Below are 57,671 nucleotides of genomic sequence, written 5' to 3'. Positions count from 1 at the left end.
TTCGAGCTGGGCCAAGTGATGGCGAAGTGGCGGCAACGAGCCAAACAGGAAGCTTTCCCCGAAGAATTAATTCTGGAGTCGATCATCAACCGGATTGACCAGATCAATCAGCAATTCAACGAACAACTTCACGAGTACCAAACCCTTACAGAAGCCCGTAAAGAGGTAGCGAATGGTTCGACCCCCGGCATACGACAGGTAATTGATACTGTTTGGGCCGATCTCTGTCATCAATCGACCAGCGATAGCGTCGCCACCTCACTATTAAAAAACCTGCATCAGAAAATTCAACGGTTCACTCTTCCTGGCTTTCCGATTAATAGCCGTAAACCCTTCTTTTACAAGGAAATTCGCCTGTATGAAGATTCATACGCATTGCTGGGTCAGTACTATAGCTGGTTTATTGACCTTCTCTCAGTGGTAAATTTTAGTCCGCTCCATGAAACGGTCTGTCTAAATAACCTTCGCCATCAGGCCCATGAGTTCAATCGACAGACAACGCAGATCATGGAAGAAGCGGAAAAGCTCAAGAATCTTCAACTCGCCAGAAACTACCTGTTTAAATCATTGAACCAGGCAACCGTTGCCGCCCGAGGGCGTTTATCTGCCTACAAGCAGGAAGCCTATCGAAGCTATCGCTGACTGACTAATCAACTACTTTTTTGATTACTTTGACCAACTGGCGGCTAATTAACGCATATCCTTTATCGGAAGGATGAAGCCCATCATACGTTTTATTGATGGCCTCAACAGGATATGGATATTCGTCGGTTTCAGGATTGAACGGTACATCGATAAACGCCGGATATTTGTAGTTCATATAAGCTCCCGTCTGCGGATTCTTCAATCGTTTGTATTTTACCAACCGTTTTAAATCCAGCCCTTTCAGATGGTATAAGTCTACAATTGGTAACTGTTCATAACGGGCTATCGAATCAATAGCCAACGCAAATGATTCAAGAAGCTGCCCATTTTTGGCCTTATATGACCCGTATGCATTATTCTTGAAATTAGCCAGATACACAAAATCGACCCGTTGCATCGGTGTGATCAGTATAATCGGCGCTTTCGGATTCAGGCTTTTCAACTTATTCATAATCACCCGGAACGAGCCATAAACGGTGTTCGTCCCTGTATTATTCTGATAATCAGCGAGCCGTCCTAATGGCTTACCACCCCACCAATCGTTGGTACCCAGAAATACCGAATACAGATCCGCTTTCGTCAGGCCTAGGGTTTCTATTTGCTGCGCGATTCGCACCGCCGTCCACCCATTATGCCCCTGATTGGTGTAATGAATATAGGGTAACTGCTCGACCACCCTGGTCATATAGCCTTTGGTTATCCGATTTCCGGTTTCATTCAGATGCTCATTAAGATACGTAATCGAATCGCCAATAGCCACCCAACTCATTTCTGGGTGACGAAATGAACTGAACAAGCCAATCAGGGCCAGAGAAACAAGCAATTGCCGCATACGAGACTGTACAAAGAGTCTGTTGATCGCAAGCAAAAAGCAATGTCTTCTTGTCCTTTACTGTATTTCTGCAAAATAACCTACTGGTGGCGAGTCTTGGGAAATAACACCTATTATCCCATTATAAAGTTCATTACGCTGCCAGTAAAACAAACGGATTTCCGCTTCTACTAATCAGTTTGAGCAATCGCATATTGCCCGAAGAATGTATATTGCTGTCCAGCTACAGGCTGCTCAAAGGTGAGAAAAAAGGCTAGTTCTTTCGAGATAATAACGCACTCATTCAGGCGATTAATAACCTTTATTCTGCGTCTGTGCACGCTCATTATGCCCTTAGGCTGCGTCGATCTAATCGATCAGACTTTAGCGACGCATGTCAATGTCCTTATTGTAGACGGGACCGTTACCGATTTGACGGAGACCATGAACATACGAATCAACCGATCCCGAAGCGCCCCCTTTTGACCTTGATCCCAAAAAACGGCCAATATGCAGGGCATAAAAAGAAAAACCGCCAAATCATGCAGACTTGACGGTTTTTGAGTGGTCGGGGTGGCAGGATTCGAACCTACGACCTCCTGCTCCCAAAGCAGGCGCGATACCGGGCTACGCTACACCCCGAATGTTGTATTATAAAATGCGACAGCCGAAATAACATTAACTTATTTACTTTCGGTTGGGAACTGTATCACTTTATCTCCTGCGGAGAGAGAGGGATTCGAACCCTCGGTACCGTTACCAGTACGACAGTTTAGCAAACTGTTCCTTTCGGCCTCTCAGGCATCTCTCCGTAGCCAATCTGTTCTTTCCTGAACGATTGGGACACAAAGATAGAGGTATTAAATGTTTTCGTCAAGAGGAAATTTAAAATCTTTTTATAATCACTAATTTCGCCCCAATCTGCTGCGGAGTGTACCAAGCTTCAACTTAGTCAGCATCAGCCAGATACTTGATTTCATGAATTGGTTATATCCCCTTACGCGTACCGATTTTTTTTTCATTTGCCTGTTTATAGGGCTCTATACACTTTATGTATGGCGTACCTTTCGGCTGGCTCATCAATTAAATACGTCGGCCTGGGGTGCCGTTCCTAAGTTTTTTCTGAGAGGCAGTTACCTCACTTTACTCATCATTGCCCTACTGGGCCCGTCGTTTGGTGAAGCCGTTGTCGACTTTGCCACAACGGGTCACGATACATTCCTGATCGTTGATATTTCCCGGTCTATGGATGCCAACGATGTTGTGCCCACGCGTCTGGAACGGGTGAAGTACGACATCCAGCAACTTTGCGACACCCTTCCTGCCAATCGGTTCGGGCTAATTATGGCTTCGTCATCCCCTTTTGTATTGGCCCCCCTAACGGCCGATCAGGATGCGCTCAAGCAATTTATTCGTGAAGTACACACCAGTATCGACCCAACGGGTGGTACTGACCTGTGTAGTGCTGTTGAACTGGCCTATCAGAAACTATCTACCGATCCGTCTACCCGTCGAAGTGTTAAGGCGATGGTTCTGTTTAGTGATGGGGAAAACGCCAGCCCCTGCGAACGCAATACGCTGATTCGGTTACGTATGCAGGGAATGCCTATTATAACAGTCGGTATAGGGAGTGAAGCTGGGGCATCGATTCGGCAGGGACGCGATTTTATTCGGGATGATAATAATCAGATTGTTCGGAGTCGACTCAATCGGCTCTATTTGCAGGAACTGGCTCGCGATAGCCGTGGGCAATACATCGAAGCCGATGCTAATGGGCGTTATATCAATGAACTAGCGGGTATTTTACAGTCGCTAAAAGGAGGCACCAGCGATCAGCGTCGGCTGTCCGTAGCGACTAATAAGTATTATTATTTTCTGCTGGCGGCACTCAGCCTGATCGCGCTCGATATACTTATCGCCATTCGAACCTTCCGACTATAAGCGAGTCTCGACGTTTCATCTTATTTTTGGCTTCGTTTTATTGATTCATTATGGACTACGCCCTGCTGACATCCGTGTATTCAGTACCAATTGAAACGCTGGGGCAAGCTTACAGATGATCTATTTACTCATTGCAGCCTGGATTTGGTTGAACGAACTGATTTCTCTGAACCAGATTTCCCGTAACAATCAGGCCCGTCAGGAGGCTCAACTCGCTTATCAGTCGGGGCATTATCAGCGTGCCCTTACGTTTTATACGTATTTAACCCAAAATACGTCGACAATCGATGCAGCTGTTCGGTTAAACCTTGGTCATACGTATTTCCATCTGAAACAATACACTAAAGCCAAATCGCAGTACGAAACACTACTCCAAACGGACCGGCATGATTTACGGACAGCTGCAGCTACTCAGCTAGGGGTGATGGCCTGTCTTGAAAAAGACAGTGCCTTGGCGTTAACCCTTTTTCGCCAGGCTTTGCTCGAAAACGCAGATAATGAATCGGCCCGGTATAATTTTGAACTAATAAAACGACATTATTCGGGGCAGCCTCCGCACAAACGATCAATCCGTAAGTCATCAACGCCTTCTCCTCAACTTGTTAATAAGCCTCGCTCTATGGGTGGTCAGCAGGTTGAGCGGTCGACACGGCAGGATGAGTTATTACGCCGTTTTCGCCGTTTGAACCTAAGTGAAGAGCAAGCATTACAATTGCTGGATGCTATGCGTGGCGATGATTTGCCGTTTGTGTTGACCCGCTCGGCTCATCAGGCTAGTCCGAAGCCCAGAGAGGGAGAGAGTCGATGGTAGAATCGGGCTTCGGTTTCCTGAAGACCGAAAACCCTAAACAAATACAGATCTATGAACGAAGTGGTTATTGTGTCAGCGGTTCGAACACCAATTGGTAGTTTCGGTGGTGTTTTATCGACCCTGTCGGCTACCGAACTGGGCGCTGCAGCCATTCGGGGTGCATTAGCCCGCGCTGGTGTGCAACCTGAGCAGGTTCAGGAAGTTTATATAGGTAATGTTGTGTCGGCCAATGTAGGTCAGGCACCGGCCAAACAAGCCGCGCTGAAAGCAGGATTACCGGCTAATATTCCATGCACAACCATCAATAAAGTGTGTGCTTCAGGAACGAAAGCCATTATGCTTGCCGCTCAGGCTATTCAGCTTGGGCAGGCTGATGTCATCGTAGCGGGTGGTATGGAAAGTATGTCAAATACCCCCTACTACGTTCCCAAGGCTCGATTTGGCTATAAATATGGAAATGCCGAACTGGTCGATGGCCTGGCTCGGGATGGGCTGGTAGACGTTTACGATCAATGTGCTATGGGCGTTTTTGCCGACCAGACGGCCAAACACTATGCCATTACACGTGAAGAACAGGATGCTTATACCGTACAATCATACCGTCGGGCCGAAGCTAGTACACAGTCAGGTCGGTTCAGTGCCGAAATTGTGCCGGTTGAGGTAACAGGTCGAAAGGGGGTTACGGTCGTATCAGAGGACGAAGAGTTTAAAAATGTCATTTATGACAAAATCCCAACTCTCAAACCGGCCTTTACGCCTGACGGTACCGTAACGCCTGCTAGTTCGTCACCGATCAGCGACGGGGCTTCAGCAGTTGTTGTCATGAGCCGTTGGAAGGCCGATGAACTTGGCCTAAAACCGCTTGCCCGGATTCTGGCTTATGCCGATGCAGAACAGGAGCCCCAATGGTTCACAACGGCACCCACAAAAGCCGTTCCGCTTGCCCTGGAACGGGCTGGCTTAACAACCGACGACATTGATTTTTTTGAAGTAAACGAAGCGTTTGCCGTAGTTCCACTGGCATTCAGTAAAGTATTGAACATCCCGCAGGAGAAACTGAATGCTTTTGGCGGAGCTGTATCCATTGGGCATCCGTTGGGCGCATCGGGAGCACGAATAGTAACCACACTTACGAACGTTCTGCAACAAAACAACGGCCGATATGGTGCGGTTGGTATTTGCAACGGGGGCGGAGGAGCTTCGGCTATTATAATAGAAAAGTTATAAAAGGGTTGTTGTTTTCGGTTTAGGAACTGGGGCTGTTAATCCCAATACGCCTGCTACTATAAGCCGAAGACCGTAAACTGTAAAAAATGAACGCCATTCAGGAAACCAATTTTCATTTTCCCGGCCAGACGGGATTTTATCGGGGAAAAGTACGGGACGTTTATTCATTCCCAAACAAGCTGGTTATGATTGCCTCAGATCGTATTTCAGCCTTTGATGTGGTACTCCCCCGCCCTATTCCGTTTAAAGGGCAGGTATTGAATCAGACAGCCGCCTACTTTCTGGAAGCAACAGTTGATATTGTTCCCAACTGGCTCCTTGACGTACCCGATCCGAATGTGAGTATTGGCCTGAAATGCGAACCCTATGCGGTTGAAATGGTGGTTCGTGGCTACCTGGCGGGCCACGCCTGGCGCCAATACCGCGATGGGCACCGGACCTTGTGTGGTGTGGCTTTACCCGAAGGGCTGCGGGAAAACGACCGGCTGCCCACTCCGATAATTACCCCATCGACGAAGGCACACGAAGGCCACGACGAGGACATTAGCCGTGAGGAGATTTTGAGTCGGGGAATAGTACCGGAAAGTGAGTATGTGCAATTGGAACAGTATGCATTGGCCTTATTTACCCGTGGTACCGAAATGGCCGCCCAACAGGGGCTTATTCTGGTCGACACCAAGTATGAGTTTGGGAATCTGGATGGCAAGGTTTACCTGATCGACGAGGTTCATACCCCCGACTCATCCCGGTACTTCTACGCGGATGTGTATGAACAAAACCAGCAGGCCGGACAACCGCAAAAACAATTATCGAAAGAATTCGTTAGAGAATGGCTTATTTCAAACGGTTTTCAGGGGAAAACGGGGCAAACCGTTCCTGCTATGTCGGATGAATGGATAAGCCAGATTACGAAACGCTATATTGAGCTATTTGAAACCGTTACCGGTCAACGCTTCCAGCCTGATGAAACCTCCGACCCGCTGGCCCGAATCGAAACCAATATACTACGATCCATATAAAATTTTGACTGGTTGAAGGATTGAATGGCTGAATAAGAAACCCTTACTCAATCTTTCAACCAGTCAATCATTCTATCATTCAAAATTAAAGTCCTATGAATTATAGCATCGAGAAAAACGAACAATACGCCCTGATCCGATTAACAGAGAATGTTTTCGGGGAGGCTATAACAACTGACTTTGAGACGCTTAGCCGTAATCTTTTTCGGGAGGGCTACAGCAATATCATCATTGATACGGCCCCTGTCCAGTCGATCGATCCGGCAGGGGTATCGACAATTCGAAAAATAAGTCGGCAATGTACCAATGAACAGGGTCTATTGATTGTTGTTACAAAAAATGACGATCTGATTTCATTTCTGGATACAGCTCGTCTCAGCGATCTGACGATTCTGCCAACCGTGGAAGAAGCCATCGACGCTGTTTTTATGAACGAATTGGAAAATGACTTCCGTAGTGAAGCAGATGACGAGTATGATGTCGGAGGCAGTGTCGAGGCCTAACGCAGCCCTAACGCGTGTAGAAATGCCCCATGAATCGGAAACCCATCGTCCGAACCATACCCCATTTACGTTGACTGTACTCGGGGCCGGTTCGGCCACTCCCTCACTTCGACTCCATCAGACCGCTCATTTGCTGACCATCGGTAACGAATACATTCTGATCGATTGTGGCGAAGGTACCCAATACCGTCTGCTCGAACAACGGATTCGTCCGGGCAGGCTTCGCTACATTTTTATCAGTCACTTGCACGGCGATCACTATTTTGGGTTGGCTCCACTCCTATCGTCACTGAACATGGCAGGACGGACCGAAGACTTACACCTGTTCGGTCCACGCGGGCTCGATGAGGTGTTGACAACCATTTTCCGGGTGTCGGATTCCCGGCTTGGCTTTCGCCTTCATTTTCAGGCTGTCGATCCAGACCAGTCAGCGCTCTTACTCGATCATCCTCTGATGACTGTACAGTCGATTCCATTGCAGCACCGGATCGACTGTACCGGCTACCTCTTTCGTGAGAAACAGGCTAAGCCTCACCTACTGCGGGAAAAACTACCAGCCGAGGTCCCTATTGCCTACCTAAAGCAGTTGAAAGAAGGCAGGGATATTCTGGATGCCGACGGTCGGCTACTCTACGCTGCTGCTGATTATACTGAACCGGCCCCGTCTCCCCGCTCCTACGCATTCTGCTCCGATACGCGCTACGTGGAAGAACTGACTACCCAATTGCAGGGCGTCAACGTGTTATACCATGAAGCCACTTTTTTGCAGGACAACAGTCAGCGAGCAGCAGAGGTGTATCATTCGACGGCTGGGCAGGCGGCTATGATTGCCTCTAAAGCACAGGCTGGCCGTTTGCTAATTGGTCATTTTTCGTCGCGCTACAAGCAATTCGAGCTATTTCTGGAGGAAGCCAGAGCTATTTTCCCTGAAACCTACCTGGCAACGGAAGGACAAACAATTGATATATAGCCACTTAATCTGGCTTCATATCGATCATACGTTTCAGGGCTCAAGGCAATGAACCCGAGTTTCTATCCTATCCTCTGAAACAGCCGATAATAATTCAGCCTATCCAAGTACATTATTCTGTTTATCTTTAGCCCGTAAACTTTCTTTATTGGTTCATGCTGGCTTTTCGCCTGGGTTTTTTAGAAATCGGGTGGCTCGATTTATTGGATATTGGGCTCGTCACCCTACTTATTTACCAGATTTATCATCTTGTTCGTGGGAGTGTCGCCAGCCGCGTCTTTGTCGGGTATCTGCTGGTTTACCTTGCCTATTTACTGGTAAAGGCACTTGGCCTCAACCTGATGACTACCATTCTGGAGTATTTCATCAGTGTGGGTGCCCTGGCGCTGATTATCATTTTTCAGCACGAAATCCGGCGCTTTTTATTGTTGATTGGCAAATCGACTAACCTAAGTAACAGTCGGCTGTTCAAACGGTGGCTCCTTCGGGAGACCGAAATTATGGACGCCTATGCCTCGCTTAAACCCATTCTAGACACCTGCAAAGCGCTAAGTGGTGAATTTTCGGGCGGTTTACTCGTATTGCAGAAAAATGATGATCTGGAAAAATTCGCTCAGTCGGGAGAAATCATTGATGCCGATATGTCGAAACCCTTATTACTGGCCATCTTTAGCCAGTACAGTCCACTACACGATGGAGCCGTGCTCATCAGTGAAGGTCGAATTCGGGCAGCCCGTTGCATTTTACCTGTTTCGGAAGATGATGAGCTACCCGCTACCCTTGGTTTTCGGCACCGGGCTGCTCTGGGAATGAGCGAAGCCACTGATGCAGCGGTTATTGCTGTATCAGAAGAAAGCGGACGTCTATCGCTCGCGCTCAACGGTGAGTTGTATACCAACTTGAGTTTACCCGAACTGGAAAGTCGCCTGGAAGGATACTTACGGGCCCCAAAAACACATTAATTAGCCAGATAGGGACTGATCGCTTTTCAACCCGGAATAATACAAAAGGAGAACCGTGGCGTCACTGAGACAGTGACGCTCACTGGGTAGCTTTGTTGTCAAAAAAGAGAGTGCCGTAAGAATCCGACATTGAAGCCTTGAGTCGGAATAAAATAGGTAGCTATCCGTTTCGGCTCATCGGATTCAGCTTATTCGATTACTCTTCTTTAATATTCAAGCATTCTTGGCAGCTTTTTAGCCTGCTCGACGAAATCGCCAATTTGTTCAACGGAAGGAGGGCGCTGTGTATACTGCCGTACTTTGTTAATCTGAATCAGTTTAGCATGCAGGTTGTCGGCCGCGCGTTGAGCCAGTTCTTTCACTGTATCAACCCCCGCTTCTTCCATAAGGTCACTATAAACCCGGCCAATACCCTTGATGCGTGCCAGATCAGCGCGATTGGCCAGTTCCAGAATAGCTTTTGAATCAACCCCACTTGCCGACGACAACGCTTTGCGGTCTTCAGGGGTTCGGGTTGCTTCAAGTAACGAATCAGCGTCGCTAATACCTTGTGCCTTTAGGGCATTTAGAACAGCATCTGTTATGCCTCGCAGTTCTCCTAATGTAAGGCTCATGAAATAATGTTGAGTTTTAAATAATTAATACAACCCGACCTTCGGGCTGTTTGGTACTTTTTTAACGGACAAGGTACTTTCTTCGGGTATCATTCAAAAGAAATTTCTTCTGAGCGGTAAAGCTTTCGGGATGCATTTGCCCGAATTCGCGCTGCCATTCTTCAAATCGGGCCGGTTCGGCCTGCTGAAATTGTTCGACACTGATCTTCTTCTGACTTAAATACTCTTGAAAGGACATAGGTTAAATCTGCCATTTTAACCGAACGTTATACAAAGTAAGAGGTTTTTTTAACACATTGCTACTGTTGATAAATACTAAAATGACAAAATGGCGTATAAACGCCACATAACTATCATCAAAATCAATTGGAACAGAACGTGTAATGGGCACCCAAATCACTGAACCAACTTTAGGTATGGACACGCAATTCATTACATTTTCGGAAACGCCATTGCAGCCGGGGATGATGGCCACTCAGGATGGGACGCTTCTGGATGCCTACTCAAATACCGTTGTCACGGTAGCCAAAAAAGTAAGCCAGTCCGTTGTACAGATTAAAGTAAGTGGCCGTTCTTCTACGCAGGAATCAGCTAAAAACAATCCAGCTACCCGCCGACCGCCTGGACGGGGTGAGTCGGATGGAGGCACGGGGTCTGGCTTCATTATCTCTACCGATGGCTATATTATCACGAACAACCACGTAGTGGCGGGTGCCAGCAACATTCAGGTATCACTCCCTGATTCAAACGAATATGAAGCAACGCTGATTGGCCGCGATCCTGCCACCGATATTGCCGTGATCAAGATTTACGCAGATGGGCTGAAAGCGATCCGATTTGCCGATTCGAAACAAGTTCAGGTAGGCCAGATCGCCATTGCAGTTGGTAACCCATACGGCTTTCAATACTCGCTGACGGCTGGGGTAGTTAGTGCGCTCGGCCGAACTTTACGTTCCGAATCGGGCCGCCTGATCGACGATGTTATTCAAACCGATGCGGCTCTGAATCCGGGGAACTCTGGTGGTCCTTTGGTCAATTCAAATGGTGATGTCATTGGGGTAAACACAGCTGTTATTTTGCCGGCACAGGGTATCTGCTTTGCCGTTTCGTCGAATCTGGCGGCCCTGGTTGCTGGTAAACTCATCATGCACGGCCGAGTTCGCCGGGGCTATCTGGGCATCGCCGGACAACTGATTAATCTAACTGAACGAATCAAGCAATACAATCAACTAACGACAAAATCGGGCGTAATGGTTGTGAGTGTAGAGCCGGATGGGGTAGCCGGGAATAGCGAATTACACGAAGGCGACATCATTGTGGAATTCAACGGACAGCCGGTAGCTACGGTCGATGATCTCCATCGGTTGCTTACCGACGACAGCATCGGCCGACTTACACAACTGACGGTTTTACGGCAAAATCGTAAGAAAGGGATCATGGTTACGCCCGGCGAGATGAAGTAAATTAAAGCATGAACGAGCGAACTGATGGCTTGCGTCAACATGCCGCTCGTTCATGCTTTATTCTTTTGGCAGGATCAATGGGTGAAACCGTACACCTTTTATGCGATTGAATTCAAGCGAGGGAGCAGGAATTTTAAAGAACTGAGCTGTACCAATAAAACGCTGTAGGGAGGGCGAAAAGGCACCTACTCTCGACAGGTCGGCATCAGGCGAAATAAAGAATTGCCGATACCGGGTAAATGTCACTTCATTACCAGCCGCATCAACCACTTTTGGGTTCTCATGTCCACCAATCATGCCGCTACCACTATACCCAACATCCAGATTGAGCCAACGCGGGAAATCAGGCCCCACCTGGAGTACCGATGCCAGGTTGACCGATACCCAATATTGCTGACCGTTATAGTCTTTCAGCATTTGCTGGCCGGTAGTCTTGCCAAGCAGATTGGGACGATAGGGCGGAAAAATAGTTTTCCGGAAGCCATATTTCAAACTAACCACCTGCTGTCCTGCTCCGTATTGCTGCCCCATAAACAGGGCTGTTCCGGCCACGTTAGCGATCATATCGCCTTTCGAAAACCCCCACCCTTCTGCATGCCCATCGTATACTTCGAGAGTAGTCTGAAATAGAAGAGCAAGTAAACCGCCCGTCAGAATACTGGCCCGTTCATTGACGCCACTCCAGCGCATCAGCTCATAGCCTCCCCGGCTCATACAATAAGCCGTTGCCGCATGCCCTACTTTATCCATCTGGAGCCATTCGGCATTGTCGTTGAAGCTATGAAACGGCACTTTCTTTTTATACCATTGCTTGCGAAGCATCAGCAGCGTTACGGTATAAAAAGCCGCCGTACCCACCAATACACCAATAAACCGCCCCTGATTGATACCTGTTGGCTCAGGCGATACAGACACTGTTGGCATAGGTTGCGCCTGTATCGACTGCGTTAGCATTAGCCAGTATACACTTATCCACCCAACGCGCCGAATCCTGTTTTTCATGCGCCAAAAGTATCCAACCTATTTTATTTTCCGACAGGATTCATAGGATTTAGCCGTTGTTTGCGTTCGTGGGGGAAGGGTTCTTACTTCTTACAGGATTTTAATCAAAAATCCTGTACATCCTGAAAATCCTGTAAGAAAGCCTTTTCACGTACCTTTGCCCAACTTATTTCACTTCCTATTCATGAATCTTGTTCCTTCTCCTCCCCTCACACGCGCACAGGAGTCTCGTGTAGCCATTGAGCGTCTATATATTACGATGCGCCATCTGTTCAATCGGGGATTTTATAAACCTTCGGGCGTATCGGGCGAAGAAATTCGGCGAGCCCTGCTCACGCTTCAACCCGAAATCTATGGGCTGGTTGGTGATCCTCAACGCGTTGAACTGGATGGACTTGTGTATGTAATGGATCGGTTACCCAAAGGCATCGAATCCTGCCGGATCATCTCACTGGCCTCGCGCGAAGGTTTTGAACATTCACACTTCCCGGTACTGGTGCCCGCCAAACGTCGCCGGAATTGCTTTCGCATCGACAGTGAGCAGATGGTAATTGAAGTGACCAATGGCCGTAGCGAAATCTACGACATTCTTACCCACCTGACGTTCATGTTTATGGAAGCCGATAAAATCCGGCGGAATGCCTTTCAGGAACGGGGAAGCCGCACCCGCGAATGGGAGAAACTGGAAGCGATTGTGCAGTCGGGTGGCAGCGTCAACGACGACGAGCGCGAACTGGCTCTGATGTACCTCAGCTCGATTCTGGGCCGTACCTTCGAAGAAACGCAACAAGCTTACCAACGTTTCGATGAAAATGCGGGCACCAATAGTGGTCTGTTTCAGATCGTCTATAGCCTGGGCAGTGTATCGATTCGGGAGCTTGTAGAACCGAAAATAGCCCGTGAAATCAACTTTACCCCCATGCTGCGCGAACGGGTTGGCCAACACCTGTATGGTGAACGATGGGCCACCCGCATCAAACAGTATATCTGGGAACACAACTTACAGGATCGTCCGGTTCATGTTATCAGCGCCAATCCGCATAGTGTGATGAACTGCCTGTATGCGCCCACAGCCTTAACGGGCCTCACAACCTGGGATAACCTGTACGACCTGGCTCTGAAACTCAGCCTACCTGCCGAACGGGACCTTCGGAAGCAAGTGACTAGCTACGCCAGAGAGCATGGTATGCATATTCTGGAAGATATGGCCGGAACCAGCCTGCTCGTTCAACTCATTGATACGGCCAAGCTGGAACCTAAAAAATTGCCCACCGAGATCACGCATGACGCTAAACATATCCGCGAAACGAAGCCCCTGTTGCTGGTCATGGATTATGCGTTTGGTGAACAGGCATTCGAAACGATGGACGAACTCCTCAAACCGTACGAACATAATGAGCTAACGGACCCGCTCAACGTTACCTCTATCTCAGTAATCGGGAAAGCGGGGATTCTAACGGGTGGAAAAGGGGATCTGATGATTCCTACATCGCACATTTTTGAAGGCACCGCCGACAACTATCCCCTTGATAATGATTTTAGTAAGGAAGATTTTGAAGGCAACGGCATCCCGGTGTATGAAGGGGCTATGATAACCGTTCTGGGCACCTCGCTCCAGAATAAAGATGTACTCAGTTATTTCCGCAATTCGTCCTGGAACGCTATTGGCCTGGAAATGGAAGGCGCTCATTATCAGAAAGCCATTCAGGCTCAGTCGAAAATACGGGGCAGTGTTCCGGCCACAGTGAAGGTGCGGTACGCTTACTATGCATCTGACAATCCACTCCTGACCGGTGCTACACTGGCTTCGGGAAGCCTGGGAACCTTGGGCGTTAAACCAACGTACCTGATTACAGTTAAATGCCTGGAAAAGATTTTCAAGGCCGTCTAATCAGATTCATTATAATCGACAGATTTAATGGGATTAAATCAGGAAAGATGAACGGCATTGAACAAGCTGTTTCTCAAATTTGTAGCTATAAGGAATACATACCTGCCAACCAATTATCATGGCGAAGCGTAAAAAATCTACCGAGAAAGGTCCCGATGTTATTCTGATCGGTGCTGGAATAATGAGTGCCACGCTGGGCGTTCTTCTGAAAGAGTTACAACCTGACCTGACCATCGACATTTACGAGCGACTGGATAGTGCAGCCGCCGAAAGCTCCGATGCCTGGAACAATGCCGGAACGGGTCATTCGGCCTTTTGCGAACTCAATTATACGCCCGAAAAAGAAGATGGGTCTATCGACGTAACGAAAGCAATCAAAATTGCCGAATCCTTTGAACAGTCAAAACAGTTCTGGGCTTACCTGATTCAGAAGGATTTTCTGCACGATGCCCCCAATTTTATTCGCTCCATTCCTCATATGAGTTTTGTGTGGGGGGCTGAGAATGTCGACTATCTGCGCAAACGCTACGATGCGCTCCAGCAGAACTACCTCTTCCACGGCATGCAGTATTCCGAAGAGCCAGGCCAACTGGCCGAATGGATGCCGCTGGTGATGGAAGATCGTGACCCGGCTCAACCGGTGGCAGCTACTAAAATGGATATTGGCACCGATGTCAACTTTGGCGCACTTACTCGTGCCATGTTCCGGCGGTTATACGATATGCCGGGCGTTCGACTCTATTTTGCCCACGATGTACATGATTTGTGGCGTTCCAAGAGTCTGGGGGGCTGGAAACTCCGGGTCGAAAACGTAACGACCCGTCAGGAGCGGGAAATACAGACCGACTTTTTATTCATTGGAGCCGGTGGCGGTTCGCTACGGCTACTCGAAAAATCAGATATTCCCGAAAGTCGGGGCTTTGGCGGGTTCCCGGTTAGTGGGCAATGGCTCAAGTGCGTCAATCGGGAAGTCATTGAACGACACCAGGCCAAGGTGTATGGTAAAGCATCAGTGGGTGCTCCACCCATGTCGGTGCCACACCTCGATACGCGCATGATCGATGGGAAACGCGAATTACTGTTTGGCCCCTACGCTGGTTTTTCAACGAAATTCCTGAAAAGTGGCTCATACATGGATTTACCCAAATCCATTCAGTTGAGCAACATGGCCCCCATGCTAATGGCCGGTCTGCACAATATACCATTGACCAAATACCTGATTCAGCAAGTGATGCAATCGCCCGAAGATCGGCTGAATGCGCTGAAAGAATACTACCCGGATGCCAAAATGGAAGACTGGGAGCTGGAAATTGCCGGGCAGCGCGTCCAGGTGATCAAAAAAGATGAAGAGGAAGGCGGGGTACTGGAGTTTGGTACCGAGGTAGTCAGTGCGGCTGATGGTAGTATTGCCGCTTTGCTAGGTGCATCGCCAGGTGCATCGACTGCCGTATCGATTATGCTCGACTTATTGAAACGCTGTTTCCCCGAACAGCTCAAATCGGAAGCGTGGCAGCAGAAACTGAAGGAGATGATTCCTTCCTATGGCCAGGTCCTGGCTCAAAACCCCGAACTTGGCCAGCAACTCCGAAAACATACCAGCGAGGTTTTGGGTCTGGGCATGTTTGAATATACGTCTGAAGTGACACGATAGGCTGATCATTCTATCTAATACTGAAATAGCCTGACATGATTAGTGTCAGGCTATTTTACTGTAAGACCTTTTTAGCGAAAAATTGATTACGTAACTTTCTTACCGAATCAATTCGGCTCTCCTAACTGCTCGCTTACATAGCGTTTATAGACCCGGCCGATGCGTAGTTCTTTTGAACCGATCCAGAAGGCGTCGGGTTCTCGCTTGCTGACCCAAACCATATGTACAATACTTGACCGACTGATTCGTATAAACTGCCGTTTGGGTAATCGCTCTTCAGCTTCCTTCATCGTTAGCCGGGTCACATACACCTTTCGCCCCGCATTGATTTTCAGGTAATTTTCCAGGCTTTCGATGAATTGAATATCGCGATACGGAATAGCCTGCCGAACCCCATCAACGATACACGAAAAGTGCCCAGACTCATTATCCGGCTCCTCTACCAGGGGAGCCAAGTCAATCGTTTTGTGGTTGCTTTGACGCAGAAACCGATACAGCATGAACACTCCCAGACCCGTAACGGTATACACCCAGAAATTGACCAGAAAAGGTAGTGAACGGGTAATGTTGAATTCGGTGTGTAATACAAAATTCATATTGAACGAGCCCAGGGCCATCAGCAACAGAAGCCACCCAGCATAAAGCATCTTTTTCCCGCGTAGGAAGAGTCGTTCGAATAAAATCCGATTATGAAAAACGATCCAGCCATAGAGCAATACTAGATACAGATAGGGCGATACCTTCAGGAAGCCCTCCCGGTGATCGATCGCATACCAATCGGAGAGGTAATGAGCGACCAATAATGCCCCTAACCCTAATCCATTACGAACGATGGCATAATCCAGCAGGTGTGTGCGTTGCATAGGGCAATTTACCGATTAGAACTGTTCAACCGCCAATTCCGTGACAAACGGCTTTCGTCACAAGCCAGAGCACCTCATCACGTTTATCTGGGAGCGCTTGTAGTTACCCAGCAACTTTGAAACGACTTCGGTTAACACAAATCGCGAAGCCCATTTTTATGCAAACGCTTCATACACTCAATATTTTCACGCACATCGGCTTTGGTACACTCGCCTTAGGCATCGGTCTGATCGCCCTGTTGTATCAAAATCAACCACAACGTCATACTCAGTTCGGACGCTACTTTCTGTATTGTTTGGGCATCGTGGTTGGCACGGCTGCCATTGGTATTGTTTTCTTTCGTTCGAACCCTTTCTTGCTGATGCTTACTCTATTGGGTGGTTATGTCGGTTATTCAGGCTACAGAGCGGTTCGACTCCGGGAACGCAAACGCACTCTAACCGATAGTTTACTTACGATCAGTGTATTAATGGCGGGCGTTTTGTTTGCACGATCCATGCAACTGGCAGGCGGCAACTGGTCGCCAACCGTAGTCTATTCAACCTTATCGGCACTTGGTTTAGTCGGCGGCTACGACCTGCTTAAATACGTCTGGTTGCATGAACGATTAAAAACCTGGTGGCTCTACGAGCACATTTACAAAATGCTATCGGCCTATAGCGCCATTCTTTCCGCATTCTCCGGTACCGTCTTACCTAATTATAAACCCTACAGCCAGATTCTGCCTTCCGTGCTTTGCGTCAGCGCTATCATTTATTTCATCTGGCAACGAGCACGTAGCCGCCGAAGGCTTTCTGACAGGATTATTTTCTGACAGGGTTTACAGGGTAAAGCAGGATTTCTGTGTTCCAACATGCCTGTTTTATCCTATAACCCTATCAGGAAATAACATATTGGTTATCTTGTGCCACAGTTTAATACGCTGTGGCACAATTATTTTTAAACTTCATACAACCTCATGAAACACCTCTTCCTCTTTTGTTTTCTGCTTCATCTGGTCTGTTCAGCAGTTGCGCAGGATCGGCTTTCAGGTAAGGCTTTTGCGAATCGGTCGGTCGTAATGGCCCAACATGGCATGGCCTGCACCTCGCACCCCTTATCAACACAGGCAGCCATTGATGTTCTTCGCTCAGGCGGAAATGCAATCGACGCAGCCATTGCGGCTAATGCGATGGAAGGGCTGGTCGAACCCCATGTCAATGGCATTGGTGGTGATCTGTTTGCAATCGTTTGGGATGCCAAAACCAAAAAACTGTATGGTTTGAATGCGTCGGGCCGGTCGCCCTACACCCTTACGCTGGCGGAACTAAAAAAACGGGGCCTTACACATATTCCATCCGATGGTCCCCTGCCCATTTCGACACCGGGTTGTGTGGATGGCTGGTTCGAACTACACAAGCGATTTGGCAAAACACCCATGCCGAAGATTCTGTCGCATGCGATTCGGTACGCTCGCGAAGGGTATCCTGTTCACGATGAAGCCGCCTTTTATTGGGCTTCTATGATTGCTCGTTTCAGCAAATACCCCAATGTAAAGGAAACCTATGCTCCGACTGGAGCGGCCCCGAAACGGGGTGAAATCTTCAGAAATCCGGCACTGGCGAACACACTGGAAAAGATTGCGAAAGGCGGTCGGGATGCGTTCTACAAAGGCGAAATTGCCCAAACTATTGATGCCTTCATGAAGCGCGTAGGTGGTTTCCTGAGTGCCAAAGATCTGGCCGACCATACCTCTGAATGGGTAGAGCCTGTTTCGACCAATTACCGGGGCTATGATGTGTGGGAGTTACCACCCAACAGCCAGGGTATTTGCACCTTACAGATGCTGAACATCCTGGAAGGCTTCGACTTCTCGAAGATTCCATGGGGTAGTCCTGAGCATGTCCATTTATTCGTAGAAGCCAAAAAACTGGCCTTTGAAGACCGGGCCAAATACTATGCCGATCCTGCTTTTGCCCAGATTCCTGTAAAAGAACTCATTAGTAAAGACTATGCTGCCGAGCGTCGTAAACTAATCGACCCGAACCGGGCTGCCAGCCGGGTCGATGCCGGGAACCCCGCACTACGGCAGGGCGATACCATTTATTTGACCGTGGCCGATGAAGAAGGGAATATGGTATCGCTGATTCAGAGCAACTACCGGGGCTTTGGTTCGGGGATGGTTGCCGATGGATTGGGGTTCATGTTTCAGGACCGGGGAGAGCTGTACAGCCTGATCGAAGGGCAGAACAATACATTTGCGCCCCATAAACGACCATTTCAGACTATCATTCCCGCTTTCGTGACCAAAGATGGGCAACCGTTTATGAGCTTCGGGGTGATGGGTGGCAGTTTTCAGCCACTCGGACACACCGAAATCCTGATGAACATGATCGACTACGGCATGAATCCACAGGAAGCAGGCGACGCCCCCCGCATCGACCATAGCGGCTCCTCAGAGCCTACCGGGGAAAAAATGGTCGATGCTGGCCTGATCACGCTCGAATCGGGCTATCCTTATGAAACCATCCGCGATCTGATGCGGAAAGGCCATAAGGTTGGCTACGGGTTGGGTGGTTATGGTGGCTACCAGGCCATTATGTACGATGCCAAAAACAAAGTATATCACGGTGCAACAGAATCCCGAAAAGACGGGCAGGCAGCAGGGTTTTAAAACAATGAATAATGGATAATGCATTTTAAAGACTAGCTTTTACAACACGATTCATTTTACATTATCCATTATCCATTGTGCATTATCAATTATCTCCAATGCCCACACCGCTCATTACCAACGACGCCATTATTCTGGGGATTTTTCTGGTCCTGTTGACCTTTATATTTCAGACATCGCAGTCCAGCCATCCGTTCTGGCAACAGCTCTACAGCTATATTCCTTCCCTCCTGCTCTGCTACATTTTCCCGGCAGCCATGAACAGCTTGGGCATCATCTCGGGCGAACAGTCTAGTTTGTATAAAGTCTCGACCAATTACCTGCTGCCTGCGGCTTTGGTGCTGCTCACTTCCACAGCCGATCTACGAGCGATTGCCCGATTAGGCCAGAAAGCCCTGATTACGTTTCTGTCGGGAACAGTTGGCATTATAGCAGGAGCCCCTATTGCGTTTGCGCTGGTTATGTGGCTGCTGCCCGGTTTTCGCGAGCAGGCAATTGCACATGAGTACTGGAAAGGGCTAGTCACCATTTCAGGAAGTTGGATCGGCGGTAGCAGCAGCCAGTTGGCACTCAAAGAAATCTACGGATGCAGCGAAGAACTGTTTGCTATTATCCTGGTCGTTGATGCGGTCGTCTCAACTAGCTGGACGGCCTGTCTTATTTACGGAGCTGCCTACCGCGACAAGATCGATGCGTGGCTTCATGCCGATACGAGTTCCATTGAAGAAGTAAGGCTGCGGATTTTGGCCTATAAAGAAGAGCCAGACCGACCCGCCAATTTAGTAGACCTGAGCACTATTCTGGCACTTGGCTTTGGCGGAGGAGCCCTGGCGCATGCGCTGGCCTATGGGTTCTCGACCTCATTACAGCCCTACAAAACTGCGCTGGCTACCTATGGGCTGGACCCGTTCACATCCAATTTCCTGTGGGTTGTCATTTTGTCAACATCGCTGGGTATCGGACTTTCCTTTACCCGATTGCGTAAACTCGAAAAACTTGGCACCACCGATCTGGCAACGCTGTTCGTCTATTTTCTGATTATGACCATCGGTATGCGGCTCGACCTATCGAATCTGGGGGGCAATCTGGGGCTGTTTCTGGTAGCCGTTATCTGGATGCTGATTCATGTCATTTTCATGCTTACTACGGCACGCTTGATTCGAGCCCCCTATTTTTTTGTGGCCGTAGGCAGTCAGGCCAACATTGGAGGGGTTTCAACGGCTCCAGCGGTAGCATCGGTCTTTCATCCGGCTTTGGCTCCGGTAGGTGTATTGCTGGCGGTTTTAAGCCATGTGCTGGGTACATACGGCGGATTGATTACTGCCTGGCTTATGCGTTTAACGACCCAGTAAGGCGGGTGGCAACCCGCAATTTTCGCTTATGATTCGCGGGTTGCCACCCACGTTACCATGCGCCAGCTATTGTTCGTATAAAAAAACATCGGACAGTCTAGTGACCATCCGATGTCCAAACAACAAATGAACAAAACACAATTCAATTACTTACTCCATCACCATCTCGGTATGCGCTGAAGCCTGGATTTTCTTACCAATGAAGAGCAGCAACAAAGGCACACAGACCAGGAAGAAAGCGCCAATAATCAGGAAGGAGTCTGCATAGGTCATTACCAGCGCCTGTTTCATCACGGTTCCCTGCATCATACCATACGCTTTTCCTGTAGCCGTCATCAACGCATCGCCTTTCGATAGAAACAGGTTTGTAAACTGCCGGATTCGCTCAGCCGATAGCGGATTATACATTGAGATATTATCCGACAAACGGGAAGCATGGAATACGGTGCGCGTCGAGATGTATGTCGTCATGATAGCTGTTCCAAATGTACCACCTAACTGACGAATCATACCCGTCAGGGCTGATCCTTGTGGAATTTCGATGTTCTTCAAATCGGCCAGCGTAATGGTTGTTAGCGGGATAAAAATCATTCCCATACCAATACCCCGGATAATCAATGGCCAGAAGAAGTAATCCGGACCAGCCTCCAGGCTGATGGCCGACAAGTCGAAACAGAAACCGAAAAACAGAAGGAATCCGATAGCCGCATACCAGATGGGCGAAATGTAGTTTTTACTGAGCAATCCCCCCACAACCGGCATCATCAGCCCCGTCATAATCGACCCAGGCATTAATAGTAACCCCGTTTGACTGGCCGTAAAGCCTAAGATCGTCTGACAGAATACCGGAATAATGAAGACCGACGCAAATAGCCCGAAGCCCAGAATAAAATTAAAGAGCGTACCCACCGCAAAACGGCGCTGTCGTAACAAACTTAGGTCCAGAATTGGCAGCTTGACCACCAATTGACGCCAGATGAATCCGATCAGACCGATACCAGCCGCGATGGACATAACAACGATAAACTCCGAGGTAAACCAATCTTCTTCCTGTCCTTTTTCCAGAACGATCTGCAGGCCACCGATACCCATTGTCAGCAATATAAGCGCCAACCAGTCCATATTACCCGCCTGTACTTTTTCGGCCGGTTCCTTGATGTAGGCATATGTCAGGAACGTTGCCAGAATACCGAAGGGAATATTGATGTAAAACACCCAGTTCCACGACAGGTTATCGGTGATGTAGCCACCCAGTGTGGGGCCAATCGACGGACCAATGATAACCCCCATCCCGAAAATAGCGTTGGCAATACCAAGCTGTTCTTTAGGAAACGTCTGAATCAGAATGGATTGTGCTGTTGTCAACAAACCGCCCCCCCCAATCCCCTGGACAACCCGGAAGAAAACAAGCTCCCACACATTAGTCGACAATCCACAGAAAACCGACGCGATGGTAAAGAGGACAATGGAAGCCGCAAAATAATTCCGACGACCCAGCTTTGCCGTTAGCCATCCCGACATGGTAATCATCACGGCACTGGCGGCTGCGTACCCCGTCACGACCCAGCTAATATCGCCCAACGACGCGCCAAGGTTCCCCATCATCTGGTTCAGGGTCACATTCACAATCGACGAGTCGATGGTTTGCAGCAGAGCCGCTGTCGTCACCGTCAGTACGACGACCCATTTATCAAATCCTAAATTCATAACACTAAAGATAAATGGATAATGAAGAATGTAAAATGAATAATTCCGGCTACGAACTAAGAATGGCTACGCAAGACCATTATGCATTTTACATTATCCATTGTCCATTATGAATCACTTATTTCTGCAAATCGACCGCTACGGTAACGCTCATACCCGGACGGATTTTAGCGTACAAAGGGCTGTTCTTATCCAGCTCGATCCGAACCGGAATCCGCTGTACCACTTTCACATAGTTGCCCGTCGCATTGTCGGGAGGAAGCAGCGAGAATTTGGCGCCCGTAGCTCCGGCAAACGAACCGACATGGCCTACCAGCTTTTCACCCCCGAAGGCATCGACATCAATATCGACTGTCTGGCCGGGCTGCATTTGCTTCAACTGCGTTTCTTTGAAGTTGGCCGTTACCCACAGATTTGAGTTACCCACTACCGAACAAACGGCTTGCCCGGCCTGCACCAGCTGGCCGATCTGCACCGACCGCTTCGATACCACACCCGAAACCGGGGCTTTAATCACGGTATAGGACAGTTGTAGTTTCGCCATTTCCAAATCAGCCTGACGTTGCTTGATAGCTGCCTGAGCCACCGTAATCTGTCCTTCCGTCGCCCGTCGTTGCGAACTGGTCACACCTGTTTGTGTACCAGCAGCCGCTACCTGCGACTGAGCTGTTTGTAGCTGAGCCTGAGCAGCCTGCAATTGCGCCTGTGCCGCATCGCGTTCGGCCTGAACAGCATCAAATTGTTGTTGAGGGACGGTTTTTTCGGCCAACAGTCGACTATACCGTTCAAAATCCTGATTGGCTTTACGGGCTCGTGCCTGTGCTGCGGTTACGTTAGCCTGTGCCGTTGCCACCTGATTGCGGGCTGTTTGTACAGTAGCTTCGGAACTTTGGATGGTTGCCGATGCGACAGCAACCTGCGAACGCGACACACCAGCAGCCGCCAGGGCGCTTTGCAGAGCGGCTTCGGCCTGCTCCAGCCGGATACGGTAATCGGCATCGTCCAGCACAAACAATGTATCGCCTTCTTTTACAGGCTGGTTATCCTTAAAGCGAATTTCTTTCACATACCCGCTCGCTTTCGGAATGACTGGGTTTACGTCCCCATCAATCTGTGCATCGTCGGTGGTTTCGTGGCGTTGCAGGTAGCGAAACTCGCTGTACCCAAAAAAGAGGGCAATAGCCAGAACGATGACCCCACCTACTCGGAATAACGTTTTCTTATCCATGATTTAATTTAACTAGTCCGTTTTGAGTGATTTAGTTGTCATTCGGTGGTCCTTAGTAGGCATTAATTGTACTAGACAACTAAAGGACCATTGAATGATTGTTAAAGATTTGAGCCCGTCGCTTTCAACAGACGTTGATAGGCCAGTTGTGCATCGACGGTTGCATTAATGACGTTGAGTTGAGCTTGCAACAGAAAACTATTGGCTTCCAGGAGATCAGTAGAGCCAACTAGCCCGTTACGGAAGCGTGATTCGGTCAGGCGGTAGTTTTCCTGCGCCTGTCCCACAGCGGTACGAATCACATTTTGCTGTTCGAGTGCCAGTTGGTAATTGTTATACGCCGTAACTACTTCAGAGCGAATCTGATCGGTTTGTTGCTGGCCTTGCAAATTGGCCTGATCGATAGCCGTTTGGGCACTGTGCAGCTTTCCTTTCATGTTGTAGATCGAACCGATGTTGTACGAAATGCCAGCCCCAACATTCCAGGCACTGATAAATGAACTGGCTTCGGGGAATAGACGAGCAGTCGGATTGATGTAGTTGTATCCCAACGATACTCCCAGATGCGGATACATACTGCTTTTTGTGTTCCGAAGCATTTCCTGGCTTGACTGCACACGCAGGGCATTGGCCTGTACTTCGGGGCGCGTTTGCACAGCCCGGTCCAGAAACGAACCAAGCGATTCGGTCACGGCGGCTGGATTGGCCAGTACCGTATCCACAGCAATCTGCTGATTTTCGGGTAAACCGACTAACAGATTGAAATTATACAGGGCAGTCTGGCGGGCTTTCTCAACCTGCAAACGACTCAGATTCAGGTTATTTTTCTGAAGCTGAATCTTTAGCACTTCATTCGCCGTTACAACGCCTTCTTTCTGTAGGTTCTGCGCATCGCGCTCTTTCTCTTCAAACTGCCGGATATTCTGCTCAATAACACCAACTGAACGGGCCAGTTTGACAATATTATAGTAGGCATCCGTTACTGTATACACCAGTTCGGCCCGATTACGCTGCGCATCCAGGTGGCTGGCTTTCGCTAATAACTCGGCCGATTTTTCTGCCGATTTTTCGGCAAATCCACCAAATACTTCTTTACTGATCGTGGCCCCACCCATTGTCGCATTAAAAGCGCCAGCCGGAATACCAAACAGCGCTTTGCCATCGTCGCCCTGCCCGAACGAAAACGGCCCGGTCAGGCTGTAGCGCGAATAGGCGAGAGATGCATTGGCTGTTGGCAGACTACGATCTTTTGCCTCCTGCAACCGTGCTTCTGCCGCTTGTGTACGCGAATCAGCCAGTTTTATGCCTTTGTTATTCTGGAGGGCTAGTTGAACAGCCTGATTCAGTGGCATGATGGTCGGTGCTGTCTGCGCAACTGACCAGCCAATGCTTGCCAGCAGAACTCCAACACCTATAATGTACTTTTTCATATTATCGATTTCTAATTTTTTCCAGAAGTTTATTCATAACATTTGCCTCTTCGACTGTCAGGTGGTTGACAATGGATTCAAAATCGCTGAACTCGACAGCTACCTTCCTGACAAACTGATCCGACTCAGTGGTTAACCGGAGATTCACCCGCCGACGGTTTGTTGGATCAACTTCCCGAACGACCAGGTTTTTAGCCACCAGACGATCAATCAGTCGGGTCATATCGGAGTTCATATCAGTCATTTTCTCCTTCAACTCCCCGCCGACAGGCTGTTTGGGAAGACATCCGAAAGCAGGCGAAGGGCCTTATACTGCTGCACCGATAAATCGAACGGGGCCATTTTCTGTTGAAAATGATTGAAGATGTACCCATCCGTTTTGTGCAGGTTGATGATGAGCCGGTGGTATTCGTTTCGGAACTGATTTTCCATCGTTTTGTAAAAGCGTGACAAATGTATAACCAATATTCGTTTAAACAAATTTCGTTTAAACGTCAATAATCCAACAAACTGTTATCTAAAAATAATAAACCATTAGAAAGGCTTTATTTAATCCAAATGAGTCATTGTATTAGAATAGTCCAAAAGGGGATTTTTAAACAATACACCTACAAACTATAAATTTTCCTATAGATCAATTAGATAGTTTTAATTGAATTTTAATTACTCACTGACCTACACTGGGCCCATTTCTTACAATACATTCGTTAAAAGCAGCGATTAATCAGCAGGGAAAAATATGAATACAGCATCTTTTCCGCGTCTAGGGTCGACCACTGTTTTGCTGACAAACCGGAATCCATTATCCGTCAGTAGTTTAATCAGCGTATCATCTGTAAACATTGGCTTTCCACAATCCGTATGCTTTCGGTTCGGTTTTGTAGCAATGGCTTCCCAGACAAACAACTGACCATCCGGTTTCAGATTCTCCCGAATTTGCTGGACCATCTCTGCCTGATAGGTAAATTCATGCAGGCTATTTTCTACAATAATTTTATCGAAGTACTGCTTGGGGAGTTTTGTTTCTTTTTCTTTTCCCCGCACTGGTACGAAAGTTGCAGAGCAGGCATCACGCGCTGCGCTTTTATAGATAGCTTGAATTACTGTGGTCAACCGATCGGGTTCAAGCCAATAGGGGTCAAGATCTTGTAAGTAAATGGTCAGGCTATCTGCCATTAACGAAAAAACAACCTCTCGTATACCCTGCCCCGCGCCGATACTAGCTACTTTCTCGTTAGGGCGGAAATCATAAATAGGCCGATAATGGGCCAATAACCAGTCTATTCCCTCTTTTCTGGTATACCATTTATTGATTCCAATCGCCCAGTCTACACGTTGGGCAGTTGCTGCATACCCTGTTAACCAGCAGAAAAGGCAAAGTATTAGTTTTTTCATGTGTACCGGCCAACGTCGGCATACCATTAATAAGCAAACATACACCCTAAAAATATATACAAAACATATTTTTGCAATTATGAATAAAAAAGGCCCCATCACTGAGGCCTTTCTAGTTGAGCTATTGGACGCTTATTTTATCTCGCCAACCATATCTTCGGGCTTTACCCACTCGTTGAACTCGTCTTCGGTCAGATAACCGAGTTTCAGAGCGGTTTCTTTCAGCGTCGACCCCGTCTTGTGGGCCGTTTGGGCAATTTCAGCGGCTTTGTAGTAACCAATTTTGGTATTCAGCGCCGTAACCAGCATCAGCGATGAATCAACGTGCTTTTTGATGTTTGCTTCAATCGGTTCGATCCCTTCGGCACATTTGTCGTTGAACGATACACACACATCCCCGATGAGCCGGGCCGAGTGCAGGAAGTTGTAGATCATCACCGGCTTGAACACGTTCAGTTCGAAGTGCCCCATAGCCCCACCAAAGTTGATAGCAACGTCGTTACCCATGACCTGGGCGGCCACCATTGTCATGGCTTCGCACTGGGTGGGGTTCACTTTACCTGGCATGATGGACGAACCTGGCTCGTTATCGGGAATGTGTAACTCGCCGATACCCGCCCGAGGTCCCGACGACAGCATGCGGATGTCGTTACCAATTTTCATCAGGCTGGCCGCAACCGTTTTTAAGGCACCATGTGCTTCTACAATGGCATCGTGAGCAGCCAGGGCTTCAAATTTATTTTCAGCCGTCACAAATGGCAGCCCCGTCAGGGTGGCAATGTGTTTGGCTACATTTTCTGAATAGTTGGGTGGGGTGTTGATTCCTGTACCGACGGCGGTTCCACCCAAAGCCAATTCGCTCAGGTGAGCCAGCGAGTTATTGATGGCCCGAAGTCCGTGATCCAGTTGCGAAACATAGCCCGAAAACTCCTGCCCTACCGTCAATGGCGTGGCATCCATGAAGTGCGTACGGCCAATTTTGACGATATGCATAAACTGCTTCGACTTTTCGGCCAGTGTATTACGCAGCTTGGTAATACCGGGAATGGTTACGTCGAGCAGGATTTTATAGGCGGCAATGTGCATGGCCGTCGGGAAAGTATCGTTCGACGACTGCGATTTATTGACATCATCGTTTGGATGCAAAAACTTCTTCTCATCGGTAAGCTGACCACCATGCAGTACGTGGGCACGATAGGCAACCACCTCATTGACGTTCATGTTCGACTGCGTACCCGAACCCGTTTGCCAGACCACCAGCGGAAACTGATCGTCCAGCTTACCATCCAGAATTTCGTCGCAAACCTGTCCGATCAGGTCGCTTTTCTCCTGGGGTAGTACACCGGCGTCGAGGTTAGTCAGGGCAGCCGCTTTTTTGAGATACGCAAATGCCCGGATAATCTCTTTGGGCATTTTATTAATGTCCTGAGCAATTTTGAAATTTTCAATCGAGCGCTGGGTCTGGGCGCCCCAATAGACATTGGCCGGTACCTGTACCTGGCCCATCGTGTCTTTTTCGATGCGGTATTCCATGAAAATAGGTGAAAGAGTGAATGACCGGGCCGCCGGGTCGGTGAAAGAGTGAATCGGTTACCATAGCGTTCTCGCTCTTTCACCGACCCGGCGGCCCGGTCATTCACTCTTTCGCTCTTTAATACGGCTGCAAAGTTAGGTTGCAGGAGAACAGGGTTGACATGAATTGGAATCTTTATCGAGATATTTCATCCGACAATTGGTTTTAAACGTCGGATTTAACCCCATCTCTGAACCTTGCTACAGGATTATTTTTTTACGGAATAAATCAACTTCTCTAACAAATTGAGGGAACCGTAGTTCTACTTACAATTCACCTAATTTCAACGTTAAGAAACTACAATTATGGGCAATCTTCTGTACACCATAGCCGTCATTCTGATCATTGTCTGGCTATTAGGCTTTTTAGGTTTTAACAGTTTTGGTTTGGGTGGCATCATTCACGTACTACTGGTGATCGCAGTCATCATGGTTCTTCTACGGCTCATTCAAGGCCGAAGTGTCTGAACAACCTATCGATCCTAGAGTTTGAATCTAACCATCTTCTAGTAGACACAATGAGTTAACAAAAAAGCCTTTGCTTATAGCAAGGGCTTTTTTGTTAACTCATTGTGTCTACTTTTAAAAATATGAAAGAACATGGGTTACTTTTTTGATTTTAAGGAATAAAAGGGAAATCACTATCTTCAACTTATAGCAAACATGGCTAAATCTGCATTCTTTCTGCTCTCTATGCTGGCATTGGCAACAGCTTGTTCCAGCACAAAAACCGAAACCACTGAATCAACGACAACGGTTTCTGACTCGACGTCTATGACCTCTGACTCGACGAGCATGTCTACCGATTCGTCATCGACGATGTCAACCGATACTACCAAGAAAGATTCGATCAAGTAACATACAAGCCGTCTTATAGACCGGCTACTCATTGAAAACCTTTCTGCCTAGCTATAGCGGCTATTGGTAGAAAGGTTTTTTTATGCCCACTTCAGAATACAACGACACAAAGGCAGTCTTCATAATTCCCGGGCGATAGAATCTTAATCCACCCAGGCCATTTTTTACACATAAACATGTACAATTATTAATTTGTATTTTATTTTTAGTATCCGTGTTATATCTATCTTGATATCATGAAACAATCTATTTTACCTAACCCTCGCCAAGAACGAAAAGTAACTGTGCTAGTTATCGAAGATAATGCTGATGAATGGTTCATTATTCGATGGGCCCTCCAGCAGCGTTTCCCAGAAGTAGAAGCCATTTGGCTACAGGAAGCCACTCAAGCCATACTGTTTCTGGAAGCTTCCTTACAGGATATCAACCAGTTGCCGAAACTGATCCTTCTTGACTTATACCTGCCTCGTCGCGAACACGGTTTTAATCTGCTGCAACTGATTAAATCGCACTATTTATACCGGGAAATTCCAGTTATCATGCTTAGTCAGTCGCAGGACGCTGACGATATTAGTGAATCATATTCACTTCGGAGTAACTCATATATTGTTAAGCCAAGAGGGTACGAAAACTGGTTATCCTGTATGGCTTCATTCCGACATTACTGGTGGGACGCCGTTACCTTACCCAAGTTTTCCTAACCTGCTACTTACCCAAAACCAGCATAGCCGTTTCAACCGAAACGGCTATGCTGGTTAAAATCTCCTTTGCGAATTCTTTGATTAAACCACCAGATTCAAGGCCAAAACACCTAGTAGGCCAACAATTGACACGATGGTTTCCATCAATGACCAGGTTCGGATGGTTTGTCCGATACTCAGGTTAAAATATTCTTTAAAGAGCCAGAACCCTCCGTCGTTGATATGCGAAAACATCAGGCTTCCCGAACCAATGGCCAATACCATCAATTCGGGTTTAATGGGTTGTGATTGCAGTAAGGGCAATATAATCCCCACAGTTGTCAGGCCTGCCACGGTGGCCGACCCAACGCATACCCGAATAAACGCAGCGATTCCCCAGGCTAGTAACAGGGGAGGAATAGCGGCATCGGCCAAGAGGCTACCGATGTATTTGCTGGTACCACTATCGCTGAAAACCTGCTTCAGTGCGCCCGCACCCGCAATTACCAGCAGAATGGGAGCCACCGCCTTAACGGCTTCCTCCAGATCTTTGGTAATCACTTTCATGCTTTGCCCCTGGCGAATCCCCAGCGCATAAATAGCTGTTAGTACCGAAAGTAACATCCCGATGTAAGGTTCGGCCAGGAGCGTCACGATGGTTTTTAGTGTCGACTCACCGGCCATTGCATTTTTTAATGGTCCGAACGTCGTTAACAGGATCACGGGTAGCAGCGCAACCAAAAAGCTGATAAACGTTCCGGGCAGGTTCTGTGTTGGGACTTCTTTCCGATTGAATAATTCACGGTTGGGCGTTGCCTTGATATGTGTCAGTGTTTTTCCGAAAACAGGCCCAGCAATAATGATGGCAGGAATCGCCACAATGATACCATACAACAGCGTTTGCCCGATATTGGCATTGAGCTGCCCCGCTACTGCCGAGGGAGATGGGTGCGGAGGCAAGTACCCGTGCGCGACGGAAAGAGCAGATAACATCGGTACCGCGACCGACATCAATGGAAGTCGGGAAGAAGCTGCGATGGTGAAAATCAGGGGAACAACGATGATAAAGCCTGCATTGTAAAACAGCGGAATACCGATAACAAAACCTGCCAGTGCTAGTCCCCACCGAATATTTTTGACCCCAAACCAACCGATCAGTACATCGGTTATTCGGCGGGCAGCCCCACTTTCGGCCACTAGCCGACCCAGCATAGCGCCAAAGCCAATAATTAATACCAGTTCACCCAGAGTCCCTCCAATTCCGGTTTGAATGGATTTTCCGACGGCAACAACCTCCATGCCCGATGCCAAGCCAATACCCAGCGCTACAAGCACAAATGAAATGAACGTATCCAGCCGAACAAATGCAACTAAAAAAACGAGGGTCAGAATGCCGATTAGTGTAAGAATGAGGGGCATAGAGGATGGCAGGTGGGTTTTGCTTCGTTACGAAGTGGGTTACAACAAACGCCCAAACGACATGAAGCCTTTTTGTGAAGAGCGCTGTATTTAATGAGAAAAAGCGTAAGTAGCCAATTTTTCTACTTCATTAGCCAGCGAATTAGTCAGGTCGAACGGCCAGACGTGCAATCGGGTTGTAGCGTCATAATCGAAAACGGGTAATGGCTGCTGAAACGTTTCACTGGCTGGATAGATCAAAAACAGATTGTCGGCATTGTATTTTTTGCCATAGGCGTACAGTTGATACAAATCGGCCTGCTCAATACCGTAATTGTCCATGCGTTGTGATCTGGTCGGTTCAGTCGCGTTGATCAATTTCCATTTCATATCCAGAACCAGCGTATGCGTATTATGCCGGATAATGACATCGGGGCGGAGTTTGAATTTTGGCATACCAATGTGCTCATCGACCAGATGGGCCGAGGACTCCTGGATACGCACTTCGTCGCTCTCAGGCCAGTAGGTTCGGACACCATGCGTTACATAATCTTCAAAAACCCGCTCCATCGGAAATAGTAGCGCCAGATTGGGCGTGGCCCCTGTTTTTACGCCATAGCCTCGCCCGTAGGCTAATGCTTCGGCCCAGCGTAACGCCGTTTCGTATCGCCGAAACAAGCGGCGTCCCGACCGACGAATAAGCCGGAAATCATCGGCTAATGCTTCCGAAATTGGCACTTCGTCCATTGCCCACAGCAACTGCCCGATTCGACGCAGTATACCCGGATTTTTTGTTTCGCCAGACAGGTAAGTTAGTAGAGTTTTCAGTATTCGGTTCGCGGCTACATCAGCGGTTAGCTTATCGTGTATGACGGCCAATCGCTCGGCATGCCAGGCATTTTCCCGTTGCTGCCGCGTTGCCTGAAACTTTCCTTTCCAGTAGCGTTCGTTGCTTTCCTCTAAAACGTAAGCATGCTGAATTCCCTGCCGAACCAACGGCTCGACAGTATCAAGAAACGTTGCCATAAATACCTCCCATAAAGGCAATGAAATCGCCTGTGTCTGCGCATCGGGTAAGGTACGAAAAGGGCTGTGCCGAAGCTGCCGCAACATAGTAAGCAGTCGCGCCCTGGCCTGGTCAATCGGGCCAATTTTTGGCAGAATTTCGAGTTGGGTCTGGAGTGTTATAGGCAATAAACCGACATATTGACGAACCTGAATCAGTTCACGACCTTTTTGAATGGAGAACGCCAGCAACCCCTCTGCATCTTCCTGCTCAAACACAAATCGACGCAGTACCTGAAACACGTCGTCAGGCACTAGCAGGCCGTTTTTGGGAGGCTCTGGCCACTGCTCCAACGAACCGATCAGGCTGTTTTCAAGGACTGAAATTGTTGTTGGCATACTGAACGTAGCGTGCTTGACGTGTAACGCGGGTGGAAACCCATTATCAACATCGCGGGTTTCCACCCGCGTTACCTTCCCTTCATAAAATCACTAATTGCTGATTTCAGCAGACCAGACATTGTATTCAGGCAGAATAAAACGCCCCGATCAATCAACGCTTTGGCCTGGTCGCCGGTAGCGGCTGTGGTTCCGACAATTAGGCCTGCTTTTCGGATACGATCAACGACACCGGCAATGGTTCGTTTGACTTCATCATGACCGGGTCCATCATGATACCCCATGCTCATGGCCAGATCGCGTGGCCCGATCACAAACCCGTCAATACCTTCGACCTGCAACAATTCATCAAGGTTATCGATGGCTTCTTTGTCTTCAATCTGAGGTAATACCAGCAGTTGTTCGTTGGCAAACTCGACGTACTCACCCTGATTCAACGTACCCATCAGGTATTCATTGGCCCGTACAATACCGAATCCCCTAGTTCCTACAGGCGGATACTTTACCGCTTTTACGAACGCTTCGGCCTCAACCACCGTCCGAACGCCCGGCATCATGATACCCATAACTCCCGCATCCAGAAATTGCAGAATCAATTTGGCATCGTTGCTCCGAACACGGGCCAATGGCGTAATGCCACTCACTTCACAGGCCCGTACAATATCCTGCACATGGGCCGTGGTAACGGGGCTGTGCTCGCCATCGATCATATAAAAATCGAGCCCCGAAAAGCCACAGAGTTCAGCGATGGTTGGATCAGTACTATTGGCAAGAACACCCAATACAGGCTGGTTATTTTTAAGGCGGGTTTTGACAATATTTTGCTTCATACGTAAAGAGTGAAAGAGCGAAAGAGTGAATGAGCGAAAGTTACGGTAGCCAAGTTCATCGCTCATTCACTCTTTCGCTCTTTCACTCTTTACGTATGCAAGATACGACTGAATCAGAAAAACAAACTCGCTGCCAGCCGAAACGTATTGCAGTGCGCTTCGACAATATCGGCGATGCGGGGAGAATAGCCCCCTCCCATCGAAACGACAATGGGTAAATTGGCCCCGATAGCCTGTTCAAAAACAAACTGATCGCGCTCCCGACACCCATCCCGGCTCACCCCCAGCTTTCCTAACCGATCCGATGCCAGAATATCGACACCCGACACGTAAAACAGAAAGTCAGGCTGTTCACGACGGATCAGAGCTGGTAAGGTATCATACAATGTGTTCAGATAAAGCTCATCGGCAGTACCTGTCGGCAGGTCAATATCCAGATCTGATTGCTCTTTTTTGAGCGGATAGTTGTCTTTCCCATGCATGCTAAATGTGAACACACGCGGCTCGTGCTGAAACATAACGGCGGTACCATTGCCCTGATGCACATCCAGATCGATCACTACGATTTTTCGCGACTGGTTCGTTTCGAGCAGATAGTGAGCTGCTACACCAACATCATTTAGCAAACAAAACCCCTCGCCCCGATCGGGATAGGCATGGTGGGTACCACCTGCAATGTTGAGGGCAACACCATCGGTTTTTGCATACTGTGTGCAGTCGATGGTTCCCTGCGTAATGACCCACTCACGTTCAATCAGTTCACGCGTTAACGGAAAACCAATCCGGCGCATCATGGTGGGCGAAACGGTTAATGTTTTCAACGCTTGTACGTATTCAGGGGTATGAACACCCAGTACCCAATGGTCATCAACAGGAGCTGGAGCCATGAAATTAGCCTCGGTGCAGGTACCTTCGTAAAGCAGTTGCTCATGAATCAATTCGTACTTCAGCATGGGGAAACGGTGCCCCTCGGGCAACCGCAGCCGATAGACCGGCGAAAAGGCAATATGCAGCATGAAATCAGGTAAATTCGGGGTTGGCATCCATCCGGCGACCTGTCCCGTTCGATAAGGATACGCCCTAAGTTAACCGTTCCCGGCCAGGTTCGGTTACCAATTTCATGTGTTTGTTCGTTGGAAAGGTTCATCCAACTACATTAACCGGCTTGTATGAGAACAGCTATCATCACAGGAGGAGGCCAGGGAATTGGCCGCGTTACAACCCAATATTTACTCACTCATGGTTATCGGGTAGCCATCTGGGAAGCCGACACCGACGCGCTGGCGGAACTGCGCGAAGCCTTTAAAGCCTCATCGGCACAGATCTTATTCATTTCCTGCGACGTTTCGAGTGAAACCAACGTCCGAAAAGCTGCCGAACAAACCATAAATCATTTTGGCCAGATCGACGCCCTCATCAACAATGCGGCCATTATGATTGAAAAACCCCTCGACAAATTTACCCTCGACGAATGGAATCGGGTGATCGGGACAAATCTGACCGGAGCTTTCTTATGTGCCAAACATCTTTCACCCTATCTGGCCCAACAAAAAGGGAGTATCATCAATATGGCGTCGACCCGCGCTTTCCAGTCGGAACCCGACACATTTGCCTATTCCGCCAGTAAGGGGGGGATTCTGGCGCTTACCCATTCGCTGGCCGTTAGCCTCGGACCCGACATACGCGTCAATGCCATTAGTCCTGGCTGGGTCGATGTATCGGCTTTAAAGAAAAAAGCGAAGGCCAAGTCAGATGAGCTTCGCCCGGAAGATCACAGCCAGCACCCGGCCGGCCGGGTGGGTCAGGCCGACGATATTGCCCGTATGATTCTCTTTTTGATTGCCCCGGAAAATAGTTTTATTACAGGCCAAAACTTTGTGGTTGACGGTGGTATGACCCGTAAGATGATTTACGTATAACTACGCTGTATACAAATCGAAAACATCATCACCTTTGCGGAGTTAATAGAATGTTAATAAAAACAGCCGAACGATGCCCGATTAATGGGCATCGTTCGGCCATCTGGTAATCTTCATCAACCATGAACATAGAATTCGCTACTTCTTCGGAGCGCTCACCACTGGAAGTTCTCGACGTACAGGTTTCCGCTCAACGCTCCTCCGGTCCTTCGTTGCTGTCCCTACGTTTTTTGTGCCGTAGTGATCGCTTCACGGATGTCCATATTCCGACGTTGTCGTGGTTCGATGCCAGTCAGTTAGAACGCTTTTCGCAGCAGGTATCGGCAACAGAATACCCTGAAACCTGCCAGGTTGATTTGCTGGATGCAGGTGTACGACTAACGGGGTCGGTTCGTCGGTTAGCCGGCGTCTGGACTACGGGTCGTACTATTCGGATCGAACCGCTGGAAACAGCTGTTAACTCGTTTTCGCCCTTCACGATCCATGCATCGCACCGGGACGTAAAAAAGTACGCGGGTAAACTCTACCAACAACTATGGGAATTATTTACAAAAGGGTAGCCTAAATTGAACCTTAAAACCAACCGCACTCATGGAAAACGTCAATCAGGATGCCATGCTAAAGAAACAGTCTCAAACCTTTAGCCCGGAGACAGAAGGCCCTGCCCAAACGCCCGATGAAAGCATTATGCTCAACGAAGACTACAATCCGACGGATTTAATTGGTAAAGTCGATAGTGGTCCCGACGGAAAAGGGAAGCCCTCGGGAAGCCCCAACATGGAAGTGGATGAAGATTCGTTTGGCAACGACGATTCGCTGGGTAATAACGATGGTACCGAACCAGACCCCAGCCTGACCGACGAACTTCCTTCGTAGACGAGTGATCCAAACCAACTTATGAAGGCGCAATGGATACATAATCACTGCGCCTTCTTTATAGGCATTGTATCTGCGTGTCAACGCTAATTATCCTCGCTGCAATCCTCCAGCATCGAACGGTATAAATGGGGCTTATCTTTGCTTTTATGTTCAAAGCCTATAAAGCGTTCATTTGGTGAAATTCTCCATTATTCTTGCCGTTTCCTGCTGTTTATTCTGTCAAACGATCCTGCTGGCTCAGAAGAAAAACGAAAGCTATCAGCTTCATATCAATCGAGCTTCGTCACCCATTACCGTCGATGGTCTAGTTGAAGAAGCCGCCTGGCAAGCGGCCGAAGTCGCCACTAATTTCTGGATGGTCCTCCCGATGGATACCAGTCGTGCCCGCGTTCGGACGGATGTTCGAATGACCTACGATGATCATAATATCTATCTGAGCGCCATTTGTTATCATGGATACGTAGAAGGCCCGTATATGGTTGAATCGCTCCGTCGCGACTGGGCTTTTGTTAAAAATGACAACTTCATTTTTTTCATGGACACCTTCGACGATCAGACCAATGGATTTACGTTTGGCACCAATGCCGCCGGAGCCCAATGGGATGGTTTGTTATACGAAGGAGGCAAAGCCAATTTAAGCTGGGATAACAAATGGCACTCCGTCGTTAAAAACTACGCTGATCGTTACGTACTCGAGCTGGCGATTCCCTTCAAAACCATCCGATACAAAAAAGGAATCACCCGCTGGGGAATCAACTTCAGTCGGCAGGATCTAAAAACCACCGAAAAATCATCCTGGACACCCATCCAACGGCAATTCCCAACGGCTTCGCTGGCGCTGACCGGGGTGCTGATCTGGGACCAGCCTCCTCCACAACCCGGCCCTAATATTTCCATTATTCCGTATGCGCTTACGGGCATCACACGAGATTACCAGAACAACACCCCGACCAGCAGCCGATTCGATGCCGGACTGGATGCCAAAGTGGCCGTTACCTCTTCGCTCAATCTGGACCTGACCGTCAATCCCGATTTCTCGCAAGTGGATGTTGATCAGCAAGTAACTAACCTTGATCGGTATGAGCTATTCTTCCCCGAAAAACGGCAGTTCTTTCTGGAAAATGGCGATCAGTTTACCAACTTCGGCTATGCTACCATCCGACCTTTTTTCAGCCGCCGGATTGGGCTGGGAGGAGTACCGATTCGGTTTGGTGCCCGGCTTAGTGGCAAGCTCAACAAAGACTGGCGCATGGGTGTCATGGACATGCAAACGGGCAAGGTCGATGACACGGGCTTACCAGCGCAAAATTTCGCCGTCGTAGCCCTGCAACGTCGAATCTTTGCCCGGTCGAATATTGGGCTGATGTTTGTCAATAAAGAATCACTTTCCTATCAGCCCGAAGCCAATAAACCTTTGTATTCACGCTACAACCGTAACTTCGGTCTCGAATACAATCTGGCATCGGCTAATAACCTCTGGACGGGAAAAGCCTTATACGTTAAATCGTTCAGTCCGGATCACTCGGGCAACGATGCTGTTTATGCCGGGAATTTGCAATACACCAGCCGTCGATGGCTCATTGGCGGTCAGGTGGAGTCGGTCGGCAAAAATTATACGGCCGAAGCGGGGTATGTTCCACGCATTGGTTATCAGCGAGGAATGGCCACGCTTGGCTACACCTTTCTGCCAACGGGCAGTAGCGTTCTGAATCACGGACCGCTCCTTACCTCTACTTATTTTTTCGATCCTGCCTGGAAGCAAAGCGACAACGAAAGTGTGTTAAGCTACGCCATCACCTTCCGTAGCCGAAGTGTTTTTACGGCTTGGGTAGCTACGGATTATGTACGGCTCCTGCAACCTTTCGACCCGACCAACACGGGCCGGGAAACGCTGGCGACTGGCACCGAACACTACTGGACAGCCTGGGGCACCGATTTTGATTCGAAACCCCAAAGTGTATTCACATATGGATTTTCGAGTCGCTACGGTGGTTATTATGCCAACGGTACCCGCCTGAATCTGACAGCCGATCTGGGGTATCGCATACAGCCCTACGTAAGTCTGGCGGCTAGCTTAAGTTATAACGATATCCGGTTACCACAACCCTGGGCCCGGACAACGTTCTGGCTGGTCAGCCCTCGTTTTGACCTTACCCTTACCAATACGCTGTATCTAACTACGTTTGTCCAATATAATGAGCAGCAGAAAAACATGAATGTGAACGCCCGGATTCAATGGCGGTACAAGCCTGCATCGGACTTTTTCCTGGTCTATACAGATAATTATTTACCCAATTCAGCGCAGATTGGGCAGGATGTACCGGGTTTCTTTTCGGTTAAAAACCGGGCGCTGGTCCTGAAGTGGACGTACTGGTGGAATCTGTAACAGGCTGGGTTTTAAACAAACTGAATTTGTGTTAGTTAATCAGGCAATCGTTCAAAAAGCGAAGCTTAAAACAGCTACACTAAAATTTGTAAACGTTATGAAAACCCTGTTGCGCATTTTGCCCGTAGCCCTGGTGGCCTTGTTTCTTACCTTCTTTCTGACCAGTTGCGAAGCGATTGGCGAAATTTTTAAAGCGGGCGCCTGGACTGGAGCTATTCTTGTTATTGCCGGTATCGGTGTGGTTATCTGGTTAGTATCGAAGTTATTTGGTGGCGGAAGTCGATAACCGTTAATTCATTAACAATCAAAAAAGCTCGCCCGAAGGATTCAGGCGAGCTTTTTTGATTGTTATCAACCTGTTACTGGGTCACTAATTCCAGCAGCCCATCACGCTGAAGAACAGCACGCTGGCGTTCGCTCAGGTCATCGGAAGCTTTCATCAGAGGCAGACGAACCTCGGCCGAAATCAGCCCCAGAATTTCCATAAGATTTTTCACCCCCACCGGATTTCCTTCTTCATACAGCAATGGATCGATACGCAGGAAATGGCCCAGTTCTTTTTGCGCAAAAGCAAAATCACCCTGTAGAGCCGCGTCGATCATAGCAGAGAAACGAGCCGGGAATGCGTTGGCAATCACCGACATAACCCCTACTCCGCCAATGCTGATAATGGGTACGCCCTGGACATCGTCGCCCGAAATCAATAGAAAATCATTGGGCTTGTCCCGAACAATTTCCATGCACTGCTCAATCACGCAGGACGCTTCTTTCACACCAATAATGTTTGGATGCTGTGCCAGTTCAACAATCGTCTCAGCCGACATATTGATGCCCGTTCGGAAGGGAATATTATACAGAATAACGGGTACAGGGCACGCATCGGCAATACGGGTAAAATGTTCGATTACTCCGCGTTTACCAGGTTTATTATAGTATGGGCAAACCGACAGGATAGCATCGACACCCTCGAAGTCAATATCTTTCATTCCCGCTACGACATCGGCGGTCACGTTGCCGCCAACCCCATACACGATCGGAAGCTTCTTTGGGTTGTTTTCCTTCAGGTATTGCAGCAACTGGGCTTTTTCTTTCTTCGTCACCGTAGGCGATTCACCCGTGGTGCCCTGAAGGACAACATAACGCACTCCTCCATCGGAGATGTGTCGGATAACGCGGCCAAAACCGTCGAAATCAATAGAATGGTCGGCATTGAAAGGTGTCACGATAGCAACACCGACCCCATGGAATTTAGTATCCATTAGCGGAAACAGTATTTTAGAAAGACAAAGTTACGGGAATTTGCTTGCGAAATAGTTCATATTAAATCTGTTTAACCTTTTATTTCTGTAGCTTTTTTGTCATTTACAGGTAAGAGGTAATCGCAAGTTCTTCTTTTCAAAAAGTCAAAAACAGGTTCACTGATAGGTTTCCTCACTAAAGCAATTTCACAAATTATCTAACCCAACCATTCAATAGACTCTACACATCCAGCATGGCCAGAAACTCGTCTTCGCTTATCATAGGAACGTTTAGTTTCTGTGCCTTTTCGACTTTGGAAGGCCCAGCATTTTCGCCGACAATCAGGTAGTTAAGCTTTTTCGAAACGCCACTCAACAGTTTACCTCCATTAGCGGCAATACGGGCTTCGAGTTCTTCGCGACTAAAGTTGGCAAATGTGCCTGTATACAGGAACGTTTTGCCCGCCAGCGTATCGCCCTCCGGTTCTACTACCTTTTTCTCACCTACAAACTGTAATCCAGCCGCCCGCAACCGTTCAACAAACGTGCGGTTTTCTTCATCGGCAAACCAGGCCACTATGCTCTCTGCAATACGTGGTCCAGTATCCGGCACAGCCAGTAACGTTTCCAGCGAAGCGTTCATTATAGCATCCATCGACCCAAAGTAATCGACCAGCTTTTCAGCCGTAGTAATCCCCACATAACGAATACCCAGGGCAAACAACACATTGGCAAATGGCTGTGCTTTTGAACGCTCGATGGCGGTCAGGATATTCTCAACGGTTTTTTCCCGGAAACTCACGACGCGTTGCTTACCCGTTTCCTCCAGCCCACCATCACGGTCGACAAAAGTCTTCTGAAGACCTAACAATTGGTCGGCTGTCAGATCATACAAATCAGCGGGGGTTTCCACCAAGCCCCGCTCAATGAGCAGTTCGATTTTCCCTTCCCCCAGGCTTTCGATATTCATAGCCCGGCGCTGGATAAAATGCTCGAATCGAGTCTGGCGTTGGGGAGGGCAGCCACGTTCGTTTGGGCAGTAATGGTTTGCTTCGCCTTCTTTCCGAATCAACGGCGTACCACAGGCTGGGCAGGTAGTCGGATAAATAATCGGTACACTCTGGTCAGTACGTCGGCTCAGATCGACACCTGTTATTTTCGGAATAATTTCTCCTCCCTTTTCGACAAACACGGTATCGTTCAGCATAACGCCCAGCCGCTCAATTTCGTTGGCATTGTGCAATGACGCCCGTTTTACCGTTGTTCCCGCCAGCAATACAGGTGCGAGCAAGGCGACAGGTGTAACAGCTCCCGTCCGGCCCACCTGATACCGAATACCTTTCAGGACCGTACTGGCAGCCAGCGCTTTGTATTTAAAGGCAATGGCCCAGCGCGGACTCTTGGCTGTATATCCCAGTTCGCGCTGCTGATCATAACGATTGATTTTAATAACTATACCATCGGTACCGAGCGGTAGCGTAAATCGTTTCTCATCCCACTCGTTGATGTACGCCATCACCGCCCGGATATCGGTACACTTCCGCCAGGTTTGCGACACATTAAATCCCCACTGCTTCAGGGCAATCAGGCTTTCTTCATGGGTTTGAAATACATCTGGCTCCGACAGGAAAGAATAGATATAGCAGTCGAGACGCCGTCGGGCGACAGCGCTTGAATCCTGCTGTTTGAAGGTTCCCGAAGCCGCATTGCGCGGATTGGCCAGCAGGGGTTCGCCAATATCTTCGCGTTCCCTATTGATGCGATCAAATTCAGCCAGCGGCAGAAAGCCTTCTCCCCGCACTTCGAAAAGCGATGGGGGGGTAAGATTCTGGGGCTTAGCGGCATCCCTGCTATCGAATGCGAGGGTCAACTGCCCTTCACGTTCATCCTCTTTCTTTGCCCGTTGTCCACTGCCCCCTGCCGTTCCGCCAACTCGTAACGGCACCGTCCGAATCGTACGAATGTTATTGGTAATGTCGTCGCCCCGGACCCCATCGCCCCGCGTAGCTCCCTGTACTAATACGCCATTCTCGTAGGTCAGGCTCAACGCTACTCCATCAAATTTCAGTTCGCAGATATACTCATACGTCTGTCCGTTCAGTCCTTTCTGAACACGTTTATCAAATTCGATCAAGTCGTCTTCCGAATAGGTATTACCCAGCGACAACATGGGGAATCGGTGATAGACCGTCGCAAATTCTTTACTGATCGTACCACCTACCCGAACGGTTGGGGAATCAGATTGACGGAACTCCGGATACTGTTTTTCCAGTTCAGTTAGTTCGGCCAATAGCTGATCGAACGTAAAATCATCGATCTCCGAAATGCTATTCTGATAATATTGGTGATTATAGTAGTTTAACCGATCGGTCAATTCAGCAATTCGTTCCTGGGGATTCATAAAAAATAAAGTCGTTAGTCATTAGCCGTCAATCCATAAGCGTTAAGTCAAAGTATCTGTTGCCTAGGTATTCCTTTTGTACCAACTACTATTGACCGAAAACTAACGACTGACGACTGGCTGGCAATATTGGGTTTGTTTCCTCGTTCAAGCAAAAAAACTTAGTTTTACAGGATAAAAAAATTGAGTATTGGTACAGGCCTTTGCTTAATCATTTCTTTTTCAACGAATTGATTGTTCTGAACGCACAAACAACCATGAATTCGCCTTCGATTGCCCCTTCGCTACTGGCTGCTGACTTTGCAAACCTGCAAAAAGAACTGGAGCTGGTGAACCGCAGCGAAGCCGATTACCTACATTTCGATGTCATGGATGGTTTGTTTGTGCCCAATATTTCATTTGGTTTTCCACTGCTGGAGGTTGCCCGCACCTACTGCCAGAAACCCCTGGATGTTCACCTAATGATTACCCAGCCCGAACGCTACCTCGAAGCCTTTGCCGAAGGGGGAGCATCTGTTATCCATGTTCATTACGAAGCCTGTACGCACCTCCACCGTACCCTGACTCGCATTCGGGAGCTTGGGTGTCGGGCTGGAGTTGCCTTAAACCCTCACACACCTGTTAGCGGGCTGGAGGATGTACTGGAACAGATCGACGTGGTACTCATCATGTCGGTCAATCCCGGTTTTGGCGGCCAGACCTTTATTCCCCATACTCTTCAGAAAGTAGCAAAGTTAAACCAATTATTGACGGCCTCTGGCTCAACAGCCCTAATTGAAATCGATGGTGGAGTAGGCGAACAGAACGCTCAGGCGCTGGTGAAGGCTGGTGCCGATATACTGGTAGCCGGCAATTCCGTATTCCGATCAGCAGACCCTGTTGAAGCGATCCGTCAGCTAAAAGCCAGTAGTTTACCGATGATGGCCTAATCCACAACCCAAAACCGTAACGCTTAACTTAATTGACTCTGTAGGCATCCGTCCATGAAGAAAATATACCTGGCCACTCTGCTCAGCTCGCTGATTTTAACAACGGCCTGTCGCAAATCGAACCAGAACCAAACCGAAAATACGCCTTCCGATACAACATCCATCGGTGCTCCTCCTTCGCCAGAGTGGGCTAAAAACGCAACGATCTACGAAGTCAACACGCGCCAATTTTCGGCTCAGGGGAACTTCAAAGCTATAGAAGCCCAATTGCCTCGGTTGAAAGAAATGGGGGTCGATATTATCTGGCTTATGCCGATTTTCCCGATCAGTCAGGAAGGCAAGCAGGGAACGCTGGGCAGTCCCTATGTAATTGCCGATTACAAAACCGTCAACCCGGCTTATGGAACTGTGGCCGATCTTAAATCGCTGGTGAACCGGGCGCACGCCTTTGGCCTGCGTGTAATTCTGGACTGGGTAGCCAGCCATACAGGTCGAGACCATGTATGGGTCAGTCAGCACCCCGATTGGTACATGACTGCCAAGGGCAAAATGACGGCTCCTATTGACCCGGTTACGGGTAAACCCAGTAGCCTGACGGACATAGTAGGTCTGAACTACGATAACCCAGATATGCGGCAGGCCATGATGGAAGCCATGCAATACTGGGTGAAAGAAGCGGATATTGATGGGTATCGCTGCAATGTAGCGGGTTTGGTACCGAACGATTTCTGGGCTGAACTCCGTCCGAAACTTGACAAAATCAAAACCGTTTTTATGCTTTCGGAATGGGAAGATGACCCCAATCAGTTTAAAAGCGGCTTTAATATGAACTATAGCTGGAGCCTGCACAACATCATGCGGTCGATAGCCAAAGGTGAAAGTCGGGCGACTAAAATTGATTCGGTTCGCGATGCCAATCAGAAGAAGTTTCCAGCCTGGTACTACCAGATGATTTTCACCCAAAACCATGATGAGAATGCCAAAAATGGTACCTTAACTGAGTCGTTTGGCCCTGGTGCCGATGCGCTTATTGTCCTGAGCAGTACGCTCGAAGGTATGCCCCTGGTATACAATGGTATGGAGTCGAATCTGAACAAGCGGCTGGCTTTTACCGAAAAAGATACCATTCCCTGGGGCAATTACGAAAAGAGTGACTTTTTCAAAACCCTGCTTACGCTTAAGCATCGAAACCGGGCTTTGTGGAATGGACTAGCGGGTGGCAAAGTTGTCAAAATTGAAACGGATCATGACGATAAGGTGTATGCGTTCCATCGGCAGCGCGACAATGACCGAATTGTGGTAGTAGTGAACTTAAGTGACCAACCTCAAACGGCTCGTCTTATGGGAGACGGGTACACAGGAATGTATACTGAAGTATTCAGCCATCAGCCTGTTGAGCTAAAGCCAGAGATTCTGGTGACGCTCAAGCCCTGGGAATATCGGGTACTGACCAATTAGATAGATTTACCAGGTAGCTTTCTAAAGCCTGGTTGCATTGTGTAGACTTCAGACCGCTCATCCATAATTCGTGCATGATATGCCGTAAATTATTAATTTGGGCTGTTTATACTCTTCGTTCACGTAGTTAGTTATGCAAGGTTGGAGCATCTTGTCGGGTATATGGGTTGTTGCGGCTATCACAATAGGCCACGGGCAGGCGACCGTTTCTCAACCGCGAGCCAGTACCCAACCAATTCCTGTCCAATGGGCCAGTCGGGTAGTTGGGGTATCCTCAGAAAAAAAAGGGGAGCCGACAGGTGAACAATATAAGGCTTCTCAGGCATTAGGGAAACCCAGTAAAGTGCCCGAAATGGGAGAAAGTCCCTGTGCATGGTCACCCTATTATGCCGATGGCACTGCCGACGAGTGGATTCAGGTAGGTTTTGAAAAGCCTATGGCGGCCCGACAGATTATTGTAGCCGAAAATGTCAATCCAGGGGCGGTCGTGAAAGTACTCGTCGTCGATGAAAAAGGGACTCAACACACCGTATATCAGGCAACGAACGTTCAGGCCCGCCCAGATCCACTACTGCATATTTTTCCGAAAGATTCAGCATATCTGTGTAGCCAGATTAAAGTAGTGATCAATGGAGCCGCGTTAAAAGGCCCTAACCAGATTGACGCCATTGGCATTTCAGAAGACGCCAAACCCGTTACCATTGGGATCAATATTTCGAAAGACACACCGAAGGAAATCCAGAAAGAAAATCTGGGTAAAACGGTTAACTCAACTGGTCAGGAAGTTGCACCAGTAATTGCTCCCGATGGGCGAACATTGTATTTTACCCGAAACTTTAATAAAGCCAATACGGGTGCTTCCGATCGACAGGATGTATGGTATTCAACGCTCGAATCGGCATCTAGTGGTAACCCGCCTGGTTGGAGTGAGGCTGTCAACATCGGCCCACCAATCAACAATGCGGGCGATAACGCCATTAGCGGATTAGGCCCCGATGGTCGTACGGCCTATCTGATTAACGTATATCGCCCCGATGGCGGCATGTCTTTTGGGATTTCCAAGTCCATCCGTACAAAAGCTGGCTGGTCGCAGCCGATCGAGTGTAAAATTGCCAACAACTATAACTTACACGAGAAAAACCAACTTGAATTTTGTGTTTCTCCCGATGGCCGCGCCATAATTCTGGCCGTGCAGCGTAAAGACACCCGTGGAAACCGAGACTTATATGTATCCCTGAACAAAGCGGATAACACCTGGTCGGAACCCGTATCGCTAGGAAATGTCATTAACACGGCCGACTTTGAAAGTTCACCGTTTCTGGCAGCCGATGGCCGTACACTATATTTTACCTCTGCCGGACATCCAGGCTATGGCAATGGCGATATTTTTGTAAGTCGCCGACTCGATGATTCATGGGGGAACTGGAGTGAGCCCGAAAATCTTGGTCCAGCTATCAACACGGCCGAATGGGACGGTTACTTTACCATTCCCGCTTCGGGCGATTACGCCTACCTAAGTTCCCGGGCAGGTTCGTTGGGCGAAGATGATATCTTTCGGCTCAAATTATACCCGGCTATTAAACCCGATCCAGTCGCTATAGTATCGGGTCAGGTACTGGATGCACAGAGTAAAAAGCCCGTCGCGTCTGAAGTAGCATCTGGTCTTCTTGGCGAAAATAAAGAGGTAGCCAAAGTCGATTATAATCCTGAAACGGGTGAGTATAAAATGATTCTGCCCACGCAGAAAGTATACAACCTGAAAGCGAAAAAAGATGGCTACTTTACAGCCAGTGAAATGCTTGACCTGAGTAAAGACAAACGCTTCCGCGACATTCGACGTAATCTTTATCTTGTCAAGATTGAGGCCGGCCAGAAAATCGTGATGCGGGATGTGCTTTTTCAGCAAAGTCAGTTTGTCCTTATGCCGGGTGCTGATGCCGAACTGGACCAGGTAGTGGCCATGATGGAAAAATACCCGGCCATGGAGCTTCTTATTGAAGGACATACGGATAATCAGGGTGATTGGGAGCCTAATATGAAGCTTTCCGAAGACCGGGTTCGGGTCGTTAAAGAGTATCTAACAAGCAAGGGAATTGCGGAAAAACGCATTCAAACCAAAGCCTGGGGCCCCAGCAAACCCATCGCCAGCAACGAAACCGAAGAGAAACGTAAACAAAACCGGCGGGTAGAATTCACCATTCTTAAACTGTGAGAACCCGCAATTTCTCGTAGTTTTGCCCAAATGTCTGCACAATTATCCCGCAATCACCTGATTCTGCTAGGTGCCTTACTGGTGCTAGCCCTATGTCTTCGCCTGTATCGAGTTGGTACCTATGGCATTTATTTCGACGAAAAATCAACCCTGCTCATTAGCCAGGGGGTATGTCTTGAAGGGGCTAACCAGAAAGATGTATTCAGCAAACCCTACTTTACCCCGGCCGAATTCTGGAAGCCGAAAACCTACGCCGATTTTGTAGAGGCAAACATCCGGGGAGATATTGGTAACAGCCCCTCCTACTACGGCGTTTTAATGGTCTGGCTCAGCATCTTTGGCCTGAGCGACACGGCGCTCCGTATGCCGTCGGTGATCTTCAGCACACTCATTGTCTGGCTGTTATTTGTTTTTGTACGACGGCACTTCCGACCAGGAGACACCTCACGCCCAGGAGCTTCCGGCCCCCTCAGGTCGAATACCGTTGATACGCTTGCCCTGACCAGTGCCGCCATTGCCACCATCGAGCCGTTTTTTGTATCGTATAGCCACATTGCCCGCAATTATTCCATGTCGTTTTTTCTGACATTGCTGGCTACCCATCTTTTTTTGGTCATTCTGGAACGTACCCAACAGGCCCCTGACCGATTCGCCCGACCCAGAACGCGGCCTGTCGTCTGGCTGTACTTGGCGTATGGGCTAACGTTTGTAACGGCGCTCCTCTCCCATTACCTGACCATCACCGTTTTTTTGTGCCACGGTCTTTATGCCTTACTGTATCTCCGGAATGGACGGGCCTGGGTACAGTTTGCTGTAACAGCGCTGATTGGACTGGGCTTGGTGTCGTTATGGTTCCTGTACGGGGGAGGCACGTATACCTTTTATATTCTTGAGGAACAGAAAAACTTTTACCGCAATCTGGCTCTTACCAACCCACTCCATAATGGATTCGGCATCATTCTGCCTGCAACGCTCCCTAATATTCTAACACGGGCCGTTCCGGTTTTTTCTGATCTATTCATCATCACCAATGGCTTGTCGGCCGTATTGGGCGGTATCCGTAACTCACTGCTGGCATTGGGGCTCGGGACTGTAGCTACGCTGGTCATGCATCGGTATTTTCTGGTGCCTAAGCCTCCGGTTTGGGTCTATGTAGCTGTTCCATTACTTCTGTTGGCTGGTTTACCTTTTTATACGGTCCTGCCGATTCGACTGCTGGTACTGTCTACTGCCATTCCGTTTATTTATCTGATTGGCCGGTACGTCATCTATCAAACTGATACCCAACAGAAACGATTGGTTTTTCTGTTACTTATGCTGGCCCTGGTTCCCACGTTCTTTTTGCTGTTCATGGCTTGGCGGTCGGGACATACCTATGGTATTACCCAACGGTACTCCGGGTTCTCGTTTCCCTATGTCTGTATTTTGGTTGCCTTTGGCTTTCTCCAGTTGGTGCATACCCGCTTGTGGTTCAGTGTTCCTATTGCCATTGTCCTGTTAATACAGGCTGGATTTATTGGTCAGATACTTGTAGGGATTTATGAAGATACAGCCGCTAAATACACGCTGTTTGGTGAGCCACGCATTGCTAACCCCTATTGGTCGTCTGCGCAACAACTGAAACAACTTTACGCACCGGGCGATACTATTCTTTACCCCAACAAGCAACGGGTTATTCGCTCTAAGAAAAACGATATAACCTTCTCTCCCGTTTCACTCTACGATGCTCAACTGGTCAACCTGTATCTGCCCAAAGATGCTCAGTATATCCAGCGTGTTGACCCAAACGAACGCGACCGAATTGTACTGGTGAAAGGGGGTTCCGACAAAAAAATTACTATTTTTGACTTTCAGGGCAACAAATACCGCTACGGTGACTAGGGTTCTATTTACTGAACAATGAAAAATGGGGAAGCGACATGAAGGATAAACGACGAGTTGCCAACCGTTAACTGTCGATTCATTCTACACTCCGCATTATTCATTTATTTCATCAATCATGACGTCAACAACTGAATCAACCGATTTGCAAACGCTTCAGGGGCAGCTTCGGCTCAAAATACTGAGCTTATACAATCAGGCGCATGCTGGTCATATCGGTTGTTCGCTGAGCTGCATCGATCTGATGATTGCTACGCTCATATTGCGAAAACGCGAACAGGATACGTTTCTTTTGTCGAAAGGGCATGCTGCAGCAGCCCTATATACCTGCCTCAATCACCTCGGCGAAATTTCTGACGACGTGCTGGCTACCTATTATCTCAATGGAACCACTCTCCCTGCCCACCCGGCCCCTAATCAGCACACAGGCATCCCCTTTGCAACGGGTTCGCTAGGTCATGGATTGCCCATTGGTACGGGCGTTGCCCAGGCTGGTAAGCTACTCGGCGACGATTCCCGCGTGTTTGTACTGATGTCGGATGGGGAAACCAACGAAGGAACAACTTGGGAGGCTGCTCACTTTGCCATTCAGCATCAGTTGGATAACCTCATCGTACTGGTCGATAAGAACGGTTTGCAAGGCTTTGGGTATACGGCCGATGTCATGGGCGACACAGCCGATGTACGAACCTGGAATGCTATCGGTTTTGAAACAGTAGTGGTCGATGGGCATTCCATCAACGATGTAACGGCCGCCATCGACCAGCTTACGGCGACGCCAAATGGGAAGCCAAAACTGGTTATCGCCCAAACGGTAAAAGGGAAAGGGGTTTCGTACATGGAAAATCGACTCGAATGGCATTATCTGCCGATGTCTGAGGCCCAGTACGAACAAGCGAAAGCTGATGTACATGATCGTTACCTGGCCTCTCAGGAAGCTCAGGTTTGACCGTTCGCTCATTACCATTTCCTATAAAACTGTACGTGAGCCTAGGCAAATCCATCTTTTGCCGTAATATTGCGGCCTAAATGAATTCGTCTGTCCCCGATTTGTTACCTACCAGCATAAAGCAGCTCAATGGACCGATTGTCGTTTTTGGAGCCAGTGGCTTCATCGGCGCCAATCTGTTTGAGCAACTCTTCCGCGTCCGCAAGGATGTGTACGCGCTGACCCACGATGCCACCAAAGCCTGGCGGCTGAAACTTCTGGATGTCCCTGCCGAAAACGTCGTTCATTGCGATATCCTCTCCAATACGTCGGTACAGGATGTATTTGGTCGAATAAAGCCAAAAACGATTTTCAACCTGGCGGCCTATGGTGCTTACAGTAAACAGAAAAATGTTGGCCTGACCTACGAAACCAACGTGCTTGGGACCGTCAATATTCTGGAAAATTGCACACCCGACATGGTGTATATCCATGCGGGCAGTAGTTCGGAATATGGTTTCAACTGCACCGCCCCTAAAGAAACCGACCGGGTTGAACCCAATAGCCATTATGCCGTTTCGAAAGTATCAGCCGCGTATACGCTCGAATACTACGCCCGTGTTGCTCAACTCAACACCCTCAACCTGCGGCTTTATTCCATTTACGGTGGCTGGGAAGAACCCGACCGGCTCATTCCCCGGCTGGTTGAAGAAAACCGGAAGGGGCAGTTACCTCCGCTGGTATCGCCCGATATTAGCCGCGACTTTGTGTATATTGACGATTGCGTGGATGCGTTTGTCCAGGCAGCTTTACGAGTTAACCCAGCTATTCGGGGTCGATCGTACAACATCGCCACTGGCAAAAAAACGACCATGCGCGAACTGGTCGATGTGGCCCGACAAACGTTTGGCCTAACCCAGGAGCCAGTATGGGGCAGTATGACTAATCGGAACTGGGATTTGGCCGATTGGTACGGCGACCCGTCGGCGGCCGAAGCCGATCTGGGCTGGAAAGCCACTACCCAGCTTACCGACGGCCTGCGGCAAACCGCCGAATGGCAGGTAAGTCATCAGTACGAAAGTCGCGTTATACCAGCCTTCCAGATACCAACGCTCAATCCGGTCATTTCGCCCATCATTGCGTGTTATAAAGACGCGCAGGCGATTCCTTACATGTATGAACGGCTGGTTAAAACCTTCAATGAGATGAAGGTGCGCTACGAAATCATTTTCGTGAACGACAACTCGCCCGATAATACTGACGAAGTTCTGGCCGAGATCTGCGCGAAAGACCCGAACGTTATTGCCATAAAACACTCACGTAACTTTGGCTCGCAATCGGCGTTTTTGAGTGGTATGGAAATCTCATCCGGCGACGCTGTTGTCCTGATGGATGGCGATTTGCAGGACCCTCCTGAAATCATCCCGAAGTTTTATGAGAAATGGCAGCAAGGTTTCGACGTTACCTATGGCGTTCGGATTCAGCGCGAAATGCCAGCCCATGTTCACTTTTTCTACAAGCAGTTTTATCGGCTCTTTAAACGAACGGCCTATATCAATATACCAGTTGATGCCGGTGATTTTTCGATGATTGACCGGAAAGTAGTACGCGAGCTGGTCAACCTGCCCGAAACCGAACAGTTCCTGCGTGGCTTACGCGCCTGGGTGGGTTTCAAACAAACGGGAGTCGATTACGTTCGCCCGGAACGTATGTTTGGTGTTTCGACCAACAACTGGACGAAGAATATCTGGTGGGCGAAGAAAGCAATTTTCTCGTTCAGCTTTGCCCCGCTGGAATGGATGACCTACGCAGGCTTTGTGCTGACGGGCCTTTCGATGCTGGGTATTGTCTGGCAGATTCTGTCGCGGCTGCTTAATTTCGATCCGAATACACCGTATGGCTTATCGACCGTTATTGTACTGGTGATGTTTTTTGGGGGGATCAATCTGCTGGGCATTTCGTTTTTGGGCGAGTACATCAGTAAGATTTTTGAAGAGACCAAAAAACGTCCGAAATTTATCCGAACTCTGGTTCGTAAAGGAGATCGCATTTACAACACGCCTGATAAAATTTCAGCTTTAATCACGGAACGTAAACGATAGCCTCTTTAAACATCGGTGACTATCCGTGTATAACGAGTCTTTTTACCGATTGTGAAGCATTTTTCAACGCAGTTCATTCTGGCTGCCAGTAAACGTTCATGAGAAAAGAATTTTCAGCCGCCGTAGAGCGAATTGCTCGGGAAGACGATAAAATTATATTCATCACTGGCGATTTAGGCTATAGCGCACTTGAAAACGTGGCCGATGTGCTGGGCCCCCGCTTCATTAATGCTGGCGTAGCCGAACAGAATATGGTTGGTGTAGCAGCCGGTATGGCCTATAAAGGCTACAAAGTGTTTTGTTACAGCATTGCCCCTTTCGTGGTGTATCGGTGTCTGGAGCAATTCCGAAACGATATTTGTCTGCATCGGATGCCCGTGTTTCTGGTTGGCAACGGGGGGGGTTATGGCTATGGCATTATGGGCAGTACGCACCACGCCATCGAAGATCTGGCCTGCCTGAGTAGTCTGCAAAACGTAAATACGTACATACCGGCTTTTGCCGATGAAGTGTCGCCGATGCTCGATCAGATCGTAGCCGAAGCCCGTCCTACATATCTACGTCTGGGAGCAGGACCCAATACGCCCGATGGTGCTCAGACATACGGCTCATTCAAACATGTGGTTCGGAGTCAATCTCCCATTGGTACGGTAGTGGCACTTGGCCCTGTTGCCGCCAATGTATTGACGGCCTTACAGGATAATTTGCTGGCCGATCAATTCGATGTGTTTACGGCTACGAATCTTCCTCTCGATTTACCGGCTGACTTAGCCCACAAATGGGCTGGCAAACCGATGCTCGTTGTCGAAGAACACGTATCGGTTGGGGGTCTGGCGCAGCAATTATCTGTTAAACTACTGGCGGATGGGGCTGCACCGAGCCATTTCGTTAGTCTGTCGGCACAAGGCTACCCCAACGGCCTCTATGGCGATCAGAAATATCATCAGCAATTATCGGGGCTCGATCCGGTCAACATTGCCCGGCAATTAGCGTCCTTTACAAACTAGTACCCTGATCCATTGGTAACCTTATCCAATACCCCACAGACGCAACGGAAAGGCTACGGACTCGTTGCCGGTCTCGTAGCTGCGGGGCTTATCCTGATTCCGGTCGTACTCTTCTGGTATGTCTGGTCTACCTATGCGGTCAGCATACCCAAGTGGGACGATCATGTTCTAAGAGCCTTCCTGCTGAATTTCGATAAAGAAGCATCGCTTTCCGGTAAGCTCTACGAATTTTATCGTCAGCACAACGAGCACCGGATTGTCTACGATCGGCTCATAACCTGGCTTGACTTCAACCTGTTTGGTAAGTTTAGTTACCGTCATCTAATGCTTATCGGTAACCTGAGTCTGCTAGGTTTGATCGCTATTTTCGGTCTGGTATTGGGTCGATCGACGGTTTTGCAAGGAAAAAATACTAAAGCTCAGGTATCGCCCGGCCTAACGGATTATTTGGTCTACCTTCCTCCTGTTGCTTTTCTGCTACTTAACCTGTCGCAATGGGAGAATATGTTCTGGGGCATGGCCGCCCTCCAGAACTTCACTGTACTCCTCTGGGTGTTCTGGACGATTTATCAACTGGCTTTTTCAAACCGGCTATGGCCTGCTTTAGTGTTGGCTACAGCCGCTACACTCACGAGTGGTAATGGATTGCTGGTCTGGCCTGTCGGTTTTGCCATACTAGTACTGCAACAGTTGCTGGAGAAGCGACCCAACCGAAACGCCATACTGATTTGGTCTGTTAGTGCTGTTGTACTGATTAGCCTTTATTTTCTGAACTACCAGAAACCCCCAGGGAATCCCCCTGCTCGCGGCTCCTTCTTCGACCTCATCAGAGGCTGGCTCGCTTTCAGTGGAGCAGCCGCCGAAGCGTTCCCTATTGGCCCGGCCTTTGCCAAATGCCTGCTTGTTGGCAGCATCGCCACTGTGCTTGCTCTGGGTAGTTGGGTGTATCTGCTGGAAAAAGGGTTTGTGAAGAAGCAGTTTCCAGCCTTTAGCTATTTTTTCTTTGGTACCACCGCTTTTCTACTGGGTACAGCCGCAACAGTAGCCTGGTCGCGGGTGGGGTTTGGTCTGCATTTACTGATTACAAGCCGCTATAAAATCTATTCCCTGCTTCTGCTGGCGCTGGTCTACTGTTTCATAATTGTGCAACAGCGAAAGGAGGGTCGGCTCTGGGCACTGGTTTTGGGACTGGTATTCAGTGCTGGTCTAATGGCTAGTTCGTATCTTACGTATCTGAGCGATACCTTGTACTGGCGGCACTGGCTGACCACACATCAGTTTAACTGGACTCACAATGGCAACGATGCAACCATCAGTATCGACTCGGCATCCAGGCATTATACGGATTTGGCCCCCGCCTTTTACGATACTACGTTGCCGACTATTTTTGGTCAACCCACTCAGGCAGCCGTGCCTGTACAGTTGCAAAACGATTCCGGTGGATATCTGATCCAAAATAGTACGCTGCCAGCACAGGGAATCAGGGATGAAGGCCCTTACCTACTGGCTCGCTCCGATGTACGATCTTATTTGTTTCCCGTTCGACAAAACCAACAATCCGTACAAGCGGCCCGTTTTGTACCCGCCAACTTGTTTACAAACGGCTTTACAGCCAATGTACCAACGGAAGAGATGATTGCGGGTTCGTACCAGTTATTTATTCTGACAATTCCCGACGGCAGAGCCAGTCTATACCCCACCAACCAAACGATTGAATCCGCCGGGCCGCCCACGGCAACCCTGAAAAAAAACTGGTAATCGATGTTCACGAGTTAATGTATACCTCCGTTACCATCGAACGACCAACGCCAACCGAACACGCTTTTTATGCAAACAAACGCTCCAGTCACTACACAGCCCACACGCCCTGCTCTGAACCACCTGCTTCAACTGGATGGGGTTCGGTTTATTGCTGTTGCTTTAGTGTTGTTCGACCACTGGACGATGGAGCATATCGAATTGCCAGTTGGTGCGCTTGGTGCCTTAGGCGTAACGATTTTTTTTGTACTGAGTGGCTTTCTGATCACCCGCATTTTGCTGTCGAGCAAAGATAAACTCAGCCATCAGCCCAACGGTGGCCTGGGTAAGTACCTTAAAACGTTCTATATCCGCCGAACGATTCGAATTTTTCCGGTCTATTACCTGACGCTGATCGTTCTAGCCCTGATTAATGAGCCACCCGTCCGACAAAAATTTGGCTGGTTAGCCCTGTACGCTACGAATATCTACATAGCTCTGTACCATACCTGGATGGGCACAGTCGACCATCTGTGGTCATTGGCTGTTGAAGAGCAGGTCTATCTTTTTCTGCCTCTGCTTCTATTTTTTATTCCCCGCCGGTATGTACCCCTTACCGCCCTTTGTATGATCGTTGGCAGTGTCGGACTCCGGTATGTCCTTCACCGGGCCAATCTGCCCTGGTTTATCGGGTATGTATCAACACCAACCTGTCTTGATTCGTTTGGACTGGGAGCCATTATGGCCTACGGCTGGCTATACCGCCGTGACCTGTTCAACAAGGTCTTTCAATCGTCAATTTGGGTCTGGCTCGGCCTGGCTGGATTTATTGGCGTGGGGTTGTTAAACCAATACATAGCTGTAGACTCCCCACGTGGTTACCATAACATCATGTCGGATGTATGGGAGCGGCTGGCCGCTTCAGTCTTCGGTTTCTTCCTTATCGGGCGTGCCGTGCTTGGATTCGGGGGCATTATGAAATGGGTACTGGAAAATCGAGTTAGCCAATATATGGGCCGGATCAGTTATGGCTTATATCTGTACCATAACTTTATTTTCAACGTTTATCACACGCAACCAACCCATTTTACCGTCCGCTCCTGGCGTCGGATTACGGACCTGATTCCTGTATTGAACAGTTCTTATTTTTTTCAATTCTCCTATTTCGTTTTTTTAACCGTATTGCTGGCAACGGTTTCGTGGTACCTGATCGAAAAGCCGATCAATGGTCTAAAAGATAAATTTTCCTATTAATTCGTCCGAATGCTCTGCATAGGAGCTAACCGTTAGCTAACTCCCTACGTTTAGCCACTAACTATTTCTATATTTGCAGTATTGATAGGGATGAACTATCGGGTTGGCAATGTCTGTTGGTCCAACTTATTTTAAACCTGTTGGCAAACGACAGACGTACCGCCAACATCCTAAAGTACACTGAATGAGCCTCCTGCTGTCTATTGTAATGCCGGCTTACAACGAAGAAGAAGTCATCGAAACGGTTGTAAAGCTGTGGACCGATCTGTTGACCGAACAATTTCCCACCGAAAACACTCGTCTGATCGTTATCAATGATGGATCGCGCGATAAGACCGGCGCTATTCTAGACCAAATCAAAAGTCGCTATCCAAAATTGATGGTTGTTCATCAGCCAAACGGTGGACACGGTAATGCTGTAGTGAATGGATATCGGCAGGCCGTCGCGCTTGATTCGGAATATGTTTTCCAAACCGACAGCGATGACCAGTTTGTTACCGACGATTTTGCCCGGCTGTGGGCTAAACGGAACGAATCACCCTTTATCCTGGGCTATCGGGAAGAACGGTTCGATGCACCGGCTCGTCTGTTTATTACAAAAATTCTTCGCTGGAGTATCGCGTTTATTTACGGAACCTACATCAAGGATAGCAACATTCCATTTCGGCTCATCCGGGGTTCATTCCTGCGCAAGTTGTTAGCCCAGCTTCCCAACCCAACCCCTTTTGCGCCAAATATTTTTCTGGCCGTAATGGCGAAAAAGGCTGGCTACAATACCTTCGATATTCCTATTACGCACAAAGAGCGGCTGACGGGTACAGTTTCTATTTTGAAATGGAAACTCCTGAAAGTGTGCATTCAGAGTTTTAAAGAGCTGGCACAGTTCCGATTTGAACTAGGCAGCAAAGTCAAAGAACTCAAAAAACCCGAGCCAGTAACGGCGTAATTAGTGCTCTATGAGACAGGATGTAGGATGTCTGAAGTTTTTCCTGTAAACATTCTCCAACATATATCCTCCATCATACATCATAAGTCCTGTATCTGATCCGACTCAATCATGAATTATAAGTATGTTATTATAGGCTCTGGTCCTACGGGCCTTGGAGCTGCTTACCGCCTGAAAGAACTAGGAATTACTGACTTCGTTGTCCTCGAAAAAGAAGCGCGAATCGGTGGATTATCTAAAAGTTTTGTGGATGAAAAAGGCTTCACCTGGGATGTAGGAGGCCATGTTCAGTTCTCTCACTATAAGTACTTCGATGACCTGATGCATAAAGCATTGGGCGCAGAGGGCTGGCTCAGTCACCAGCGCGAATCGTGGGTCTGGATTGAAGGTCGGTTTGTTCCCTATCCATTCCAGAATAACATCAAGTACCTTACACCCGAAACGATGTGGAAATGCCTGGAAGGCATTATTCACAACTATAAATTTCCTAATAACAAGAAGCCCGCTAACTTCCGGGAATGGATTCTGGCAACGTTTGGGCCTGGTCTGGCCGAAACGTTCATGTTCCCTTACAATTTCAAAGTATGGGCCTATCCTCCAGAGGATATGAATGCCGTTTGGGTGGGTGAACGGGTAGCCATCACCGACCTGCAGCGGGTAACGAAAAACATCATATTCAATCAGGATGATTTTTCCTGGGGCCCCAATAGTACATTTCAATTTCCGAAACACGGTGGTACTGGAGGCATTTGGGAAGCCGTTGGCGATCTGATTGGCCGGGAATCTATCAAACTCAATACAGCCGTCGAACAAGTAATCGGACCGGAGAAAAAACTCATCCTGTCGAATGGCGAAGAGATTCACTATGAGTATCTGATGAGTACCATGCCGCTCGACCTGTTTACGCAGCGCGTACAAGGGCTTGATCCCGAAACGGTGCAAACAGCGCAGGGACTCAAGCACTCATCAACCAACGTTGTAGGAATTGGCCTGAAAGGAAAGCCTAAAGAGAGCCTAAAAACCATGTGCTGGATGTATTTCCCGGAATACAACAGCCCTTACTACCGGGTTACGGTGTTCTCGAACTACAGCCCCAACAACGTTCCTGACATCAACCAGCATTGGTCGCTAATGACCGAAACAAGTGAATCGTCGGCCAAGCCTGTTAATCGCGAAACGTTGATCGACGACACCATCCGGGCTCTGCTTGAAGACCAGTTGATTGAATCGGCCGACGACGTGATTTCGACATTCCATATGGCTTTCGATTACGGCTATCCCACCCCATCGGTCGAACGGGATGGTATTTTAAAGGCTGTTCTGCCTAAACTGGAATCGTTCGATATTTATTCACGGGGCCGGTTTGGTGCCTGGAAATATGAGGTAAGTAATCAGGATCACTCGCTAATGCAGGGCGTAGAATGGGCCAATAGAGTGGCGGCTAATATTCCTGAATTGACACTGCCTTTCCCCGAAACCGCCAACGCAATGTGGGGTAAATAGCTAATTTAGT

Annotated in this window: 51 protein-coding genes and 2 tRNA genes (1 of these 53 only partly in view); 33 read left to right on the top strand and 20 right to left on the bottom strand. The window is 48.5% G+C overall.

Annotated features, from left to right (window positions below; genetic code table 11):
* Positions 1 to 642, top strand: the 3' portion of a protein-coding gene (locus B5M13_RS12625; RefSeq protein ID WP_080056003.1) for a hypothetical protein. 45 nt of this gene lie to the left of the window's left edge; 642 of the gene's 687 nt are visible here — the last part of the coding sequence; the start codon falls outside the window, past its left edge; it ends in the stop codon at positions 640 to 642.
* 4 nt (positions 643 to 646) lie between these two features.
* Here the strand turns inward: B5M13_RS12625 and B5M13_RS12620 are convergent, their stop codons facing one another.
* The 3 genes from B5M13_RS12620 to B5M13_RS12610 all read right to left on the bottom strand — a co-directional run bounded on the left by B5M13_RS12620 (position 647) and on the right by B5M13_RS12610 (position 2,267).
* The gene (locus tag B5M13_RS12620; RefSeq protein ID WP_080056002.1) at positions 647 to 1,477 is read right to left on the bottom strand and encodes an SGNH/GDSL hydrolase family protein; all 831 of its coding nucleotides are present in this window, start codon (positions 1,475 to 1,477) and stop codon (positions 647 to 649) included.
* 544 nt (positions 1,478 to 2,021) lie between these two features.
* Positions 2,022 to 2,098 (bottom strand) — tRNA-Pro (locus B5M13_RS12615).
* Between the two features lie 82 nt (positions 2,099 to 2,180).
* Positions 2,181 to 2,267, bottom strand: a tRNA-Ser gene (locus tag B5M13_RS12610).
* A gap of 167 nt (positions 2,268 to 2,434) precedes the next feature.
* On the opposite strand from B5M13_RS12610, the gene B5M13_RS12605 reads away from it, so the two are divergent.
* The 7 genes from B5M13_RS12605 to cdaA all read left to right on the top strand — a co-directional run bounded on the left by B5M13_RS12605 (position 2,435) and on the right by cdaA (position 8,889).
* Complete coding sequence (locus tag B5M13_RS12605) at positions 2,435 to 3,397, top strand: vWA domain-containing protein (protein WP_080056001.1); 963 nt, start codon at positions 2,435 to 2,437, stop codon at positions 3,395 to 3,397.
* A gap of 115 nt (positions 3,398 to 3,512) precedes the next feature.
* On the top strand, positions 3,513 to 4,208 hold the full coding sequence (locus B5M13_RS12600; protein ID WP_080056000.1) for a tetratricopeptide repeat protein: 696 nt from the start codon (positions 3,513 to 3,515) through the stop codon (positions 4,206 to 4,208).
* A 51-nt stretch (positions 4,209 to 4,259) separates the two neighbouring features.
* Positions 4,260 to 5,435: an acetyl-CoA C-acyltransferase gene (locus B5M13_RS12595; protein ID WP_080055999.1), complete on the top strand. Its 1,176-nt coding sequence runs from the start codon at positions 4,260 to 4,262 to the stop codon at positions 5,433 to 5,435.
* Between the two features lie 86 nt (positions 5,436 to 5,521).
* Entirely contained in the window at positions 5,522 to 6,454 is a 933-nt protein-coding gene (locus B5M13_RS12590) for a phosphoribosylaminoimidazolesuccinocarboxamide synthase (protein ID WP_080055998.1), read from the top strand.
* A gap of 95 nt (positions 6,455 to 6,549) precedes the next feature.
* The gene (locus tag B5M13_RS12585) at positions 6,550 to 6,957 is read left to right on the top strand and encodes an STAS domain-containing protein (protein WP_080055997.1); all 408 of its coding nucleotides are present in this window, start codon (positions 6,550 to 6,552) and stop codon (positions 6,955 to 6,957) included.
* Between the two features lie 22 nt (positions 6,958 to 6,979).
* Positions 6,980 to 7,927, top strand: a complete 948-nt coding sequence (locus B5M13_RS12580) for a ribonuclease Z (RefSeq protein WP_080055996.1) — start codon at positions 6,980 to 6,982, stop codon at positions 7,925 to 7,927.
* Between the two features lie 155 nt (positions 7,928 to 8,082).
* Positions 8,083 to 8,889 (top strand): diadenylate cyclase CdaA, encoded by an 807-nt coding sequence (gene cdaA, locus B5M13_RS12575; RefSeq protein WP_080055995.1) that lies wholly within the window; start codon positions 8,083 to 8,085, stop codon positions 8,887 to 8,889.
* 206 nt (positions 8,890 to 9,095) lie between these two features.
* Here the strand turns inward: cdaA and B5M13_RS12570 are convergent, their stop codons facing one another.
* Positions 9,096 to 9,503, bottom strand: a complete 408-nt coding sequence (locus B5M13_RS12570) for a DUF4332 domain-containing protein (protein WP_080055994.1) — start codon at positions 9,501 to 9,503, stop codon at positions 9,096 to 9,098.
* 61 nt (positions 9,504 to 9,564) lie between these two features.
* Entirely contained in the window at positions 9,565 to 9,741 is a 177-nt protein-coding gene (locus B5M13_RS33715; RefSeq protein WP_170061124.1) for a hypothetical protein, read from the bottom strand.
* A gap of 178 nt (positions 9,742 to 9,919) precedes the next feature.
* Here B5M13_RS33715 and B5M13_RS12565 point away from each other — a divergent pair, with 178 nt between their 5' ends.
* On the top strand, positions 9,920 to 10,966 hold the full coding sequence (locus tag B5M13_RS12565; protein ID WP_080055993.1) for a S1C family serine protease: 1,047 nt from the start codon (positions 9,920 to 9,922) through the stop codon (positions 10,964 to 10,966).
* Between the two features lie 57 nt (positions 10,967 to 11,023).
* On the opposite strand, the gene B5M13_RS12560 is transcribed toward B5M13_RS12565, so the two are convergent.
* Positions 11,024 to 11,890, bottom strand: coding sequence for a DUF2279 domain-containing protein (locus B5M13_RS12560; protein WP_080055992.1), 867 nt, complete (start codon positions 11,888 to 11,890; stop codon positions 11,024 to 11,026).
* A gap of 262 nt (positions 11,891 to 12,152) precedes the next feature.
* Here B5M13_RS12560 and B5M13_RS12555 point away from each other — a divergent pair, with 262 nt between their 5' ends.
* Both B5M13_RS12555 and B5M13_RS12550 read left to right on the top strand, forming a co-directional pair.
* Positions 12,153 to 13,859, top strand: coding sequence for a DUF6909 family protein (locus B5M13_RS12555; RefSeq protein ID WP_080055991.1), 1,707 nt, complete (start codon positions 12,153 to 12,155; stop codon positions 13,857 to 13,859).
* A gap of 118 nt (positions 13,860 to 13,977) precedes the next feature.
* The gene (locus B5M13_RS12550; RefSeq protein ID WP_080055990.1) at positions 13,978 to 15,510 is read left to right on the top strand and encodes a malate:quinone oxidoreductase; all 1,533 of its coding nucleotides are present in this window, start codon (positions 13,978 to 13,980) and stop codon (positions 15,508 to 15,510) included.
* A gap of 107 nt (positions 15,511 to 15,617) precedes the next feature.
* On the opposite strand, the gene B5M13_RS12545 is transcribed toward B5M13_RS12550, so the two are convergent.
* Entirely contained in the window at positions 15,618 to 16,373 is a 756-nt protein-coding gene (locus tag B5M13_RS12545; RefSeq protein WP_080055989.1) for a LytR/AlgR family response regulator transcription factor, read from the bottom strand.
* A 158-nt stretch (positions 16,374 to 16,531) separates the two neighbouring features.
* Between B5M13_RS12545 and B5M13_RS12540 the strand changes: the two genes are divergently transcribed.
* The 3 genes from B5M13_RS12540 to B5M13_RS12530 all read left to right on the top strand — a co-directional run bounded on the left by B5M13_RS12540 (position 16,532) and on the right by B5M13_RS12530 (position 20,379).
* The gene (locus tag B5M13_RS12540) at positions 16,532 to 17,188 is read left to right on the top strand and encodes a hypothetical protein (RefSeq protein WP_080055988.1); all 657 of its coding nucleotides are present in this window, start codon (positions 16,532 to 16,534) and stop codon (positions 17,186 to 17,188) included.
* 144 nt (positions 17,189 to 17,332) lie between these two features.
* A complete protein-coding gene (gene ggt / locus B5M13_RS12535) occupies positions 17,333 to 19,027 on the top strand; it encodes a gamma-glutamyltransferase (protein ID WP_080055987.1) in 1,695 nt (564 codons plus the stop codon).
* Positions 19,028 to 19,125: 98 nt separating this feature from the next.
* Positions 19,126 to 20,379, top strand: coding sequence for a DUF819 family protein (locus B5M13_RS12530; RefSeq protein WP_080055986.1), 1,254 nt, complete (start codon positions 19,126 to 19,128; stop codon positions 20,377 to 20,379).
* Positions 20,380 to 20,529: 150 nt separating this feature from the next.
* Here B5M13_RS12530 and B5M13_RS12525 read toward each other — a convergent pair whose 3' ends face one another.
* From B5M13_RS12525 to fumC, 7 genes are all read right to left on the bottom strand, one after another.
* Positions 20,530 to 22,086, bottom strand: a complete 1,557-nt coding sequence (locus tag B5M13_RS12525; RefSeq protein ID WP_080055985.1) for a DHA2 family efflux MFS transporter permease subunit — start codon at positions 22,084 to 22,086, stop codon at positions 20,530 to 20,532.
* Positions 22,087 to 22,204: 118 nt separating this feature from the next.
* Complete coding sequence (locus B5M13_RS12520; RefSeq protein ID WP_080055984.1) at positions 22,205 to 23,314, bottom strand: HlyD family secretion protein; 1,110 nt, start codon at positions 23,312 to 23,314, stop codon at positions 22,205 to 22,207.
* A 101-nt stretch (positions 23,315 to 23,415) separates the two neighbouring features.
* Entirely contained in the window at positions 23,416 to 24,744 is a 1,329-nt protein-coding gene (locus tag B5M13_RS12515; protein ID WP_080055983.1) for a TolC family protein, read from the bottom strand.
* Position 24,745: 1 nt separating this feature from the next.
* Positions 24,746 to 24,967, bottom strand: a complete 222-nt coding sequence (locus tag B5M13_RS34120; RefSeq protein WP_245859973.1) for a MarR family winged helix-turn-helix transcriptional regulator — start codon at positions 24,965 to 24,967, stop codon at positions 24,746 to 24,748.
* Positions 24,968 to 24,996: 29 nt separating this feature from the next.
* Positions 24,997 to 25,176, bottom strand: coding sequence for a hypothetical protein (locus B5M13_RS34115; protein ID WP_245859970.1), 180 nt, complete (start codon positions 25,174 to 25,176; stop codon positions 24,997 to 24,999).
* Positions 25,177 to 25,464: 288 nt separating this feature from the next.
* Entirely contained in the window at positions 25,465 to 26,139 is a 675-nt protein-coding gene (locus tag B5M13_RS12505; RefSeq protein ID WP_080055982.1) for a class I SAM-dependent methyltransferase, read from the bottom strand.
* A 132-nt stretch (positions 26,140 to 26,271) separates the two neighbouring features.
* Positions 26,272 to 27,672, bottom strand: coding sequence for a class II fumarate hydratase (fumC, locus tag B5M13_RS12500; RefSeq protein ID WP_080055981.1), 1,401 nt, complete (start codon positions 27,670 to 27,672; stop codon positions 26,272 to 26,274).
* A gap of 345 nt (positions 27,673 to 28,017) precedes the next feature.
* Between fumC and B5M13_RS33425 the strand changes: the two genes are divergently transcribed.
* The 3 genes from B5M13_RS33425 (at position 28,018) to B5M13_RS12490 (ending at position 29,270) form a co-directional block, all read left to right on the top strand.
* The gene (locus B5M13_RS33425; RefSeq protein WP_155297240.1) at positions 28,018 to 28,179 is read left to right on the top strand and encodes a lmo0937 family membrane protein; all 162 of its coding nucleotides are present in this window, start codon (positions 28,018 to 28,020) and stop codon (positions 28,177 to 28,179) included.
* A gap of 195 nt (positions 28,180 to 28,374) precedes the next feature.
* Positions 28,375 to 28,569, top strand: coding sequence for a hypothetical protein (locus tag B5M13_RS33420; RefSeq protein WP_155297239.1), 195 nt, complete (start codon positions 28,375 to 28,377; stop codon positions 28,567 to 28,569).
* A gap of 236 nt (positions 28,570 to 28,805) precedes the next feature.
* Positions 28,806 to 29,270 carry a response regulator gene (locus B5M13_RS12490; RefSeq protein ID WP_080055980.1) on the top strand — a complete coding sequence of 155 codons (465 nt, stop codon included), beginning with the start codon at positions 28,806 to 28,808 and terminating at the stop codon, positions 29,268 to 29,270.
* Between the two features lie 81 nt (positions 29,271 to 29,351).
* On the opposite strand, the gene B5M13_RS12485 is transcribed toward B5M13_RS12490, so the two are convergent.
* The 4 genes from B5M13_RS12485 to B5M13_RS12470 all read right to left on the bottom strand — a co-directional run bounded on the left by B5M13_RS12485 (position 29,352) and on the right by B5M13_RS12470 (position 33,897).
* Complete coding sequence (locus B5M13_RS12485; protein WP_080055979.1) at positions 29,352 to 30,668, bottom strand: gluconate:H+ symporter; 1,317 nt, start codon at positions 30,666 to 30,668, stop codon at positions 29,352 to 29,354.
* Positions 30,669 to 30,758: 90 nt separating this feature from the next.
* On the bottom strand, positions 30,759 to 32,051 hold the full coding sequence (locus tag B5M13_RS12480; protein ID WP_080055978.1) for an McrC family protein: 1,293 nt from the start codon (positions 32,049 to 32,051) through the stop codon (positions 30,759 to 30,761).
* Positions 32,052 to 32,122: 71 nt separating this feature from the next.
* On the bottom strand, positions 32,123 to 32,881 hold the full coding sequence (locus B5M13_RS12475) for an HpcH/HpaI aldolase family protein (protein WP_080055977.1): 759 nt from the start codon (positions 32,879 to 32,881) through the stop codon (positions 32,123 to 32,125).
* A 113-nt stretch (positions 32,882 to 32,994) separates the two neighbouring features.
* Complete coding sequence (locus tag B5M13_RS12470; RefSeq protein ID WP_080055976.1) at positions 32,995 to 33,897, bottom strand: histone deacetylase family protein; 903 nt, start codon at positions 33,895 to 33,897, stop codon at positions 32,995 to 32,997.
* Between the two features lie 153 nt (positions 33,898 to 34,050).
* Between B5M13_RS12470 and B5M13_RS12465 the strand changes: the two genes are divergently transcribed.
* The 5 genes from B5M13_RS12465 to B5M13_RS12445 all read left to right on the top strand — a co-directional run bounded on the left by B5M13_RS12465 (position 34,051) and on the right by B5M13_RS12445 (position 38,351).
* A complete protein-coding gene (locus B5M13_RS12465) occupies positions 34,051 to 34,800 on the top strand; it encodes an SDR family oxidoreductase (RefSeq protein WP_080055975.1) in 750 nt (249 codons plus the stop codon).
* Between the two features lie 122 nt (positions 34,801 to 34,922).
* Positions 34,923 to 35,360 (top strand): hypothetical protein, encoded by a 438-nt coding sequence (locus tag B5M13_RS12460; protein ID WP_080055974.1) that lies wholly within the window; start codon positions 34,923 to 34,925, stop codon positions 35,358 to 35,360.
* Between the two features lie 31 nt (positions 35,361 to 35,391).
* On the top strand, positions 35,392 to 35,676 hold the full coding sequence (locus B5M13_RS12455) for a hypothetical protein (RefSeq protein WP_080055973.1): 285 nt from the start codon (positions 35,392 to 35,394) through the stop codon (positions 35,674 to 35,676).
* A 175-nt stretch (positions 35,677 to 35,851) separates the two neighbouring features.
* Complete coding sequence (locus tag B5M13_RS12450) at positions 35,852 to 38,065, top strand: carbohydrate binding family 9 domain-containing protein (RefSeq protein WP_179950489.1); 2,214 nt, start codon at positions 35,852 to 35,854, stop codon at positions 38,063 to 38,065.
* Positions 38,066 to 38,162: 97 nt separating this feature from the next.
* Positions 38,163 to 38,351, top strand: coding sequence for a hypothetical protein (locus B5M13_RS12445; protein ID WP_080059903.1), 189 nt, complete (start codon positions 38,163 to 38,165; stop codon positions 38,349 to 38,351).
* A gap of 73 nt (positions 38,352 to 38,424) precedes the next feature.
* Here the strand turns inward: B5M13_RS12445 and dapA are convergent, their stop codons facing one another.
* Positions 38,425 to 39,324: a 4-hydroxy-tetrahydrodipicolinate synthase gene (gene dapA, locus B5M13_RS12440; protein ID WP_080055972.1), complete on the bottom strand. Its 900-nt coding sequence runs from the start codon at positions 39,322 to 39,324 to the stop codon at positions 38,425 to 38,427.
* A 220-nt stretch (positions 39,325 to 39,544) separates the two neighbouring features.
* Complete coding sequence (gene ligA, locus B5M13_RS12435) at positions 39,545 to 41,704, bottom strand: NAD-dependent DNA ligase LigA (RefSeq protein WP_080055971.1); 2,160 nt, start codon at positions 41,702 to 41,704, stop codon at positions 39,545 to 39,547.
* Between the two features lie 257 nt (positions 41,705 to 41,961).
* On the opposite strand from ligA, the gene rpe reads away from it, so the two are divergent.
* The 11 genes from rpe (at position 41,962) to B5M13_RS12380 (ending at position 57,661) form a co-directional block, all read left to right on the top strand.
* A complete protein-coding gene (gene rpe / locus B5M13_RS12430; RefSeq protein ID WP_080059902.1) occupies positions 41,962 to 42,633 on the top strand; it encodes a ribulose-phosphate 3-epimerase in 672 nt (223 codons plus the stop codon).
* 54 nt (positions 42,634 to 42,687) lie between these two features.
* A complete protein-coding gene (locus B5M13_RS12425) occupies positions 42,688 to 44,091 on the top strand; it encodes an alpha-amylase family glycosyl hydrolase (protein ID WP_080055970.1) in 1,404 nt (467 codons plus the stop codon).
* Positions 44,092 to 44,224: 133 nt separating this feature from the next.
* A complete protein-coding gene (locus B5M13_RS12420) occupies positions 44,225 to 46,303 on the top strand; it encodes an OmpA family protein (protein ID WP_080055969.1) in 2,079 nt (692 codons plus the stop codon).
* A 30-nt stretch (positions 46,304 to 46,333) separates the two neighbouring features.
* Positions 46,334 to 48,184, top strand: coding sequence for a glycosyltransferase family 39 protein (locus B5M13_RS12415; RefSeq protein ID WP_080055968.1), 1,851 nt, complete (start codon positions 46,334 to 46,336; stop codon positions 48,182 to 48,184).
* A 118-nt stretch (positions 48,185 to 48,302) separates the two neighbouring features.
* Entirely contained in the window at positions 48,303 to 49,133 is an 831-nt protein-coding gene (locus B5M13_RS12410; protein WP_080055967.1) for a transketolase, read from the top strand.
* Between the two features lie 80 nt (positions 49,134 to 49,213).
* Positions 49,214 to 51,214, top strand: coding sequence for an NAD-dependent epimerase/dehydratase family protein (locus B5M13_RS12405; RefSeq protein WP_080055966.1), 2,001 nt, complete (start codon positions 49,214 to 49,216; stop codon positions 51,212 to 51,214).
* A 98-nt stretch (positions 51,215 to 51,312) separates the two neighbouring features.
* On the top strand, positions 51,313 to 52,221 hold the full coding sequence (locus tag B5M13_RS12400) for a transketolase family protein (RefSeq protein ID WP_080055965.1): 909 nt from the start codon (positions 51,313 to 51,315) through the stop codon (positions 52,219 to 52,221).
* A 12-nt stretch (positions 52,222 to 52,233) separates the two neighbouring features.
* Entirely contained in the window at positions 52,234 to 53,979 is a 1,746-nt protein-coding gene (locus B5M13_RS12395; RefSeq protein ID WP_080055964.1) for a hypothetical protein, read from the top strand.
* Positions 53,980 to 54,048: 69 nt separating this feature from the next.
* On the top strand, positions 54,049 to 55,212 hold the full coding sequence (locus B5M13_RS12390; RefSeq protein WP_080055963.1) for an acyltransferase family protein: 1,164 nt from the start codon (positions 54,049 to 54,051) through the stop codon (positions 55,210 to 55,212).
* A gap of 184 nt (positions 55,213 to 55,396) precedes the next feature.
* Positions 55,397 to 56,158 (top strand): glycosyltransferase family 2 protein, encoded by a 762-nt coding sequence (locus tag B5M13_RS12385; protein WP_080055962.1) that lies wholly within the window; start codon positions 55,397 to 55,399, stop codon positions 56,156 to 56,158.
* A 111-nt stretch (positions 56,159 to 56,269) separates the two neighbouring features.
* Positions 56,270 to 57,661 (top strand): protoporphyrinogen/coproporphyrinogen oxidase, encoded by a 1,392-nt coding sequence (locus B5M13_RS12380; RefSeq protein WP_080055961.1) that lies wholly within the window; start codon positions 56,270 to 56,272, stop codon positions 57,659 to 57,661.
* Positions 57,662 to 57,671 lie beyond the last annotated feature (10 nt).

This window comes from Spirosoma aerolatum, assembly GCF_002056795.1.
Taxonomy (GTDB): domain Bacteria; phylum Bacteroidota; class Bacteroidia; order Cytophagales; family Spirosomataceae; genus Spirosoma; species Spirosoma aerolatum.
This window is presented reverse-complemented; position numbering and strand designations above follow the sequence as displayed.

Coding starts and splice junctions, on each gene's coding strand:
- B5M13_RS12490 (WP_080055980.1), top strand. CDS start 28,806: ATGAAACAATCTATTTTACCTAACCCTCGCCAAGAACGAAAAGTAACT.
- B5M13_RS12590 (WP_080055998.1), top strand. CDS start 5,522: ATGAACGCCATTCAGGAAACCAATTTTCATTTTCCCGGCCAGACGGGA.
- B5M13_RS12530 (WP_080055986.1), top strand. CDS start 19,126: ATGCCCACACCGCTCATTACCAACGACGCCATTATTCTGGGGATTTTT.
- B5M13_RS12525 (WP_080055985.1), bottom strand. CDS start 22,086: ATGAATTTAGGATTTGATAAATGGGTCGTCGTACTGACGGTGACGACA.
- B5M13_RS12505 (WP_080055982.1), bottom strand. CDS start 26,139: ATGAAAAAACTAATACTTTGCCTTTTCTGCTGGTTAACAGGGTATGCA.
- B5M13_RS12385 (WP_080055962.1), top strand. CDS start 55,397: ATGAGCCTCCTGCTGTCTATTGTAATGCCGGCTTACAACGAAGAAGAA.
- B5M13_RS12470 (WP_080055976.1), bottom strand. CDS start 33,897: ATGCTGCATATTGCCTTTTCGCCGGTCTATCGGCTGCGGTTGCCCGAG.
- B5M13_RS12480 (WP_080055978.1), bottom strand. CDS start 32,051: ATGCCAACAACAATTTCAGTCCTTGAAAACAGCCTGATCGGTTCGTTG.
- B5M13_RS12420 (WP_080055969.1), top strand. CDS start 44,225: ATGCAAGGTTGGAGCATCTTGTCGGGTATATGGGTTGTTGCGGCTATC.
- B5M13_RS12585 (WP_080055997.1), top strand. CDS start 6,550: ATGAATTATAGCATCGAGAAAAACGAACAATACGCCCTGATCCGATTA.
- dapA (WP_080055972.1), bottom strand. CDS start 39,324: ATGGATACTAAATTCCATGGGGTCGGTGTTGCTATCGTGACACCTTTC.
- ligA (WP_080055971.1), bottom strand. CDS start 41,704: ATGAATCCCCAGGAACGAATTGCTGAATTGACCGATCGGTTAAACTAC.
- rpe (WP_080059902.1), top strand. CDS start 41,962: ATGAATTCGCCTTCGATTGCCCCTTCGCTACTGGCTGCTGACTTTGCA.
- fumC (WP_080055981.1), bottom strand. CDS start 27,672: ATGGAATACCGCATCGAAAAAGACACGATGGGCCAGGTACAGGTACCG.
- B5M13_RS33715 (WP_170061124.1), bottom strand. CDS start 9,741: ATGTCCTTTCAAGAGTATTTAAGTCAGAAGAAGATCAGTGTCGAACAA.
- B5M13_RS33425 (WP_155297240.1), top strand. CDS start 28,018: ATGGGCAATCTTCTGTACACCATAGCCGTCATTCTGATCATTGTCTGG.
- B5M13_RS12620 (WP_080056002.1), bottom strand. CDS start 1,477: ATGCGGCAATTGCTTGTTTCTCTGGCCCTGATTGGCTTGTTCAGTTCA.
- B5M13_RS12425 (WP_080055970.1), top strand. CDS start 42,688: ATGAAGAAAATATACCTGGCCACTCTGCTCAGCTCGCTGATTTTAACA.
- B5M13_RS12475 (WP_080055977.1), bottom strand. CDS start 32,881: ATGAAGCAAAATATTGTCAAAACCCGCCTTAAAAATAACCAGCCTGTA.
- B5M13_RS12595 (WP_080055999.1), top strand. CDS start 4,260: ATGAACGAAGTGGTTATTGTGTCAGCGGTTCGAACACCAATTGGTAGT.
- B5M13_RS12415 (WP_080055968.1), top strand. CDS start 46,334: ATGTCTGCACAATTATCCCGCAATCACCTGATTCTGCTAGGTGCCTTA.
- B5M13_RS12570 (WP_080055994.1), bottom strand. CDS start 9,503: ATGAGCCTTACATTAGGAGAACTGCGAGGCATAACAGATGCTGTTCTA.
- B5M13_RS34120 (WP_245859973.1), bottom strand. CDS start 24,967: ATGACCCGACTGATTGATCGTCTGGTGGCTAAAAACCTGGTCGTTCGG.
- B5M13_RS12605 (WP_080056001.1), top strand. CDS start 2,435: ATGAATTGGTTATATCCCCTTACGCGTACCGATTTTTTTTTCATTTGC.
- B5M13_RS12410 (WP_080055967.1), top strand. CDS start 48,303: ATGACGTCAACAACTGAATCAACCGATTTGCAAACGCTTCAGGGGCAG.
- B5M13_RS12580 (WP_080055996.1), top strand. CDS start 6,980: ATGCCCCATGAATCGGAAACCCATCGTCCGAACCATACCCCATTTACG.
- B5M13_RS12485 (WP_080055979.1), bottom strand. CDS start 30,668: ATGCCCCTCATTCTTACACTAATCGGCATTCTGACCCTCGTTTTTTTA.
- B5M13_RS12550 (WP_080055990.1), top strand. CDS start 13,978: ATGGCGAAGCGTAAAAAATCTACCGAGAAAGGTCCCGATGTTATTCTG.
- B5M13_RS12405 (WP_080055966.1), top strand. CDS start 49,214: ATGAATTCGTCTGTCCCCGATTTGTTACCTACCAGCATAAAGCAGCTC.
- B5M13_RS12540 (WP_080055988.1), top strand. CDS start 16,532: ATGCAAACGCTTCATACACTCAATATTTTCACGCACATCGGCTTTGGT.
- B5M13_RS12565 (WP_080055993.1), top strand. CDS start 9,920: ATGGACACGCAATTCATTACATTTTCGGAAACGCCATTGCAGCCGGGG.
- B5M13_RS12545 (WP_080055989.1), bottom strand. CDS start 16,373: ATGCAACGCACACACCTGCTGGATTATGCCATCGTTCGTAATGGATTA.
- B5M13_RS12515 (WP_080055983.1), bottom strand. CDS start 24,744: ATGAAAAAGTACATTATAGGTGTTGGAGTTCTGCTGGCAAGCATTGGC.
- B5M13_RS12560 (WP_080055992.1), bottom strand. CDS start 11,890: ATGCCAACAGTGTCTGTATCGCCTGAGCCAACAGGTATCAATCAGGGG.
- B5M13_RS12460 (WP_080055974.1), top strand. CDS start 34,923: ATGAACATAGAATTCGCTACTTCTTCGGAGCGCTCACCACTGGAAGTT.
- B5M13_RS33420 (WP_155297239.1), top strand. CDS start 28,375: ATGGCTAAATCTGCATTCTTTCTGCTCTCTATGCTGGCATTGGCAACA.
- B5M13_RS12600 (WP_080056000.1), top strand. CDS start 3,513: ATGATCTATTTACTCATTGCAGCCTGGATTTGGTTGAACGAACTGATT.
- B5M13_RS12390 (WP_080055963.1), top strand. CDS start 54,049: ATGCAAACAAACGCTCCAGTCACTACACAGCCCACACGCCCTGCTCTG.
- B5M13_RS12455 (WP_080055973.1), top strand. CDS start 35,392: ATGGAAAACGTCAATCAGGATGCCATGCTAAAGAAACAGTCTCAAACC.
- B5M13_RS12400 (WP_080055965.1), top strand. CDS start 51,313: ATGAGAAAAGAATTTTCAGCCGCCGTAGAGCGAATTGCTCGGGAAGAC.
- B5M13_RS34115 (WP_245859970.1), bottom strand. CDS start 25,176: ATGGAAAATCAGTTCCGAAACGAATACCACCGGCTCATCATCAACCTG.
- B5M13_RS12520 (WP_080055984.1), bottom strand. CDS start 23,314: ATGGATAAGAAAACGTTATTCCGAGTAGGTGGGGTCATCGTTCTGGCT.
- B5M13_RS12465 (WP_080055975.1), top strand. CDS start 34,051: ATGAGAACAGCTATCATCACAGGAGGAGGCCAGGGAATTGGCCGCGTT.
- cdaA (WP_080055995.1), top strand. CDS start 8,083: ATGCTGGCTTTTCGCCTGGGTTTTTTAGAAATCGGGTGGCTCGATTTA.
- ggt (WP_080055987.1), top strand. CDS start 17,333: ATGAAACACCTCTTCCTCTTTTGTTTTCTGCTTCATCTGGTCTGTTCA.
- B5M13_RS12445 (WP_080059903.1), top strand. CDS start 38,163: ATGAAAACCCTGTTGCGCATTTTGCCCGTAGCCCTGGTGGCCTTGTTT.
- B5M13_RS12380 (WP_080055961.1), top strand. CDS start 56,270: ATGAATTATAAGTATGTTATTATAGGCTCTGGTCCTACGGGCCTTGGA.
- B5M13_RS12555 (WP_080055991.1), top strand. CDS start 12,153: ATGAATCTTGTTCCTTCTCCTCCCCTCACACGCGCACAGGAGTCTCGT.